The sequence below is a fragment of the Nocardia sp. NPDC004711 genome (genome assembly GCF_053601595.1).
Genome location: NZ_JBSGCB010000007.1, coordinates 1 through 57671, shown reverse-complemented (window position 1 = coordinate 57671; position 57671 = coordinate 1). Strand labels below are relative to the sequence as shown.

Genomic DNA, 57671 nt, shown 5'->3' with positions numbered 1-57671 from the left:
CCAGCGCGCCGCACAAGCTTTCGATCCAGGGACTGCCGAAGACCGTGGTGATCTCCACGACCGAGGACCCGGCCACCCCGTACCAGGCCGGCGTCAACCTGGCGCAGCAGCTCGGCGCGTCGCTGATCACCTACAAGGGCACCCGACACACCGTGTCGCTCTCCGGAGTTCAGTGCGTCGACGACCCGGTGATTTCGTATCTCGTTGATCTGAAAGAGCCTGCGGCGGGCCTCACGTGTTGAGTGGGCACGACTCGCCGCGCCTCCTGACGTTCATGTAACACGGATTTAACTCCAGGACCCTACGCTCGCGGTCATGGACCGTCAGAAGGAATTCGTGCTCCGGACGCTCGAAGAACGGGATATCCGATTCGTGCGACTGTGGTTCACCGATGTCCTGGGGTATCTCAAGTCTGTCGCGATCGCGCCCGCCGAACTGGAGGGCGCTTTCGAGGAAGGCATCGGATTCGACGGTTCGGCCATCGAGGGGTTTGCCCGGGTCTCCGAGGCGGACATGGTGGCCAAGCCGGATCCGTCCACCTTCCAGGTGCTGCCGTGGTCCACGTCGAAGGGGCACCAGCACTCGGCGCGCATGTTCTGCGATATCGCGATGCCGGACGGTTCGCCGTCCTGGGCCGATCCCCGGCACGTGCTGCGCCGCCAGCTGAACAAGGCCGGTGACCTGGGCTTCAGCTGCTACGTGCACCCCGAGATCGAGTTCTTCCTGCTCAAGCCGGGCCCGCACGACGGCACGATGCCCGTTCCGGCCGACAATGGCGGCTTCTTCGACCAGGCCGTGCACGACGAGGCCCCGAACTTCCGCCGCCACGCCATCGACTCGCTGGAATCCATGGGCATCTCCGTGGAATTCAGCCACCACGAGGGCGCGCCGGGCCAGCAGGAGATCGACCTGCGCTACGCGGACGCGCTGTCCATGGCCGACAACGTCATGACCTTCCGCTACCTGATCAAGGAAGTGGCCATCGACGAGGGCGTGCGGGCCAGCTTCATGCCCAAGCCGTTCGCCGACCACCCGGGTTCGGCCATGCACACCCACATGTCGCTGTTCGAGGGTGAGCAGAACGCCTTCGCCGACCCGGACGACCCGGACAACCTGTCGGAGACCGCGCGCGCCTTCATCGCGGGCATTCTCGAGCACGCGCACGAGATCTCCGCGGTCACCAACCAGTGGGTGAACTCCTACAAGCGCCTGATCCACGGCGGCGAGGCGCCGACGGCCGCCTCCTGGGGCCGGTCGAATCGCTCTGCGCTGGTGCGGGTTCCGATGTACACGCCGAACAAGTCGGCCTCGCGCCGCGTCGAGATCCGCAGCCCTGACAGCGCCTGCAACCCGTACCTGGCCTTCGCGGTGCTACTGGCCGCGGGTCTGCGCGGCATCGAGAAGGGCTACACGCTGCCCCCGGAGGCCGAGGACGACGTGTGGTCGCTGACCAGCGCCGAGCGTCGCGCCATGGGCTTCCGCGAACTGCCGGCGTCGCTGGACGAGGCGCTCAAGGCCATGGAGAAGTCCGAGCTGGTCGCCGAGACGCTGGGCGAGCACGTCTTCGACTTCTTCCTGCGCAACAAGCGCCGCGAGTGGGCGGGCTACCGCGCGCAGGTGACGCCCTACGAGCTGAAGGAATACCTGGGGCTGTGACATTTTGCCCTCCGCTTCGCTCCGGGCGGTTCGCGGCCTAGGCGCAGGTCTATGGAGCCGGAACCTCGGCCTTCCCTCCTCCGCTTCGCTCCCCGCTCCAAGCGCGGGAGGCGGAGCGCAGTCCAGGCCGAGGCGGGCCGCGAACTCTGGGTGGAGTGCTCTCGGGATTTTCGGAACCGAGGCGGGTGCATTCAGGAGTCGAACCGGCTGCGAGCGGGCAACGATGTCCCGTTTGAGAGGGATGGGTGGCACGTCCGATCAGCGTGACATGTAATTTGAAGGGCATGGTTCGGCCACCGACTGCTCGCTCCGCTGTACCCGGTGTCGGACGGCTCGGTCTGCTCGAGCCGTCGGCCGCCGACTCTCTGCGAGAGTTGGCGTGGGACAACGTGGACAGCGTGCCACTGCTGTGGGCGCTGTCGCGGTCCCCCGACGCCGATCTGGCGCTGCTGACGCTCATCCGGCTGCGCGAGCAACTCGGGAGCGACTGGGCCGCTTTGGATTACGAGCTGCGCCGGGACCCCGCGCTGCGCGGGCGGCTGCTGGCCCTCATCGGCTCGTCGAGCGCCTTCGCCGATCATCTGGTGGCGGATCCGGGCTCCTGGCAGCTGCTGAGGCGGAAGGCGCTGCCCGATCGCGCGGAGTTGCTCGCGGATCTGCTGGACGCCGTGCACGCCATCCCGGAGACCGGGGAGAACGCCGGGCCCATGATGCACCGGGCGGGCGTGGCCGGGCCGGAGGCGATCGCCTTGCTGCGCAAGCGGTATCGCGATCAGCTCATGCTGCTGGCCGCCATCGACCTGGCCGCCACCGTGGAGAACGAACCGGTGCTGCCGTACCAGCAGGTCGGCCAGCACCTCACCGATCTGGCCGACGCGGCGCTCACCGCGGCGCTGTCGGTGGCGATCGCCCGGGTGTGCCCCGACCGGGAGGCGCCGGTCCGGCTGGCCGTCATCGCCATGGGCAAATGCGGTGCGCGGGAACTGAATTACGTCTCCGATGTGGACGTCATCTTCGTCGCCGAACCGGCCGACACCACCGCCACCCGGCTCGCCGCCGAGATGATGAGCGTGGGCAGCGCGGCCTTCTTCGAGATCGACGCGGCGCTGCGGCCGGAGGGCAAGGCCGGTGCGCTGGTGCGCACCCTGGACTCGCACATCGCCTACTACAAGCGCTGGGCGCGCACCTGGGAATTCCAGGCACTGCTCAAGATGCGGCCCGCCACCGGCGATCTCGCACTCGGCGCCGCCTACCGTGATGCGCTGATGCCCATGGTGTGGGCGGCCTCCGAGCGACCGGACTTCGTGGCGGACGTGCAGGCCATGCGGCGGCGCGTCGAGGACCTGGTACCCGCGGACCTGCGCGAACGCGAACTGAAACTGGGGCACGGCAGTCTGCGCGACGTCGAATTCGCCGTCCAGCTACTGCAATTGGTGCACGGCAAGGCCGACGAATCGCTGCACGTGCAGGGCACGGTGGAAGCGCTGACCGCGCTGGCCGCGGGCGGCTATGTGGGCCGCGACGACGCCGCCAACCTGACCGCCTCCTACGAATTCCTGCGGCTGCTCGAACACCGCCTGCAGCTGCAGCGACTCAAGCGCACCCACACCCTGCCCGCCCCGGAGGACGAGGAGGGCATGCGCTGGCTGGCGCGTGCCGCGCACATGCGGCCCGATGGGCGGCAGGACGCGGTCGGGGTGCTCACCAGCGAGATCAAGCGCAATGCGGTGCGGGTGCGGCGGCTGCACGCCAAACTGTTCTACCGGCCGCTGCTGGAATCGGTTGCGCGCCTGGACGCCGACAGCCTGCGACTCAGCCCCGAGGCGGCGGTGCGGCAGCTGGCCGCGCTGGGCTATGTGGCGCCGGAGAACGCGCTCGGGCATCTGAAGGCGCTGACCGGGGAGGTCGGGCGCAAGGGGCGGATTCAGGCGCTGCTGCTGCCGACCCTGCTCGAATGGCTCGGTGAGACACCGAATCCCGACGCGGGCCTGCTGGCCTACCGGCGGGTGTCGGAGGGGCTCGACAACGAGATCTGGTTCCTGCGCGAACTGCGCGACGAGGGCGCCATCGCTCAGCGGCTGATGATCGTGCTCGGGTCCTCGGCGTACCTGCCGGATCTGCTGATCAATGCGCCCGAGACCATTCGCATGTACGCCGACGGGCCGGACGGGCCGCTGCTGCTGGCCACCAAGCCCTCGGATGTGGCGCGCGGAATCCTCCCCGGCGCACGGCGTTACGACGACCCGAGGCGGGCGGTGGCGACCGCGCGCTCGCTGCGCCGGCACGAGCTGGCCCGTGTGGCCTCGGCGGATGTGCTGGGCATGCTCGACGTCCCGCAGGTGTGCGAGGCGCTGTCCTCGGTGTGGATCGCCACCCTGGAGGCGGCGCTGCAGGCCGTGATCCGGGCCAGTGAGGCCGAGCTCGGCAGGCCCGCGCCCGCCGACTTCGCCGTCATCGGCATGGGCCGGCTGGGCGGGATGGAACTCGGCTACGGCTCCGACGCCGACGTGCTGTTCGTGTGCGATCCGCGGCCCGGCGAGGACGAGACGGTCGCGGTGAAATGGGCGATCAGCATCGCCGAACAGGTACAGCGACTGCTCGGCGCGCCGAGCACCGACCCGCCGCTCCAGGTCGACGCCGGGCTGCGGCCCGAAGGCCGCAACGGTGCGCTGGTCCGCACGCTCGCCGCCTACTCCGCCTATTACACGCAGTGGGCGCAGCCGTGGGAGGTGCAGGCGCTGCTGCGCGCCCACCAGGTCGCCGGCGACCGCGAACTCGGAATCCGCTTCCTGCGCACCGTGGATCCCATCCGCTACCCCGAGGGCGGCATGTCCCCCGAGGGCGTCCGCGAGATCCGCCGCATCAAGGCCCGCGTCGACTCCGAACGCCTGCCGCGCGGCGCCAACCCCGCCACCCACACCAAACTGGGCCGCGGTGGCCTCGCCGACATCGAATGGACCGTCCAGCTCTTGCAGCTCCTGCACGCCCACGAGGTCCCCGAACTCCACAACACCTCCACCCTCGAATCCCTCGACGCCATCGAACGCGCCGAGCTGATCGACACCGCCGACGCCGCCCTCCTCCGCGACGCCTGGCTCACCGCCACCAAGGCCCGCAACGCCCTCGTCCTGGTCCGCGGCAAACCCGCCGACCAACTCCCCGGCCCCGGCACCCTGCTCTCCGCCGTGGCCCGGGTCGCCGGCTGGCCCAACGACGACGGCAGCGAATTCCTCGACCACTACATGCGCGTCACCCGCCGCGCCAAAACGGTCGTGGAACGCGTCTTCGGCGGCGAGTAGGAGCCCCGCCGGCAGCACGAATCCTCCTCACGCCCTACCTGTTTGCGACGTTGCGGCCAGTCGCCGTCAGTAGGCGCACATCGACGGTGCGACGGTGAGATCCCGCTCGTCTGCCGGGGAACGGGCGGTCGCGGTGAGGGACCTGTTCGAGGCCGCAGGCGTGCCGCGCGAGGCGGCGGCGGAAACGCTCCATCGCCGCCTCGCGGCGCTCGTTCGGCCGAGGGATCAGCCCGGGTGGTCGACGTCGGTTTGCACGAGATCGTTTCGGGCTGCGGGGAATTCGGCGCCGATTGTGGGTGGGACGTGGGGGAGGGACGTGCCGAGGAGTTCGTCCTGGCGGTCGCGGATCAGCCAGGGTGGGGTGCGGTGGGATGAATCCGGGTCGGTGGTGGGGCGGCCGCCGGGGGCGAACATGCCGGAAGGTCCTGAGCCGTGTGGGGTGGAGAGGTCGGGGGAGTTGGGTTGTCTCGGCTGGGTGAGGGGTTCGGGGCTGGGCGGGCCGGGGAAGCTACGGCCCGGATCGGGGGTAGTGGGGGTGGGGGAGAACGGGATGGCCGGGTGGCCGCCGGGGGTCGGGGTGAACGGGGAAGTGAGTGGGGTGGTGGCGACGGGCTCGGTTTCGGGATCGGTCTGATGAGGGGCGGTCGAGGGCTGATCGCCGGGCATTCGGCGGTCGGGACTCCGGTATGCCGGATCTTGCGCGTCGGCGTCTGTCCCGGAGCCCGGAAGGTGTTGGGAATCGCCCGGATCGGCTGCGGCGGCCGCGGTGCCGGGAGACCCAGGTCCGAGATCGTGACTGCCACCCGGGCCGCTCCGGGTATTCGAGATCGGGGTGGTGGGCCGGCCTGTATCCGGGACGGAATCGGTTGTGCCGCTGAGGTTTTCGGATGCGATGTCGCCGGGAGATCTGAGCGTGAAGAAGGCGGGGACGGCCGTGCCGGCGGGTGGGTAGATCGGCACGTAGTTGGCATCCAAGGCGGCCAGTGCGAGGTGGTACTGCTCGTCTTTGGTGCCGGCGGCGGCGTCGGGTACGGGCGGTGGCACGGTTTTCCGGACGGCTTCGGCGCCGTAGGCGGCGGCGATCACGCGGTGGCCGGTGCTGTGGGCGATTTCGGCGACATCCGTGGCGTCGCGGACGAATTGGCGAGCGGCGGTCTCGGCGGCGTCGGCGAGGTGGCCGGACATCGCGTCGGCCAGGGTGGTCTGGACGGTGGCGTGCAGGGTGCTGAGGGCGCCGAACATGCTGTCGGCGATGCTCACCCAGATCTGGGCGGCAGTGTGCATGTCGCCGGGGTTCATGGCCTGGACCCGGGAATGGATCTGCTCGTGCGTGAACCGGGGGAAGTGCTCCAGCTGCCGGATGTAATCCGGGTCGAGTCCGCGTATGGCGATGCGTGACTGCTCATGCTCGGCCCCCGATTGACTCAATCGGGCCCTGCGCCGCAAGGCTTCCGGTTCCATCGGCGTCCTCCCATCATCCGGTCTCTTCCAGTTCGACGCCGGGGGCGGGGTGTCGGTTCCGCCGCGCGCGATTCGCCGATTCGGACGAGATCGGCCACACCAACCGAATTTGTTCGTCGCTCGCATCGCCGTTTCGACTGCAAGGCTGGTGCGGGTATCGAAATGCCTGAAAAAGAACATTCGTCGGGCGAGACTACTTCACGATGTTGCCGAGTGGACCGAGGAAGGTCGTTCACCCGGCGTCGTCGGCAACTTCGGAGCCGAATAGGGGCACCAGCGGCTCGAGCGGTGTTCCGTCGCTGAGTGAACGTACGGCAAAATGCCTTTGCATACGCATAATAGTCTCTTGATAGAGAAATCTCCGATCTGATATACGGCCACCTTCTGGTTGGACGAGGTGGTGGCCACAGTTTTCAAGAAACCGGTTTCTGTAATAAGGAATCCTGGGACTCGTTGACCAAATGTGATGAAGGCGATGATTGACATCGGGTGTAACGACCAGGTCAGGGCTTGTATTTGATCGAATGTTCCCCGGACTCGTCCCGTGATCGGAACCCCGGTGGACCGACATGGTGCCGGTCGGCCGGTGTCGAAGTTTTAGTGGAATTAACTTTCCAGGCTGAATATTTAATAGCAGATAAGGATCTGCCGGAACTGTCCTCCGGCGAGTCATCGATGCCAAAACGTTATTTTAGATCTCGATCACGGCCGGATGAGAACAGGTTATATTTTAGATCCCTTACGGTTACGGCGCGACATCTCGCCCGTGCTGTTGCTTCACCTTTTGGAGATAGTTATGAGATCGACCGCATCCGTGCTGCTTCGTGCCGGAGTTGTTACGCCAGTGGCGCTGGCGACTGCCTTCTGTTTAGCCGCACCCGCAAATGCCGCCCCCGTGAGCGTGAACTGGAGCTGCCAGGGCACGATCTTCGGGATAGGCCAAACCTCGAGCATGACCACATCGGTCGACGGTGCCGCGCCGGGTTCGGCGGCATCCGGCTCCGCGGTGGCCATTACCCTCACCCCCGGTGTATCCACGGTTCCCAGTTCGGCCTCGGGCTTCACGGTGACGAGCATCAGCAACCTGAAGATGATCTTCCCGACTCCGGCGAATTCGACGCTGGTCTCGGCCACCGCTTCCGGTGGGAGCGTGGCCGGCACCGTCACCACCTCGGGCGGGAATGTCGTTCTCACCGTGCCGGGTCCGATCGCCGGCGGCTCGAGCTTCACGCCGCCGGCGGTGACCATCAATGTGACCGCCGGTACTCCCGGAACGCCGATCACCAGCAAGTACGCGGGGACCAGTTATGCCAATCCCGGTATGACCATGACGACCAACGTGCAATGGATCGGCGGTGTCGCGACCGCGTGCTACCCGAATCCATCCCCGACCCTCACCACCACGACTGTCAGCTGATCGGACGTAGGCAGAGCAGCGTGACGCGCAGTATCCGCGCCGGTGAAATGTGGTGAATGTGCCCGGACTGGGCTGTTACCAGCAGCCCAGTCCAGGTTCCGTCCGATCGGATCGGACACTCGCCGCCCCGGATGGTGTTCGCGCGCTTCGGCTTTCGTGCGGTGAAAGCCACTCTGGCCGGGGTGTGCAATACCGACTATCGTATCGGCTTCGGTGTCGTCGTGCAGTACATGTCCGCCACGACCTCGGTGAATTTGGTTGAGAGGTTTCGTGTTTCAAGTGTTCAAGGGTGGGAGCCTGTGCGTCCGATGTCAATCGAACCCGCTCGGATCGCAGTAGAGCTCAGAAAGGCCCTGGAGTTCTATCACGGAACCATCGAGGATCTGGCCCGCGAATCGATCAGGCTGCTGGGCGTGAACGAGACCGATCGACGTGCGCTGGAAATCGTCCTCGGGGAAGGGAAGTCCACGACACCTGGAATGCTCGCCGAACGGCTGGGCCTCACCGCCGCAGGTGCCACGGTCATGCTCAACCGGCTGGAGAAGCAGGGCTATATCGCCCGCTCGCTGGACCCCACCGATCGTCGCCGGGTGATCGTGGTGGCCACAGATCTCGCCGAACGTCGCATGCAGGAACTCATCTCGCCATTGGTCGACGAGGGCTACCAGATGATGCTGAGCTGGTTCGATCCCGCGGAACTGGAGATGATCGCGGGCTTCCTCACCCGGGCGGGCGAACTGCAGCGAACCCACCGGCAACAGCTACGCAACATGGATCCCTACCCGCGGCACTGAGGGTTTCCGGAATCGTATCCGGCGCGGAACCGGATGCGCACGACCATTTTTCGATGTCAGAGTTTGCGTGCCTGCAGGGTGAAGCTGAGGGGCAGCCGTTCGGGGTGTTCGGCGAGCCGCCATTCGGAGTCTTCGCCGCACACCATGCGACCGGGGAGCGCCTCCCATGGCACGCTCTGATGCTCGACGAGCTGGGTGAGGGTCAGGTCGGCCTGCAGGACGGCCTCCACGATCTCGCCGAGGCCGTGATTCCACTCGTGGGTGGTGCTGTGCGCGACCGCCAGATCGGTGTCCACATAGGTGGTTCCGTCGTCGAACACCATCGGTTCCGGTGTCTCGAAGTACGGGTAGCCGAGGGTGAGCGCGTCGGTGCGGGCTTCGTCCACGGCCATCCGGACCGGATGGTCGTCGCGGATGAACAGCCGCCCGCCCGGCCGCAGTAGCCCGGCCACCGTCTCGGCCCACCGGCGGATGTCGGGCAGCCAGCACAGCGCCCCGATGCCGGTGTACACGAGATCGAATCGCGCAGCGCCGAGCACGGTTACGGCGTCGTAGACATCGGCCTCGACGAAATCGATTGGCGTGGCGCTGGATTCGGCGAGCTTACGAGCCTCGGCCAGGGAGGCGGGGGAGAAGTCGAGGCCGGTCATGGTGGCGCCCAGCCGCGCGAGGGAGAGCGTGTCGGTGCCGATGTGGCATTGCAGGTGCACCGCGTCCAGACCACGGATGTCGCCGAGGCGCGGCAGGTCGAAGCGGACCACGTGGCTCAGGAACGACGGATCGGTCCGGAATTTGTCGAGGGCGTAGTCGCCGGAACCGGCGTGCAGCGGAGCGCGATCGTCCCAGTTGGCCCGGTTCAGGCGGCGGTAGTCGCTCATGATGCTCGACTGTGCCATGGATGCGGCGGCCGTCTCAGCTGATTTTCTGGATGCGTGTCGCGAGCGGCGCGCCGTGACCGGGCCGATGATTCCCACCGGCCGTTGCGAGACCGGGGACTTCGTGCGATGTGTCGGTGGATACTCGGAGCAGGTCCCGAGTGGTAAGCGGGAGGCGAGATGGGGACGTCGCGGGTGCGGCTGGGGCCGGCCGTCGTGCTCTTGGTGGCGGGGGTGGTCCTCGCCGGCTGTTCGGCCGTCAAAGGACCAGCCGCACAGAATGTTTCGGCTCCGGCGACGACCAATCCGTGGGAGCTGACCGGGCAGACCTCGGCGAGCGGGCCCAGCGGTCCCCGGGCCGGGGTGCCGGACGCGGATCTGCGGGCCGAGAACGGGGACGGCGGGGCCATCGACCGCCTGCTTTTCGGGCGTGTACAGCACCCAGCTCAGCCGGCCCGGCAGCGACTTGCAGCTCTCCGCAACCGATCTCGACGCGGCGATCTCCGGACTGCTGCTCGACGGGCTGGCCGCCGCCGACGTCAATGGCGCTGTGGTTCCCAGCGGCTTCGTGCGGCTCGAGAGCTTCCGGACCGGGGTGCTGGACGGCGAGGACGCCTGCCTGAAGGCTTACCGGTAGCGGACAAACGGCCGGAATCCGGAGTGGCGCAGTGGATTCCGGCCGATTACGGCCGCCGAGTCAGTTCTGCGGCAGGTGCGCTTCGAGCCAGTTCACCAGGTCGGTGAGCACCTTGTCCTGTTCGGGCTCGTTGTAGATCTCGTGGTAGAGCCCGTCGTAGCGGATGACCGTCTTGTCCTTCGACGCCGCGCTCCGCTCCAGCAGGTCGCTGCCGGTGGGCGAGGCGAGGCCGTCGGAGGTGCCGTGCTGGACCAGCAGCGGGGCGGTCAGGCGGTCCAGGTGGGACTTGACGTACTCGCCCGCGCGCAGCATCTCACCGGCGGTGCGGGCCGGGACGCCGCCGTGGTGCACCAGCGGATCCTCGTCATAGGCGCGCACCACATCGGGGTCGCGGCTCACCAGCTTCGAATCCAGCTTCACCACCGGCAGATTCGGCAGATACTTCGACACCAGCGGCGCGGCCAGGCGCTGCACCGCATTGCCCGCCTCGATATCGATGGCCGGGGCCGACAGCACGATGCCGGTCACCTCCGGCTGGTCGCGGGTGGCCAGGTAGGCGGTGGTGAGACCGCCCATGCTGTGGCCGATGAGGAAGCTCGGCAGTCCGGGATGGCGTCCGGTGGCGGTGGTGAGCATGGTGCGCACATTGTCGGCCGCGGTATCCAGCGAGACGACATTCGCTCGCGGGCCCTCCGATCTACCGTGCCCGGTGTGGTCGAGCGCGTAGACCGCGAACCCGGACTCGGACAGCCGCTGCGCGACATGCGCGTAGCGGCCGGAATGCTCGGCGTACCCGTGCACGATCACGGCGACGGCGCGGGGTTCGCCGTCGGGCAGCCACGCCTGCCAGAACACGCGGCCCTCCGCTCCCTGGAATTCACCGGTTTCCGTGCGGGTCATTCGCCGCTCCCTTCAGGTCGTCACGCTGCCGGAGGGTGCGCCCGCCCAACACGGTGCGCCCGAAATGTCGAGTACCGGCGGAGTCATTCTCGCGCATCCGGCGCGTCGTGGGGCCGGACGGGCGAATCCGCGCGATGGGAGCGGCGGTTGCCGGGTCAGCCGACGAGGCGGTCGAGCAGAAGCCGGTTGAATTGGATCAATCGGGCGTAATCGGCGCGGGAGATGCGTTCGTCCGTGCCGTGGATGCGCTCCAGATCGGCGGCGGTCAGGATGATCGGCGCGAAATTGCAGCGGGTGGCGGCGAGATCGTCGTAATAGCGGGAGTCGGTGGCGCCCGGGACGACGCCGACCGTGACGGCGATGCCCGGCGCCACTTCGCGCGCGACGGCGGCGACGAGATCGAAGTCCGGCCCCGCCGACGGGTCGGCCGAGGGCTCGGAGGTGGTGCCGTCGAGTTCGATGGATACGCCCTTGTCCCGCACCACCTTCCGGCAGTGGGCCAGCACGTCGGCCACCGAATCGCCCGGCAGGATGCGGAAGTTCACTAACGCCTCGGCCCGCTGCGGCAGCACATTGGGCTTCACGCCGCCGCTGATCATGGTCGGCGCGGTGGTGGTCCGCACCAGCGCCTCGGTCTGCGGCCGGGCCGCCAGCACCCGCGCCGCGATGGCCCCGGCCACGTGCACCAGCCCGAGCAGGGTCCGGCGCGGTTCGGACATGAATTCCCGCACCCGCGTGAGCATGTCGACCGCGACCGGCGTCAACCGCAAGGGGAACGGATGATCCTGAATCCGCGCCACCGCCCGCGCCAGCCGCCCCACCGCGGTCTGCCGGCCCGGCATGGACGAGTGCCCGCCCACATCGGTCACCGACAGCCGCACCGTCGCGAACCCCTTCTCGCCCACCATGATCGTGGCCACCGGCACGTCGATCCCGTCGGCCACGCCCGTGGTGATCACGCCGCCCTCGTCGACCAGCAACCGGGCCCGGACACCGGCGTCACGCAACCGCTGCGCCATCCGTCCCGCGCCCTCGGCGCCGAAGATCTCCTCGTCGTGCCCGAACGCGAGATACACCGTCTCCCTGGGGCGTACACCCGCGCCCAGCGCCCGCTCGACCGCCTCCAGAATCGCCAGCAACCGGCTCTTGTCATCGATAGCCCCACGGCCCCAGATGAATTCGTCATCCACCACGCCGTCGAACGGCGGATGCGTCCACGCCTCCAGATCGTCGACCGGCACGACATCCATATGCGCCAGCAGAATCGCCGCCACAGTGTCATCCGGCCTGTCGGCGGCCGCCCAGCGGTACAGGCGGCTGTGGCCGAAGGTCTCCCGGGTGAGGTGGGTGTGGACCAGCGGGAAGGACTGTTCGAGGTGGGCGATGAGGCGGTCGAACTCGGCGGGGTCGATGCGGTCGCGGTTCTCGTAGGAGACGGTTCGGCAGCGTAGCGCCGCGGCCAGCCGCTCGGCGGTGGCATCGTCGACGGCGCGGGCGTCGGTCGGCGCGGTGCTGGTCATGGGCCTAGCCGCCGGCCCTGGGCGGGAAGTTCACGGTCACACTGGCATTGTTCACCACATCGGGGGGCAGCGAGACCGACTTCTCGTTCCGCCACTTCGGAATGGCCTCGCTCAGATCGCCGGGCAGGTCGGGGGTGCGGATCGCGGCGAGCAGCGGCAGGTGGATCTGGGCCGTGGTGACGGTGACCGGTGCGAAGGCCGGCGGGTGCGCCCACACGTCGTCGACCACGTCGGTGAGACGGACGCCGATCCGGTGGCCGGCGGCAAGGGGCCAGTCCTGGGCGAGCAGCCGGACCTGGGCGGTCGGGGTGACCGGGGCGATGCCGCGGGTGATGACGGTCGCCCGGTTGTTCGGGTCGATGTCGTAGACCTCGACGGTGACGGCTGCCGCGGCGGGCCCGTCCAGGCCGAGGGTGGCCGTCGCCTGACCGGACAGGTGCTGGTCCTGGTCGAGCGGCTGGGTCACGGTCCAGATCTCGCGGTCCGCGCCCGGGATGAGGCCGCGGTCGTTGTAGCGTCCGGCGCGCAGATCGATGTCGACGGCGTGGCTGTCGGCGGGCGGCCACGCGGCCTCCGAGCGCCACCGGCCGTCGAACTGGCCGACGGTGATCCGGGGTCCGGGCACCGTCACGTTCCTGCCCGCCACGTGCCGGTCGAAGAACGCCAGCAGCTCGGTGGCGAAGTCGGGTGAACCGCATTTCTCGGTGCAGTCGCGGTGACCCCACTGCCCGAACCAGGCCCGGTGCTCGCCCGGGCCGAGCGCGTTCCACAGCGGGAAGACCCGGTCGGGGCGGGTGTTGTAGTCGACGAAGCCCTGGCTGAGGAACAGCGGAATGGTGTTGCCCCGCACCTTCTCCACCAGATCCCGGTCCCGCCAGAATGCGGAATTCGCGTCGTGGTTGGTGGTTTCGGCGAGATAGTGCTGATAGCAGGCCGGATCGATGCTCGAAGCATTCGCCTTGTACTCGGCCGAATCGGTTGGATACGCGGGCGTGGAGGCGATCATCAGATGCTCGAAGCCGGCGAGATCGCCGGGCCGGAAACCGTTCTCACTGATCGGCTTGAGCGAGAACTTCCAGGCGATGCCCTGCATGTAGAGGTAGGTGTTGGGATCCACGACCGGTTCGAAGGCGGCCACCGCCGCCAGACCGGCGGGCTGCTCGGCCAGTCCCATGAGCCCGGTCCAGCCTTCGTAGGAGGTGCCGGCCAGCCCGACCCGGCCGGTGGACCACGGTTGTCCCGCAGCCCATTCCACCGCGGTCTTCACATCCGACCGCTCGCCCGGCCCGCCGAAATCGGGACAGCCGTTGGAGCCGCCGAACCCGCGCAGATCCACGATCACGTAGGTGTATCCGGCCTGCAGGAACATCGACGCCGGCAGATCGTCGGTGGACGGCCCGCCCGCGAGCCGCGGTTCGCTCAACCGCATGAGGTGCGCGCGGTACGGGCTGACGGTCATGATCACCGGTGTGCGCACATCGTCGGCGAGTCCGACGGGTCGCAGCACGTCCGCGTGCAATCGCGTCCCGTCCGGTGCGGTGATGAACTCCTCGTGCCATTGATACTGCGCCTGGGCCCCCGCCCGCCCCGGCACCGCCACAACCCCCACCACCAGTAGCAGCACGCTGATCAACGCGCGCCACAACACCATCCGCATGCTCACCATAGTGACCTTGGTGCTTGCGGCCGCCGCGATCCAGCCCCAGGAACCGGGGTGCGCGGTCCGCTTCCCGGTCGCCACGCCACGCCGGGTTTGACCCTCCCGTCGCGGGAGACCGCATCCTCGAATCGACCCCGAGGAAGGAGCACCCATGAAACTGGACCTGGCCAAGACCGACAGGCACTACTACGACGCCCCCACCGAACCCGTCCTGCGTACCTTCCGGACCTGCAACTACGCCACGGTCAGCGGTGTCGGCGCGCCCCTCGGCGACGCCTACACCGAGGCCGTCTCGACCCTGTACCGAGCCGCCTACGGCGCCAAGAAGATCGCCAAGGCCGAGGGCAACGACTTCGTGGTCCCCAAGCTGGAGGGCCTGTGGTGGGTCGAATCGGACCGCCCCGCCCTGCAGGTGCCGCGTGACGAATGGCACTGGACGATGATGATCCGCATGCCCGGCCCGGTGACCCCGGACATGGTCTCCGGAGCCACTTTCGAACAGCTCACCGAGGGCGACGCCATCCAGGTCATGCACCGCGGCCCGTACGCCACCGAGCCCGAGACCCTCGCCCGCATGGAAGCCTTCATGGCCGAACACCACCTGACCATGAACGGCCGCCACCACGAGATCTACCTCTCGGACCCGCGCCGGACCCAGGAAGCCGCCATGCGCACCCTGCTTCGCCACCCGGTCCGGCCGCTGTCCTGACGGGGAGCTCTGACCGTGGCATCTCGCCCGGTTCCCTACGCTGAGAGTCCCCCGGTGATTACACGGGACGGAGGTTGATCATCTTGCGGAGGCGGGCGCGGTCGCGTTCGAGGCGGCGGGCCTCGTAGGCGATGGGGAAGTAGCGGACGCGCTCGGGAAGGAGGGGGACGGTGCGGCCGATGGTCCAGCCCAGGACGCGCAGGGCGCGTTCGTCTTTCGCGGTCCATTCCAGCCCGAGCTTGTCGCGGATGGCGTCGGGGGTGGTGCCTACGGTGAAGAAGTACTGGAGGCGGCCAACGGGTTTGGTCGCGACGCGCCACACCGGGTGCAGGGGCGGGGGAATCTGCTTGGGCGGGGCGATGTTCCGGATGACCTTCAGGTAGTCGTAGGCCACATTCGTAGGTACCAGGTGGTTTTCGATCTGGTCCTCGAACCAGGGCAGCCAGTCGGCGTAAGTGGGTGGAATCTCCTTGGGGGCCACCGAGAAGTTGCGCATGAGCTGCACCACCTCCTGGTAATAGGACTCCTTCTGCGCCTCGGTCAACTGATCGCTGGAGAAGTACTTGTTGCCCTCGGTGAAGGCGAAGATGGCGGTGTGGAGCACCCAGGCCCAGGGGCCGGAGGACAGGGCGCGGTGTTTGACGCCCTGTGCGTCCGTGGAGTTCAAGGTGGCGTGCATCTTTCGCAGCCGGTCGGCTTCCGCGAGCCCCTCTTCGCCGCCGTAGATCCACATCATCACCGAGGCGATGCTGCGGGCCGCGCGGCCGAGTGCGTCGGTGCGGAACGTCGAGTGCTCGTCCACCACCGCGGCGATCGAGGGCTCCATGGTCTGCAGCAGGAATGCCGAGCCGGCCGTCAGCGAGAAGGTGACGAGTCCGGTGTCCTCCCACATCCGGCTGCCGGGTCCGAACGGGCGGCGTTCGGGGCGTGGACCTCGGGACTCGTGGTCGAGCGCGACGGCGGCGGTCATGGTGGATCTCCTTTGATCAACCGATCCTGTCGACTGCACAGGACGACAGGATGAGAGAGTTACTAACAAATCTTCTCATCATGTCGCGAGCGTGGCAACCGTCACTCGAGCATCGGTCCTCGGATCGAGATTCGGAGCGAGATCGCATTGTTGACGGGCCTTCGCTTTCTGGCCACGATGTAAGTCGTGGCGAACGGCGGGCAAACTGCTGTTCGAGCATCCGGCCATGCATCACCAACCCACCCCGCTCGGCGGGGTAACCGTCGTAACTGCTTGACCCGGAGGAGTTTTCGATGAAGCGTGAATCCGAATGCGCCACCCTCCATCGCGATCGAACCGCGGGGCGGGAACTCCAGGAGTTTCTGCCGCCCCGGTTGCGGATCACGGCCGAAGACGACCTGCCGGCCGAGGAATTCTGGGAGTGGAAGGGCAACGATATCCACCTCGATCAGTACCTGAACCCGCGCGCCCCGGCTGCTCGGGGAACCCGGCCTCACCCAGATGCGGGAGTCCATCGACGCATTCGTCCGAGAGGTCACCGGCACCATCCCCTGAACCGAGAGAGCTGGGTGCGCGCATGGCGAACGTAGAGGAGACGGTTCCGGCGAGTGTCCCGCGCAAGAGCGTGCGGGTGTGGCTGGCTCCGGCCGTGGTGGTGTCGCTGCTGATGGCGCTGCTGGCCACCATGTATCTGGCGTATGTGGTGGATCCGGCGAAGCATCTGCACGGATTTCCGATCGCGCTGGTCGATCAGGACTCCGGTGATGTGATCGGCGGGCAGCCCACCAATGTCGGCAAGCAGATCAGTGATGCGCTCGTGCAGCAGATTCCGGGCGACAAGATCGATCTGCGGGTGCTCGGCATCAACGAGGCAGAGCACCAACTCGGTTCGGGCAAGGTGTACGGGGCGATCGTCATCCCGAGTGACTTCACCAAGCGGCTCGGCATTTTCGCCGCCGCGAGCGTGGTGTCCGGGGACGTGACGCAACCGCAGATCACGGTGTACACCAATCCGCGCGCCGGCACCTTCAGCGCCCAGATAGTGCAGAATATCGCCGGCACGGCGTTGAAACAGGCCAACGACACTGTCGGCCAACGTCTCACCGCAACGGTGAACACCCAGCTGCAGGCGCCCGCCGGCGCTCCCGCGCCGCAGCTGCCGGGGCTCAGCAAGCTCATGCTGGCCGCGCCGATCGACGTGACCGTCACACCATTCCATCCGCTGCCCAGCGGCACGGGTAACGGCCTCACCGCCTTCTTCTACACGGTGATGGTCCTGCTGGCCGGGTTCACCGGTGCGATGGTGATCAATGGAATGGTCGATTCCGCACTGGGTTTCGCGCCCACCGAATTCGGACCCTGGTACGTCCACTATCCGCCGGTGCCGATCTCCCGGTTGCGGACGCTGTTCCTCAAATGGGGCATCATCACCGGTGTCGCACCCGTGGTGGCGGCGATCTTCATGGGGATCGGGCACTGGCTGGGCATGCCGATCGACCGCCCGCTACTGCTGTTCCTCTACAGCACGTTCGGCATCATCGCGGTCGGAGTCACCGCCCTGTCGATCGTGTCCGCGCTGGGGACCCTGGGCATGCTGGTGAACCTGGTGCTGTTCATCGTGCTGGGCCTGCCGTCGTCCGGCGGTACCGTCCCAGTCGAGGCGATCCCGAAACCCGTTGCGTGGCTGTCCGATTTCGAGCCGATGCATCAGGTGTATCTCGGAGTGCGCGCCATCCTCTATTTCAACGGTGACGGCTCGGCGGGGCTGAGTCACGCATTCTGGATGACCCTGCTGGGTTTGCTGATCGGTCTGCTGGTGGGCCTGGTGGTGACGGGCTACTACGACCGCAAGGAACTGCATCGCGCTCCGGCGATGTGATGCGGGTCGCTCCGGGTGAGGTGTCTTCTCTGTCTGGGACGCACTGTTGACGGACGCCGCCTGGCGGGACACACTTGGCACCGTCGGTATCGGTACCGACGGTACCAATAGGGAGTCTTCCCATCGTGAACGTCACTACAACCAACGAGCAGCTCTATCCCGAACCCCTGATCTTCGACCCCGATCGCTATGGTGGCGGCAAGCCCGGCTTCGCCTCCTGGCTGCCCTGCGGCGGCGGCATCGGCTGCCGTCGGTGAGCCCGAGAGCTGATCGGATGTCGGCACCGGCGCCCCGGCGGACGAGAACCGCCGCGACCAGGAAACGACCCCCGACCCGGCGTTCCATGATCTTGAACGCCGCACTGGACGCCTTCGCGCACGGTGGCTATCACGGCACCTCCATGTCCGATATCGCGGCGGCCGTGGGTATTTCGGCGCCGGCGCTGTACCGGCACTTCCGCGGTAAGCAGGAACTGCTCGGGCAGTGCCTGCTGGTCGGCCTCGACGACACCCTGACGCGGGTCGAGGCTGCGCACCGGGCCGACCCGTCGGGGGCGGCGGTACCGGCCGCTCTGGTCCGGGTCGCGCTCGAACTGCGTGAGCTGCCCAGGCTGTGGCAGTTGGAGTTCCGCAATCTGACGCCCGGTGACCGGACCGCGGTGCTGCTGCGCGCCGCCCGGCTCACCGGATACCTCAGGCACTGGATTCGCGGCTGCCGTCCCGAACTGAACGTCGCCGATGTCGAACTGCTGGGCTGGTGTGTGCTGTCGGTCGCGGTCAGCCCGTCCTATCACCGGACCGAGCTGCCGCTGCCGATCGCCGCGCAGCTGCTCGAATCCGTTGTCGCCGAAGTGATCCGGACCGAACTGCCGGATCGGACGGCGGGACGTCCGCTGACGCGATCCGCGCGGCTCGACGGTGCGAATACCGCACTGGATCGAGCGCTCCGGTCCGAGCGGATGCTCGCCGAGGCCGCCCGGCTGTTCAGCACCCGCGGTTTCGCCGCCGTCGGCATCGAGGACATCGGCGCGGCCGTGGGGGTCTCGGGACCCGCGCTGTACTACCACTTCTCGAACAAGGCCGAGCTGCTCGACCGGATCGTGCGCCGCCAGGACGAGTGGCTGCAGTTGACGCTGGTACGGGCGGTCGCGGAGACCCGCAGCGCCGAGGCGTCGATGCGCTCGCTGATGCGCAGCTTCGCGCGATTCGGCGTCGACGAACCGGACCTGCTGGCCATCACCGTCAGCGAAACCCGCCACCTGCCCACCGACGCGGTGCAGCGCTACCGGCGCGTCCGCCTGGACGGCATCGCCCAGTGGGGGCGCATGTTGCAGGCGGTCCGGCCCGAGATCCCGGCGGCGGTGGCGCGGCTGCTGATCCGCGCGTCCACCACGGTCGTCATCGAGGCCGTGCGCAATCCGCGGTTGCGGTGGCGTGACGATCTCGTCGACGTCCTGGTTGCTGTCGGCGAGCGGATCGAGGCGGCCCCGATCAGCGTCCGTGCGGCGGCCCGGTGAATTACACCACTTAGCGGCCGTTCACTTAATCGATTCGAATTGCCTGCTACCAGTGCGTGAATGGCGTGAATTGATACGGGTTCCTTACTTATCGGTCATTAACAAGCCATTGTCAGCCCGTTCCGTTTCTCGAAAAGTGGTGACTCGTGAGCCATTACAAGAGCAACGTCCGCGACCTCGAATTCAACCTGTTCGAGGTGTTCGGGCTCGGGACCGTCCTGGACGCGGGCGCCTTCGGTGACCTCGATGCCGGCACCGTGCGCACCATGCTGGCCGAGGCGGCCCGTCTCGCCGAGGGGCCGGTGGCGGCACCCTACGCCGAAACCGATCGCACGCCACCGGTTTTCGACGCGGCGGCACACGCGGTGCGGCTGCCCGAAGACTTCAAGCAAGCCGTCCGGGCCTGGTACGACGCGGACTGGTGGCGGGTGGGCAAGGCCGAGGAGATCGGTGGGATGCCGGCGCCCGCGATGGTCTCCTGGGCCATCTCGGAATTCGTGCTCGGTGCGCAACCGGCCGCCTACATGTACCTGATCGGCCCGATGATGGCCAATGTTCTCCACGGCGTCGGCACCGCGCAGCAGCGCCACTGGGCGAAGTTGATGACGGAGCGGAACTGGGGCGGCACCATGGTGCTCACCGAGCCCGACGCGGGCTCCGACGTCGGCGCGGGCCGGACGAAAGCCGTTCGGCAGGAGGATGGTTCCTGGCGGCTCGAGGGCGTCAAGCGCTTCATCACCGGCGCGGATTCCGACGATCTGTTCGAGAACATCGCGCACCTGGTGCTGGCGCGGCCGGAGGGCGCGGGTCCCGGCACCAAGGGCCTGTCCCTGTTCTTCGTGCCGAAGTTCCACTTCGATCCGCAGACCGGTGAGCTCCGCGACCGCAACGGCGTGTTCGTCACCAATGTCGAGCACAAGATGGGTCTCAAGGCCTCGGCCACCTGTGAGCTGACCCTCGGCGGGCACGGCGTTCCCGCGGTCGGCTGGCTCGTGGGCGAGGTGCACGACGGTATCGCGCAGATGTTCAAGGTGATCGAGGAAGCCCGGATGATGGTGGGCACCAAGGCGATCGCCACGCTGTCCACCGGCTACCTGAACGCGCTGGACTACGCGAAGCAGCGGGTGCAGGGCGCGGATCTGACCCGGCAGGCCGACAAGACGGCCCCGAAGGTGACGATCATCAACCACCCCGACGTGCGCCGATCCCTGCTGCTGCAGAAGGCCTACGCCGAAGGGCTGCGGTCGATCTACCTCTACACGGCCGGACATCAGAATGAGGTAGTAGCGCAACACATTTCCGGCGCGGGCCCGGAACTGGCCGCAGCCGTCAACGACCTGCTGCTGCCGATCGTGAAGGGGGTGGGCTCCGAACGCGCCTACCAGTATCTGGCGGAATCGCTGCAGACCCTGGGCGGTTCGGGCTTCTTGCAGGACTACCCGATCGAGCAGTACATCCGCGACGCCAAGATCGACTCGCTGTACGAGGGCACCACCGCCATCCAGGCGCAGGACTTCTTCTTCCGCAAGATCGCCCGCGATCGCGGCGTCGCCCTGGGACACGTGCTCGCCCAGGTGCGCCGGACCGCGGAAGCCGCCGGTCCGGAGCAGCTGAAGCTCGCCAAGGATCAGCTGTCGGTCGCGCTGGAACGGGTCCAGGACATGGCGGGGATCCTGACCGGCTATCTGCTGGCCGCCGGCGAACAGCCCGACGAGCTGTACAAGGTCGGTCTCGGCTCGGTCCGCTTCCTGCTGGCGGTCGGCGACCTCCTCATCGGGTGGCGCCTGCTCGCCGGCGCCGAAACCGCCCTCACCGCACTCGATTCGGACCCGGCCGAGACCGATCGCCGCTACTACGAGGGCAAGGTCGCCACCGCGACATTCTTCGCCCAGCAGGTGTTGCCCGGACTGGACGCCGACCTCGAGGTCCTCGCCGCGCTCGACAGCGAGATCATGACCCTCGAAGAATCGGCTTTCTGACCCCGGTGCGGAGTCACGAGTGGGCCATCGTCGAGTTCGCCCTGATCTGGCAGCCGTACGGTGGCCCCAACCCTGGGGACATCCTGGTCGAGTTCGGCATGACCGAACCCGTCTTCCGCGCGCGGATCCGTGCCGCCCTCTCGACTCGGGGAACGACGGCCGAGGAACCATTCCTCCGGCATGCGCGCTCGGCACTCTGGCCGTACCTGCGGGCGGCAGGTGTCGCCCGCTAGGCGGGTTGCAGCTGGCGGAAGGCGCGCGGGCCCATGCCCTTCCAGCGTCGGAAGGCCTGCGAGAAGCTCGACACCTCGAGATAGCCGAGGCGCTGCGCGATTTCGGCGACCGGCAGGCCCTGGGCCACCAGCATTTCTTCGGCGAGGCGTTCCCGTACCTCGTCCAGCAGGGCGCGGTAGGAGGTGCCCTCCTGGGCGAGGTGGTAGCGCAGGGTGCGTTCGCTCAGGTGCAGGGAGTCCGCGATGGCGACCGCGTCGGGGGGTTCGGTCAGGTGCTCGAGCAGGATATTGCGAACCTGTCCCGCGATGCCGGTGCGGGCACGGCGGCGGTCGAGCAGTTCGCGGCAGTGCTGCATGGCGATCGTGGCGGTTTGCTCGTTCGCCTGCGGCAGCGGGGCGTCGGCGAGCGCGCTGTCGAAGGCGATGATGTTCTCGTCCGCGTCGAATTCCGGTCGCATGCCGAAGATTTCCTCGTAGCGTGGCCGCGTGTCGGCCGGGGGAGCGGGGAAGGCGAAACTCACCCGGGTCAGGGCGGTGGGTACGGCGAGCAGATCGCGGTGCAGGGTCTGGATTCCCGCCATGTCGCGCTCGATGGTGAAGCGGCGCAACTCCGGCGGGATGCGCAGCGGTTCGAGGGCCAGCTCCAGATTCGCACCGGATTCGCGGTGGGTGGTCTCGCTCAGGGAGAAGCTCAGTTCGGCGAACTGGAAACCGACCCGGATGGCCGAGCGCAGGGTGGGGCTGCTGATCAGTGCGAAGCCCCACAGTCCGTAGGAGGTGAGCCGGAATCGGGTTCCCGCCGTGATTCCGAGGCCGGGCGGATCGCCGAGCTCCCGGACGAGGTTGGCGATGATGGCCAACTCGTCGGCCGCATCGACCTCCCCGCTGGGGTCGGCCAGTTGCGCCTCGGTGATACCGCTTGCCCGCAAACAGGTTTCGGTGGAGAGCCCGTGCTCCTCGCCGAGCCGGGTCATGAGCAGTGCGCCCATCGGCGAGCGCGGTACATCCCAGTGAACCACGGAGCTCCCATGAACCGGTTGGACACGTCCTTGCCGATTCTAGTAACTCCGTGGTTTCCGGGACGCGGTCCGTGTGACCGCGTGCACTCGCTACTGCGTGTACTTGGTGACGAACTCGGCGATGGCGTCCTGCATCTGCTGCAGGCCCGGCTCCTCGATCGGGTAGTGGCCGGCGTTGTCGAGCATGACCGTTTGCACCGGCACCTTGGTGATCGGATCGAGCACGGGCGTGCTCAGGTGCAACGGCGACCACCGGTCCTCCGCGGGCTGGGTGAGCAGTACCGGGCAGGCGTCGAAGTCCGCGGGTGCCACGGCCGGCTGGTAGCTCATGTAGGAGTCGAGGAACCGGATCGGCACCGAGTTGCCGCCCGAGGTCTTGTCGCGGGTCATAACCTTCAGTGCCGCTTTGTCGTTCACCAGCGCGGACATCTTGGAAGCCAACGTCATGGGGTACTTGAACCCCTTGGCCGGGGTGTGGGCCAGTGCGCCCATGAGCGGCCCGCCCAGCCGGGCGGTGACGATATCGTGCGCGGTCTCGTCCTTGACCTGCTGACTCCGCTGGTCGAGGAAGGTCATGCCGACGATGCCGCGCAGCGTGCCCTTGGGCGCCTTCGCCGCGACGTGGTAGGTGAGCATGCCGCCCGCGCTCAGGCCGTAGAGCACGATCGGCCGATCGTCGCGGGACTGCTCGTAGGCCAGGAAGTCCACCACCAGATCGACCCAGTCGTCATAGCTGGGGATGGTGCCCGGCGCGAGCCGGGTCAGGCCGTAGCCGAGGTTGTCGAGGGCGACGGTCTCGAAGCCGCGCTGCGCCAGCGGCGCGCCGAGAATAAGGCTCATCTGGCGGCCATTGGTGCCGACGCCGTGATGCAGGACGACTTTCGCCGCGGCATTCGGATTGCGGTAACGATCCAGGTGAACGGTATTTCCGCGCCATTCCCAGAAATCTTCTTCGGGCGCGGTGGTGTCGTCCAGCCGTAGCCGGGACGGCAGGAATTCCTGCAGGTCACGCCAAGCTTGCTGGTCTCGGTAGTACAGGGTCTGGGTCTTGGTGGTCATCGATTCGTCCTTTCGTTGAACGTTGTCGGCGTCCGTCCGGAATTCGATTTCGGTATCCGGTTTCGCGATTCATCGCGCTGATACGAATTTATGAATTCCGGACGGTTGGCCACAGGTTGCGGACGGCCGATGAGTTACTCGATTCGGCAAAGGGGGTCAGGAGCGGGCGAGGACATGGGCATTCGTTGCTCCGGGGTCAGCAGGGGGTGGACTGTTGCCACCCGCAGCCCAGGCCGCAGGTGACGACCAGGGTGGATTCCTTCTGCGGATTTCGGGCGATCAGGGTGAGCCGGGCTCGGCGGGCTGCGAGGCCACGCGCGATATCCCCGCGCAGGTCAAGAGGCGGCGGCGAGCGGCCGGTCGAAATCGATGGTGACCCCGGCGGCGGTCGCGGCCCGCTCGATGATCGCGCGCACCACGGATTCCGTCACCGCGACGAATTCCTCGGCCGGGCCGGGCATTTCGGCGGCCGACCACCAGTTCGCCGCGCCCTCCACCGCCCCGACGATCATCGAGGCGTAGAGGGATGCGTCGACCGTCGTTGTGGCGCCGGACGATTCGATGATCAGGACGACCAGATCGGCGACCTCGGCGCGGATAGCCTGCCAATTCTCGAGCGACTTGGCCGCCGGGCTCTCCGTGCCGAGGAACAGGAACCGCGCGATCTGCGGATGATCCACGATCAGCGCGGCGTATCCGGCGAGCGCGGCGTGCAGCATCGCCCCGGTGCTGCCCGCCGGTTGCCGGCGCCCCTCGGCCAGGCCGTGCACGATGTCCTGCTTGGCCCGATCCGCGATGGCGAGCGCCAGATCCGCCTTGTCGGCGAAGAACCGGTAGAGCGTGGGCTTTGGAGATCTTCGCCTCGGCGGCGATGGCGCGCATACTGGCCTGCGGTCCCTCGGCCTCGATCACGCGGATGGCCGCGTCGATCAGGGTGCGTCGCATCTCCACCCGATGTTCGGCCCATCGTTCGGTCCGGGCGTCGCCCACCATCCGCCTCTCCGACCGTCTGGGAGCAACGTGTTCAGCGCAAATTCACGTCTCGACCAGCGATGTTAGCAGGGCTCGAACGTCCGTCCGCGGCTCGGCAGGCCCGGCTACAGCACCACCGACAACGATCGCGCGGCGCTGAAGTCCACCCCCTTCGGTGCGCAGTGGCCGTCGTGGAGAGCGTCGACGCCGCCCAGGCCGGTCGACCGCGCCGCTTCCTGATCCAGCGCGGGGAATGCCCGGCGTCACCAGGCTTTACGCAGGTGAGCCCTGTGTGGAGGCGGCGGTTTCTTGGCGTCGGTGTTGACCGCCGGTGGCAGAAGTGGCCGCAACGGCGGTGCCGAGAATCAAGGCCGCGCCATGAATATTCGCAGTTGCAGCGAGGACCAGGCCGACAAGCACGAGCAGGCCTGCTACCGGGCGGCGAAGGTCCAGGCCACGCGCCGCCATCAGATTCGCGGGCCCGACGAGCAACGCGCATCCCAACACCGCAGGCAACCACGCTTGGTCTCCCAGGGTGGCGAACATGGCTGCGCTCCATAGCAATACGACGGTCTGCGACCAACGCGGCAGGCGTTCGTCCCGCCGCCACAACGCCACTGCGAGCCCTCCGGCAAGACCGCAATCGGCGATGGAGTTCCCACCGCCGACCGGCTGCCAGGCGTACGCGATGAACTCGACCACCAGCCCGATCCCGAAATACTGAACCAGCCAACGGGATTGCGGGAGCACCTGCTCGGCAAGCATGCCGAGGGCCAGCAAGAACGCCAGGTTCACTGCTGCGCCGACGAATCCGCCATCCTGCACGAACAGTGCTGTGCCCGAGCGCCACCAATCCCCCTGTAGCCCTGAGGGAGCACGCTCCAGGTGCGCCAGCGTGCCGGGTACGAGCCATTGCAGGACGTTCACCACGGCCGTCACCGCGAATACTCCGAAGGTCAGTTTAGGGAACCCCCGCAACCCCATGGATTCGAGAATAGGCACGCCCGAGGCTAGCCGTAGCGACGCGAAAAGCCGGATGGCGGGGACCGGCCGGGTAAACCCGGTCCACGCCATCCGGCGTTCACTACCCGCCGCCGGGTGAGTACGGCTGCCGGTCGCGCGGAGTGGCATGGGTAACCGCGCGCGCCGGGTGGCGGGCGACGTCGTCCGATCCTGGATCGAAAACCGGACGGCGATCGGGGCGTGACTAGGTCACGATGCGCAGCGGATGCTCGATGAGCTCCTTCAACTGCTGCAGGAAGCGGGCCGCGACGGCGCCGTCGATGGAACGGTGATCGGCCGACAGCGTGACGCGAAGGATCTTGCGCGCCACCACCTTCTCGCCGTCCAGCTTCAGCTCGTCCTGGGCCGCGCCGACCGCGAGGATCGCGGACTCCGGCGGGTTGATGACGGCGGTGAACTGCTCGATGCCGAACATGCCCAGGTTGGAGATGGTGAAGGTGCCACCGGACATGTCCTCGCCGCGCAGCTTGCGGTCGCGGGCCCGGGCGGCCTTGTCGCGGCCCTCGGCGGCGATGGCGGACACGCTCTTGCGGTCGGCGTCGTGGATGACCGGGACCAGCAGGCCCGCCTCGGTGGCGACCGCGATACCGATATTGATCGCGTTGTGCCGCAACAGCTTGTCGCCCGCGAAGGAGACGTTGACCGCCGGATCCAGGCGCAGCGCGGTGGCGACCGCCTTCACCAGCAGGTCGTTCACGCTGACCTTGCCGGAGCCGGTCTCCTCCAGGGTCTTGTTGATCTGCGCGCGGAACGCGAGCAGCTCGGTCACATCGATCGCACTGGTCAGATAGATGTGCGGGGCCTGCTGCTTGGACTCGGTGAGCCGCTGGGCCGAGACGCGCTGGATGGTGGTCAGCGGGATCTCTTCGTAGTCGCCGATGGCCGGAGCGATCGCGGGAGCCGGGGCGACGGGAGCCGGGGCGGCAGCGGCAGGCGCGGCCGGAGCGGCTGTGCTGCCCGCGTTTTCGACATCCTGCTTGGTGACGCGGCCGCCGGGGCCGGTGCCGGTCACGGCGGCGATGTCGACGCCGAGTTCCTTGGCGACCTTGCGGGCCAGCGGCGACGACTTCTTGCGCTCACCGGACTCGGCCGGAACCGCAGGGGCACTGCCGTTTCCGGCGGGAGGAGCCGAATTTTCCTGCGCGGTATCGGCCGTCGGAGCCGGAGCCGGAGCCGGAGCCGGAGCCGGAGCCGGAGCCGCGGGGGCGGGGGCGGGGGCGGGAGCCGCGGCCGGAGCCGGAGCCGACGCCCCGCTGCCGTCACCGAGAATCGCGATCGGCTCGCCGATGGCGACGGTGGTGCCGGGCGCGGCGATGATCTGCTCGAGCACGCCGTCCTCGTAGGCCTCGAGCTCCATCAGCGCCTTGTCGGTCTCGATCTCGGCGAGGATCTCGCCGGCCTTGACCTGGTCGCCGACCTGCTTGAGCCAGGCCGAGACGATGCCCTCCTCCATGGTGTCGGAGAGCCGGGGCATGGTTACTTCAGGCATGATTCCTTCCGGTTCTCAGCGTCGCTTGCCCACGGCGGCAAGGGTTTCGAGGGCGGCCCTGTAGAGGGAGTCCGGCGAGGGGAGCGCCAGCTTCTCCAGGGGCTTGGCGTAGGGCAGCGGCACCTCGGCCATGGCCACCCGGCGCACCGGGGCGTCGAGGTAGTCGAACGCACCGTCGGAGATGGAGGCCGCGACCTCCGCGCCGATGCCGTAGGTCAACCAGTCGTCCTCGCCGATGACGGCGCAACCGGTCTTCTTGACCGAGGCGACAATGGTGTCGCGATCCAGCGGCCGCAGGCTGCGCAGGTCGACGACCTCCGCCGAGATGCCCTCCGCGGCAAGCTTTTCCGCGACCTGGGTGCACACGGTGGCCATGCGCGAGTAGCCGATGAGCGTGATGTCGGTGCCCTCGCGGGTGACCGCGGCCTTGCCGATCTCGGCGGGCGGCAGGTCGTCCGGCACCTCGCCCTTGGTGTTGTAGAGCGAGAGGTTCTCCAGGAACAGCACCGGATCGTCGTCGTCGATGGCGGCCTTGAGCAGCGCCTTCGCATCCGCGGGCGTGCTCGGCGCGACCACCTTCAGGCCCGGCACGAACGCGTAGTACAGCTCGATGTTCTGCGAGTGCGTCGCGCCGAGCTGCTGGCCGCCGCCACCGGGGGTGCGGATGACCATCGGCACCGACGTCTGCCCGCCGAACATGCCGTAGATCTTGGCGGCGTGATTGACGATCTGGTCCAGCGCCAGCAGCGAGAAGTTGATCGTCATGATCTCGACGACCGGGCGCAGGCCCAGCATGGCGGCGCCGATGGCCGCGCCGACGAAACCCTCTTCGGCGATCGGGGTGTCGCGCACCCGCTTCTCGCCGAACTCGGCCAGCAGGCCGGCGGTGATCTTGTAGGAGCCCTCGAAGACGCCGATCTCCTCCCCGATGAGGAGGACGTCGTCGTCGCGCCGCATCTCCTCGCGGAGGGTCTCGCGCAGCGCTTCACGGTAGGTCATGACAGCCACGGTGATGTCCTTAGGCGGTGAAGAGCGGATCGCCGGGCAGGCGATGGGAATCGCCCGCGACCGGGGTCGCGTAGTTGTAATCGAACAGGGTGGCCGGGTCCGGGTGCGGGGACTGATCGGCGAAATCGACCGCGGCGCGGACGCGTTCCTTGACGTCGGCCTCGATGGCGGCGGCGGAATCCTCGCTCAGCACGCCCGCGTCGAGAAGACGGTTGTGCCACAGCACGATCGGGTCGTGCTCGACGGCGGTGGAGACGGCGTCCTCGGTGCGGTACTTGGCCGGGTCGACGACCGAGTGGCCCTTGAGGCGGTAGGAGACGGCCTCGAGCAGCGCGGGCTTGCCCTCGCGGCGGGCGGTCTCGATGAGATCGCTCGCGACCTCGCGCACGGCCAGCACGTCGGTGCCGTCCACACGCTCACCCCGCATGCGGTAGGACGACGCCCGCTTCCACAGATCCGGTTCGGCGGAGGACTTCTCGACGGTGGTGCCCATGCCGGTCTGGTTGTTGATGACCAGGAACACGACGGGCAGGTTCCACAGCGCCGCGATGTTCAGCGACTCGTGGAAGGCGCCGATATTGGTGGTGCCCTCACCCATCTGGCACACCACGACGTCGTCGCCGCCGCGGTAGTCGATGGCCAGCGCCGCGCCGATGGCGAGCGGAACCTGGCCGCCGACAATAGCGTATCCGCCGAGCAGGCGGGTCTCGGTGTCGTACATGTGCATCGACCCGCCCCAGCCCTTGGAGGTACCGGTGGAGCGGCCGTACAGCTCGGCCATGACGCGGCCGGGCTCGATGCCCTTGGCCAGCGCGTAGCCGTGCTCGCGGTAGTTGGTGAACAGATAGTCGGTGGGGCGCATGGCCTTTCCGACGCCGACGACGGTGGCTTCCTCACCCAGGTTGAGGTGGCAGTAGCCGCCGATCTTGGCCTGCTGGTACGCCTGCGCGGTGCGCTCCTCGAAGCGGCGGATGAACAGCATGTCGGTGTACAGCTCGCGCAGCGTGTCCGCATCCGCGCCGCCGAAATCGGCTCCGCCGAGGAGGTTTTCCGATACGGCCTGGTCGGCCGGGCGGGTCGCCTTGCGCGACGTCTTGCGCGGCGCGGCGGTGGTCTTGGTCAGCTCCGCTGAAGTGGTCGTGGTCATGACGGAACTCCTCAACGCTTCCGGGGCGGCGCGACGTGAACCGGCAGGCCCAGCCCGACCAGGGCGGCCTCCATGCCGATCTCGCCGAGGGTGGGGTGGGCGTGAATGGTGTCGGCGAGCTCGTCGAGGGTCGCCTCCAGCGAGATCGCCAGGGCCCCTTCGGTAATGAGATCGCTGGCCGACGGGCCGATGATGTGCACGCCCAGCACCTCCTGGTGCTGCTTGCCCGCGACGATCTTCATGAAGCCTTCTTGATCGCCGAACGACTTGGCCCGGCCCAGTGCCGCGAACGGGAACTTCGCGGTGATGACGTCGTGGCCCGCGGCTTTCGCGGCGTCCTCGGTGAGGCCGACGCTGGCGATCTCCGGGTGGGTGAAGGTCGCGGCGGGGATGACGTTGTAGTCGAGGTGGGCGTCGTGGCCGGCGATGGTGTCGGACGCGACCAGGCCCTGATGCGAGGCGACGTGCGCGAGCAGCGCCTTACCGGTGACATCGCCGATGGCGTACACGTGCTCGACGGCGGTGCGCAGTTGCGCGTCGACGGGGATGAAACCCCGTGCGTCGGTGTCGATTCCGGCGACGTCCAGGCCCAGCCCGGCGGTATTGGGGCGGCGGCCGACGCCGACCAGCACCACGTCGGCGGCGAGCTCCTGCGCCTGCGGGCCGCCGACGGTGACGGTGAGGCCAGTGCCGCCCTGGGCGATGGCGGTGACCGTCGCGCCGGTCAGCACCTTGATGCCGCGCTTGGTGAACGAGCGCACCAGGGCGGTGCCGATCTCCTTGTCTTCCAACGGAACCAGGCGATCCTGCATCTCGACCACGGTGACATCGCTGCCGAACTCGTGGAACAGGTTGGCCCACTCCGCGCCCACCGCGCTGCCGCCGATGACGACCAGGCGCTTCGGCACCTCGGTGAGGCCGAACGCGCCGTCGGAGGTGATCACGCCCGGCAGATCCGCGCCCGGGATCGGGAGCACGGCCGGGATCGAACCGGTGGCGACGATGACATCCTTCGCGCTCACGGTCCGGACGGCGTTCGCGGTCGGGGCGGCGGCGTAGCGCGGACCGCCCTCGAAGATCGGCGACGGACCGGCCTCGACGATCTCGACCGTGGTCGGCGACGTGCTGTCGACCTTTTCGAAGAAACGCGCGTGGCCCTCGATGACGGTCACGCCATTGGCCTTCAACAGACCCGCGACACCGTCGGTCAGCTCCTTGACGATGCCGTCCTTGCGCTGCCGCACCGCGGCGTAGTCGAAGCGCAGGTTATCGGCGTAGATGCCGAAATCGGCGGCGTGCGCGACGGTGTGGAAGACCTCGGCGGAGCGCAGCATGGCCTTGGTCGGGATGCAGCCCCAGTTCAGGCAGACGCCGCCCGGGCGTTCCTTCTCGGCCAGGGCCACTGTCAGGCCCCGCTGGGCGGCGCGGATGGCGGCGACGTAACCGCCCGGACCGCCGCCGATCACCAGAAGATCGAATTCCGGCACTCGTGGTGCTCCTCGTTCTCGATTGCTCTCGTAACCCGCCATCGGTTGTGATGCGAGTCATTCCGATCGAGTCTGTCGGTCACCAAATGCACAATCAATGCACTGGAAGCCCATATATGACAGGGCGCGGCTGGGCGCAGAGCACAATTAGTACCCGTGAGTAGCGGGCTTCGGCGGCTCAGTCGCGGTCGGCGCCGGCCAGTCCCAGAGCGGCCAGGGCGAGGGAAAGCTCCAGGTAGGCCCGCTGCCCCTCGAGCGGGCGGCCGAGCAGCAGGGTGATGCGCTGCAGCCGGTTGATGACCGTGTTGCGATGGCAGTGCAACTTCGGCGCGGCATTGGCCGCCGAGCAGTCCTCGGCCAGCCAGACGGTCAGTGTGCGCAGCAGAATGTCGCGCTCCTTGGGCGGCAGGTCCAGCACCGGGCCGAGGGTGCGCGCGACGAGCAGATCGGTGAGATCGGGGGAGCGCAGCAGCAGCGCCTCCGGATAGCGCTCGTCCAGCGAAACCAGCAGCCCCTGCTGATCGCCGGGCACGGTGTCCAGCGCGAGCACCGCCAGCCCGTGCGCGGTATCGATGCCCGCCAGGCCCGGCACCGCCGGCGAGACCCCAGCCCGCCCCCGGATCAGCGGCCGAAGCTGGTGCAGCACAGCCGAACTCCCGCGATGCTCGAGCGACACCAGCCCCACCGTGGAATCCACCCGCTCGTGCCACACCGAGCGGATCCCCGACACTCCCAGCGCCGCCTCCGCCCCCATGTGCAGCCGCGGCCCGCCCTCACCGCGCGCCACCACCACCAGGTACGCCCCGTTCGCGGGCAGATTCAGCTCGCGTCCCGCCCGCGCGGCGAAGGTGGCGTCGTGCGCCCGCCCCGCCAGCAGATCCTCGATCAGCGAATGCCTGCGCCGCTCATCGCTGCGCACCCGGTCGAGTTCGGTGTTCCGGTACGAGGTGACCAGTGCCGACGACATGCCGTCGACCACCGCCCACATCGCCGAACCGACCTGCCGGGTCTCCGCCGAGCCGATGTCATCGGCCTTGTCCAGCAACGCTTCCCAGACGATCTGGCCGCCCAGCCGGAAGGTCCGCAGCATGGCCTCCAGCGGCACGCCCTGCTCGGCCCGCCGCCGCCCGATGGCCGCGGCCACATCGTCCCCGTCCGGATCCGGCGGCTGCCCGCCCAGCAGATCCAGGATTCGCGTCAGATACCGCCGGCACCCGTCCCGCAGGTCCGCCCGCGGCACCGCCGTGTAGTCCGTCCACCCCGGATTGTCGGTGAAGATGGCCGCGATCAGCTGCTTGGTCAATGCGGGCACCTCGGCCTGACACGCCGCGGCCAGCCGCTGCGTGCCGACCGCCGGGATCGGATGCCTGGGTGCCGCCATGACCCTCAACCTACGCCGGACCCGCGGCCGGCCGCCCCAGCCGGGCCGGTCAGCGGGTTTCGACGTTGCCCAGGACCGGCTTGATGTCGAGGACGGGGGTGCCGTCGATGGCTTCCAGGCCGGCGACGCCGAGGACCTCGGGGGACACCGTGGTGATGGTGACCTCGTGCAGGCCGATCGGGTTGGGGCGGTCGGGGGAGCGGGTGGCGAAGACGCCGGTGGGCGGCCGGGTGCGGTCGCCGCGGGGATGGACCGCGAGGACATCGCGGCTCCCGGCGTGCAGCCAGGTGAGCAGGACGACGCGCATACCCGGGTGCAGATCGGCTGCGGCCGCGGCGAATTCGGGGGCGAGGACGATATCGGCGGGTGGGGCGTCCTCGTCGGCCTGGCGCGGTGCGCCGGTGCGGTCGGTGAGCGGGGAGCGGACCCGGCCCACCGGTCGCACCTCGAAGTGATCGGGGTTGTCGGAGAGTTCCGAGGACAAGATCGTCTGCTCCTTCCACCGTGGCGATGCGGCGGCCATGCCGCGCGGGTCGAGGCCGGCGTTCCGGCCATTGCCGTTATAGCCGACGTGATGGGCGGCGTCCATGATCGGATCTTCGCCGCGGGCGATGGCGAATCGGCTCTCGACCCCTCCGAACTGGTGCTTCATCGACGCTGTCACATTCGGCCCGGTTGCTCGGTCGTGGAGATGTGGGCCCCGATTTTCCGGACGCGCCCGCACGGTTCGGATGGACCGACCGGTCGTGATCGAGGAGACTTCGGCAATGGGCAACGAGCGTGACGAACTGGACCTGGTGGCACGGGAATTCGAGCTGCAGCGCGGCCGGCTGCAGGCGCTCGCACAGCGCATGCTCGGCTCCTCCGCCGAAGCCGAGGACGCCGTCCAGGAAGCCTGGCTGCGGCTGAGCCGCTCCGAGACCGATGAGATCGACAATCTGGCCGGCTGGCTCACCACCGTCGTCTCCCGCGTCTGCCTGAACATGCTCCAGTCGCGCGGCACCCGGCGCGAGGACGCGCTCGCGGACTACGACGCGCCGGTAGCCGCCTTCGGCCCGGAACAGGAAGCGCTGCTGGGCGATTCGATCGGCGCCGCGCTGCTGGTGGTGCTCGACACCCTGACCCCCACCGAGCGGCTCGCCTTCGTCCTGCACGACATGTTCGCCGTCCCGTTCGAGGATATCGCCCCCATTCTCGGCAAAACCGCCGCCGCCGCCCGGCAGCTCGCCAGCCGCGGCCGGCGCCGCGTGCGCGGCGTCGACGAGATCGCCGTCGACCGCGAACGCCAGCAGGAAGTGGTCAACGCCTTCCTGACCGCCTCCCGCGGCGGCGACTTCGCCGCCCTGCTGGAACTGCTCGACCCCGACGTGGTGGTGCGCGCCGATGCCATCGGCGTCACCATGGGCGCGGACCCCGAAGTCCGTGGCGCACAGGCGGTCGCGACCACCTTCGCGGGGCGTGCCAAGGCCGCCCGCCCGGCCCTCGTCGACGGCCTCGCCGGCCTGGTGTGGTCGACCGGCGGCACCCCGCGCGTCGTCTTCGATTTCACGGTCGTCGACGGCCGCATCACCGCCATCGAAATGCTGGCCGACCCCGATCTGCTGGGCGACCTGAATCTCGAAATCCTCGGCTGAGAGCGGCCGTCAGGGAATCGTCGATCCGCGCACCGGCGAGCAAATCTTCACGAGAGATTAACGGCCACACCGATGTTCGATGGGCAGAATGAATTGTCGAACATCCTGACACGTCGAGGGGAGTGCAATGAACGCAATGGCCGCTCCGGCGCCGGCCGCGTCGATTCCGGTCTTCGACTCGGTATCGCGGCGGGTGCGGGAATTGTTTGCCCGCCAGCTGCTCCCGTCGTGGGAAAGCGACGAGCGAATGCTGGCCCGCACACCCCTCGCCGTACTCGGCCCCGCTCCGATATCCCACCAGCGGTAAGTCGATCACCCGGAAGCCGCGACGGTCCTCCAGTCGACGCCGCCGCGGTTTCCGCTGATCGGACTGGGCGCCACGGTTTTTCGCCGACGCCATGTTTTGACGGCGTATGATCGGCCGCGATGGGCACCCGGAGCCAGCCCCTGCAAGTTGTCACAACCGACTGGGACGTGTTTGTGCACGGCCTGGCCGGCTGCCTTGCGAAATTACCCTCCCGCGCCACCGTCATCCTCGCCGCGACCGGCAATCGCTACGTGCAATTCCAGCAGTTCGACATCAAACTCTCCGCCGAACTCACCGGCAATTACTATCTCGCCGAACCGATTTCCGAGACCGCCGACCGCCTCCTGCGCGAGCTGGGCTGGACCGCGCCCACCCTCCAGCACGAAATCGAGAACTGGCGCCGCACCATGCACTGGCCGATCACCCGCACCGGCTTCGAGGACCTGGCCCGCTCGGCCGCCCGCGGCCTGCACGAGGCCCTCGGCGTCCCCACCCCCGACGACCTGCGCGCCACCGGCTGGACCGAGACCACCGCCCTGGACCTCTCCGCGTTCGCCGCGCCACCCCGCCCCTGATCTGCCCGCGGCCGGGCCATGTCCGGCGCTTCAGGTTCACTCGGGCCAGGTGGCTCGACCCCAATTGATCAGGGACACCATGTCGTCGCCGCTCGCGAGGGCATGGTCGAGGTCGCCGTCGACGCTCTCCGCGCCCGATACGACACCGCACAGCCGGACATCGCCGTCGTCGAACCAGGAGAAGAAGATCTCACCCGCGTCGCCGTCATCGAGGCTCGCCCCGATCTCGATGTACCAGTCGTCGTCGTCCTCGTGATCGTGTTCCACGCTCTGGTTGATCCATACCGCCGGACGCGTCCCGCCACCCATGTCGGCCGGGTAGCCGATGCTGTGCCAGACCTGGAGCCCGCGCCAGTTGTCCGCGAACGAGGTGGCGCCCAGGAACCCGAGCCGATGGCCCATGGGCTCGAACAACCGGCACAGCATGAAGTCGTGCCCGGCGCCGTATTCGGTGTCGCGCCCGTCGTTGTAGTGCGCCAGATCGCTGATATTGCTCGAACCGAACGGCGCGTTCGGATCGGCGCCGCTGTCGAAGTGCGGCGAGAAGGTCATCCACCAGCTGCCCCGGGCGATGCTCTGGCTCGGCCGCAGCTGGTCCGCGGTCAGCACGAGCCGGGCGCCGACCAGCACGCCGGATCCCGCCATGCCGTCACTGTTGGTGACCCGCCCGGTCAGAATCCACGGCCAGGTGTGATCGGTCAGCAGGTGCCGCCGATCGCCGGAAGACGCGAACGGCGGCCGGCAGTCACCGGTGAGTCCGCGCGAATATGCGTGCAGTGCAACGGTTTCCGTGTGTGGTCGGGTATGAACCGGCATATCCTTCGGCAGGAATCCGGCCAGTTGCTCCGGTGCGTGCTCGCCGCGTCCCCGGCGCGGCAGTGCGACCACGCCGCGACCGGTCCGGTGTGGCGTCGTCGCGGCTCTGGACCGGCCGCTCCGCTCGAACTCGCCCGCGCAGGTCTCGAACTCCGCGGCAGTGAGCCGTCGGCGTTCCGAGAGACGCTTCATGGTGCATCCCTCCCGAAATGAGTGACGAACAGGGTTGTGACGACTACGATCCTGCGCCGAACCGGTCGCACCGACACGGGTAGCGCGATACCCGAATCGGGCGGCTGTTGCTACTCGCGCGGATCGGGCCGCATCCTGGCCGCGAGCCGCTTTCCGGATGACCAGGGCCCCGCCGCAGCTGCTGCGACGGGGCCGGTGGTGGTGGGCTCAGCCCACCAGGTTGTGGTGGAGGCGGAGGATGGTGCCGGCGTCCAGGCCCAGGCCCTTGGTGAGGAAGTGGTCGAAATCGCCGTACTGCTGGTTCATCTGGTTGACGGCGGTGTCCAGGTACTCGTCACTCACTACCTGCAGCGGGATCAGCAGGTCGGGGTTCTGCATGATCCCGGCCGCCTTCAGCTGGGCCCGCTGGGCGGCGTCGGCCGCGGCACGGTACTGGTTGGACAGCAGGTAGTCCTGGCGCGCGATGGTCTCCGGTACACCTACCGCGCGCAGCAGCACATACGTCATCCAGCCGGTCCGGTCCTTGCCCGCCGTGCAGTGGTAGAGCGTCGCCCCGCTGGCGGCCGCGATGTCCTTGATGGTCTGACCGAACTTGGCCACCGAATCCGCGCTCAGGAAGCTGACATAGGCGTCCTTCATCATCTGCTCGGCCTTGCCGTCCCCGAGCGCGGCCTGCTGCTGCACCGGATCCTTGGATCCGATGGCCTGCGCCATCTTCAAGTACATGCCGCCGTCGTCGATGGGCCGCGCCACCGCGGTCAGCCCGGCCGGCAGCCGGTCCGCACCCTGCGCCTGCACCTCGGCCTGCGTGCGGAAGTCGATCACCTTCTGAATGCCCAGCGTGTCCAGCTTCTGGACATCGGCATCGGTCAGCTTGTTCAGCGCATCGGCCCGAATCACCTTCCCGGACCGCGTCGGGTCCCCGGTATAGGTGATATACCCGCCCACATCCCGGACATTCACCGCCCCCTGCAGCGTGATCTGAGTGGCATCCGCCCGCATGATCGGCGCGGCCACAGCCGTCGGCAGCCCTCCTACGCCGAACACCGCGGCGGCAATAGCAGTCAAAGCGAACACTGAAACACGAAGTCGTGCAAAACGTTTGGTTTTCACAGCCCGGGACGCTAGGGGTGCTTACGCGTCCCCCGCAGTCCTACCCACGGTTCCTCCCACCCACCGAACCTCCCACCCCACCCACCGGGACCACGCCTGGACCGCCACCAATGCCCTTGCAGCCCAGTGAATTTCGCGCAACCATGTGCGAGTTTCCTGGCATGACAGCCCTCGGTAGTGTCACGGGGTGGCTTCGAGGATTTCCTTGAGCTTCTTCAGATCCTGACGATTGGCATGCCGCATGGCCGGCACCATCAGCGGGCCGATGAAACGGGAGAATCCGGCAGGCTCACCGCGATTGCGCAGAGTCACCGTGGTCGCGCCGCTCGCGGTGTCCTCGAACGCGTACGTGGTCTCCATCGGAAACGGCCCGTCGGCAGTCCGCATGACCAGCAGACGGCCAGGCTCGAACTCGGTCACCGCGTAGGTATAGGCGAGCGAACGACCCAGGAACCGAGCCTCGAACGCCATCTCGGACCCGATCGCCAGCGGTCCCGGCGTTCGCACCGCCACCGACCCGATGTTCTTGTACCAGACCGGGGCATTCGCCGGATCCATGGTGTACTCCGCGACCCGCGCCCGGGGCCGCGCGATCTCGATCGTGGTCACCACGTCCACAGGCATGGGCCGATCATAGGCCCGCACCCGGTCGTTCCGGGGTGCGCACTACCCGCGTAACCGGGCGGAGCCCCCAACCGCGATGCGGCTGGGGCTCCTGAGATCGCTTGCGACCCGACGATTTACCGAACACCGATGTCCGTTCCGGGAACACCGGATCCGCAAGTGAATCCCCGTCATGCGGAACCCGTGCCGATCTCGCATCAGATGCGAGCGATGGGACGGCATGATCGACCGTTGCCCCTTGCCGACGTATTCGGATCGAGTCCGTAAGCTGTTGCAAGACAGCTGATTACAGCTCATGCGCCCGCATTTTCGGCGAAAACTCTCGCCATCGCTGCTGGTCAAGCCATTGTCGTTGTCCGGCGGAGCGCTACCTAATCGGTCCATCGTCCGTGAGGGCCTGCAGTGCCGGAACCCTCACTTCCGGAGCCGCAAGGTATCCGGCAACCCGCTGCTGCCGACTCGGCGTCGGGTGCGGCTTTCTCGCATCCGATGCCGAGGCATATATCGACGTTGGATTTTCGGCGAGTCCGGGACCCTGGTCCTTCGGGGCCCGCAAGGCCGGAAACTGGATATCGGTGAGGACGTTCGTCGCTTCCTCGGCGAAGGTGTCGTGACGCCGAATCACTGCGACACGACGTGGCCGCCGGTGCTGCCGGTCTGGAACCCGTTCAGGATCGCTTCGATCGGATTCGCGATGGCGGAACTTCCGCTGGAGTTCATTGGGAGAAGTCCGGTCGATGAGCTTCCGGTGGTGCCGTTGTACCTGTAGTCGGTTGACTGCTGGCTGGTCGTGCCGTCGGCGTTCTTCTGGTAGACGACGATGTGCTGGTCGCCGTCTACCAGGTTGAGTTGGACGGTGACGCCGTAATTGGCGCCGTTGACACCGTTGCAACACGGTTTCAGCGCAAATGGACTGCCTCCCAGCGTGACTCCGTTGGCCACTATCGTCACTGGCGTCGAAGTCGTCGCCTGCACGGTGATATATGCCCCCCAGCACCCTCCGACGTCACTGACGTGGCAATACGCCTGGGCGGAGACGAGGTTGGCCGAGGCCGGGGCTGCTCCCACCAAGAGCCCGGCCGCAGCGGCGGACGCCATGGCGAGAGTGCTCAATCCCTTGTGGGACAGCGCTTTCACGTTCATCGGTGGTCGATCTCCTTGCCTGATTCCCCGGGGGTTTGGTCACCGCCGTCCGGGGCAGCGTATCCACCGATCACATCAACTGAAATGTTAATACTTCAAATAGCCAGGCCCCCAATTATCGGGGCGACATCGGTGAGGGCGGTGACCGGCATCAGCAGGGGTCCGGACTACGCAAGGAACTGGCTTTTCTCGATCACGCGGTGGCCGCCGCCACTGCTAGATCGCCCCTACCGGGGGATATGCCGAACTTCGTTGGATTCTCGGCGACCGCATCCCGCACAACCCAGGGCATGAAACCGAACTCGAAGGCGTCCAGAGCCGTTTTCAGAACACCTGCGTCAGTAGCGATTCCGCAGATGGCGAAGTCGGTGACACCGAGCTCGCCCAGCAGCGCCAGGCCCTCCTCGGGTCGTTCAGGCGCGAATGCGGCACAAGAACGCGAAGACAGTCATAGGCGATAGCCGATACAAGAAGCGGCGGTGGACATCCGGAAGATGTCCACCGCCGCTTCTTTTTGCCTACTGCGTACCGAACGCGAGAGTCAACCGCGTTCGTGCAGGCCAGGATTACACGTCGAAGTACAGCTCGAACTCGTACGGGTGCGGCCGCAGGTTGACGGGCGCGATTTCCTGGGTGCGCTTGATGTCGATCCAGGTCTCGATCAGGTCCTCGGTGAACACGCCACCCTCGGTGAGGTAGTCGTGGTCTTCCTCGAGGCGGTCGATGACCGACGCCAGCGAGGTGGGGGCCTGCGGGATGTTCTTGGCCTCCTCCGGCGGGAGCTCGTAGAGGTCCTTGTCGACCGGGGCCATCGGCTCCAGCTTGCGCTTGATGCCGTCCAGGCCGGCCATCATCATGGCGGCGAAGGCCAGGTACGGGTTACCCGAGGAGTCCGGCGCGCGGAACTCGATGCGCTTGGCCTTCGGGTTCGAGCCGGTGATCGGGATACGGATCGCGGCCGAGCGGTTGCGCTGCGAGTACACCAGGTTGATGGGGGCCTCGTAGCCCGGCACCAGACGGTGGTAGGAGTTCACGGTCGGGTTGGTGAACGCCAGCAGCGACGGGGCGTGGTGCAGGATGCCGCCGATGTAGTGACGCGCCAGATCCGACAGGCCCGCGTAGCCGGACTCGTCGTGGAACAGCGGCTTGCCGTCCTTCCACAGCGACTGGTGGGCGTGCATGCCCGAGCCGTTGTCGCCGAAGAGCGGCTTCGGCATGAAGGTAACGGTCTTACCCTCCTGCCACGCGGTGTTCTTCACGATGTACTTGAACAGCTGCAGGTCGTCAGCGGCGCCCAGCAGGGTGTTGAAGCGGTAGTTGATCTCGGCCTGACCGGCGGTGCCGACCTCGTGGTGGCCGCGCTCCAGGTCGAAGCCCGCGTTCTGCAGGTTGGTCGAGATCTTGTCGCGCAGGTCGACGTAGTGGTCGTACGGGGCAACCGGGAAGTAACCACCCTTGTTGCGGACCTTGTAGCCACGGTTCGGGGTGCCGTCGGCGTTGTACTCGGCGCCGGTGTTCCAGGAGCCCGAGATCGAGTCGATCTCGTAGAAGGCGCCGTTCATGGCCGAGTCGTAGCGGATCGAGTCGAAGATGTAGAACTCGGCCTCGGCACCGAAGTAGCAGGTGTCGGCGATGCCGGTCGAACGCAGGTACTCCTCGGCCTTACGCGCGATGTTGCGCGGGTCGCGGGAGTAGGCCTCGCGGGTGAACGGGTCGTGCACGAAGAAGTTCATGTTCAGCGTCTTCGCGGCACGGAAGGGATCGATCCGAGCAGTGCTGTAATCGGGCAGCAGCAGCATGTCCGACTCGTCGATCGACTGGAAGCCGCGCACCGACGAACCGTCGAACGCGAGGCCCTCTTCGGCGAGATCAGCGGTGAACGCCTTCGCCGGGATCGAGAAGTGCTGCTGCACACCGGGGAGGTCGGTGAACCGAACGTCGACGTACTCGAGCTCCTCCTCCTTGATGTACTTGATGACCTCGTCGGCCGTGCTGAACGCCACTTAGTACTCCTTACGGATCGGTTCCCAGCCAGTGGTGACTGCATGGGTTCGTCGCGACCACACGGTATGGACGCGGTGTTTCCCTGCAATCAAGGCTGTGTTTCGCCAGTGTTACACGCACTGCTGGCCGGGGGTTCGGCGGTGCCCCCGGGTTCGCGAAGACGCCGCAGCGGTCGCCGAGCAATGCTCGACCAGCAGGGACATCCTGCCACCGACCTGCCCGAAGCGGCTGTTAAGACTCTGAAAAATTAGGGGCCTTGCCAAGTCCGGCCCGGCCATCGTGACAATCCTCACCGTCGGGCATCCACCTGGCAATCTCGGATGCCGAGCGATTGCGCGGCCGTCCGGGACCGGGTGAACAGCTAGGACGCACCCATATATGGTTCCGTCCTCGCACCACGACCGGCAGGGGTGCGAAACCGGCCCGCCGACGCCGCATAAGCTGGGCCCATGGCTCGCATCACCGGCTCCTGGCTGTCCGGACCGAACGCCGAATCCGGAGACAACCCGCCCGGTGACTACCAGGGCAAGGAACTCGGCCTGCCGCCGTCCGGACCCGGCGCGCTCGCCCCCTTCACCCGCCGCGTCCTGGCGCTGCTCGTCGACTGGTTCATCTCGATGGGCCTGGCCGCGATCATCGTCCGGCCCAATGCCGAGCACATCATCTCGAAGATGACCATTCCGAAGGGCCAGCAACCGCCCTCGCACTTCGAGGTCATCACTCAGGCGCTGTCGACGCCGACGCTGCTGGTGTGGTTCGTGCTGGGGATCGCCGCGGTCACGCTGTTCGGCTTCACACCCGGGCAGTACTTCCTGAAGCTGCGGGTCAGCCGGGTCGATGCCGAGGCGCCGGTCGGTTTCATTCGCGCCCTGGTCCGGCAGCTCATCCTGCTGTTCGTCATCCCCGCCCTGTTCACCGACAGCGACGGCCGCGGCATGCACGATCGCGCCACCGGCACCGCCCTCGTCTACAGCCGCTGACCCGCGCCGCGGACTTCCGCGCGGATTGATTCGAACCCCAGCACAACGCGCGCATCAGCCTGCGCCGGGCCTGTGACCTGCGATGCTGTTGGTGCAGTGTGCGGCAGGACGTTGCCAAATGTTCACCGCAGTTTGCTTTGGATCGGTATGGTGACGGCGATTTGCCGTGACGCAGCCGCCAGGTTGACGTCGGGTGGATAGCTGATGTTGTGCTGATGGAGGATCGATGGTCGAGGGCTACCCGGCTGCCGCGTGGAGAATCAGCCGGCGGTCCCTGTTCGCGGCCACCGGCCTGCTCGGCCTGGCCGGCGCCTGCGCGGCCGTCAGCGCGGGCGGCAATGCGGCGGTCGACCCGGCGGAGATCGGGCAGACCGCGGCCGGCATCACCCCTGTCGTCCGGGTGGAACGGGTCTACTCGGCCGCCCGCCGCCGCGACGTGGACCTGGTCACCATCCTGCCGCCCGGCGTCCCCACCGAGAACCTGCCCGTGTCGCTGCTGCTGCACGGCCTGCACGGCACCGCCCGCACCGCGGCCGTCGGCAATATCGGCGACGTGCTGGCCGCCGGGGTCGCCACCCGGTTGTCCCCGGCCTTCGGTTTCGTGGCGCTCGACGGCGGCGACAACTACTGGCACGACCACGGCACCGGCGACGATCCAATGTCCATGCTGCTCAACGAGGTTCCCGGCTGGCTGGCGCAGCGCCGCCTGGGCGCACCGGGCGGCCTGCCGTTCGCCTGCACCGGCACCTCCATGGGTGGCTTCGGCGCGCTGGTGTACTCGCGCCGCCGCTTCGAACAGGGCCGGCCGCTGAACGCGGTTGCCACCATGTCGCCGGGGCTGCTCACCTCGTGGACCGAAATGGCCAAACGGAACGCCTTCATCGACGCCGATCAGTGGGCGGCACTCGACCCGCTGCGCAACCTCGACAAGGCGGGCCCGGCCCCCGTCGGCGTATGGTGCGGCGACCGCGACCGCTTCATCGACGGCTGCCGCCGCTACATCGCCACCGCCCACCCCGAGGTCGGCCTGGTCACCCCGGGCACCCACGCCGACGAGTACTGGCGCACCGTCACCCCGGACGTCGTCCGCTTCCTCTCCCGCTACGTCGGCTGATCGTCCGGTACGACCCCGCCGGGCGTGCGAGCGTCAGGCCTTGTGGCCGAACGCATTTCGGAAACGAACGAGGCCCGCGTCCTGGGGACGCGGGCCTCGAAGGTTCCGGTGGGTCAGCGGCGGCGGATGCTGCGCTGCACGCCGCGCATCTTGGCGCCGCTCGGCAGCGGGCCCTTGGGAAGGGCCGGGCCGCCACGGGTGGCCAGCGCGGACAGCCGGCCCTCGATGAGGTCCATGCGCTTGGCGTCGATATTGCGGGGGAGCTTGGTCAGGTAGCGCTGCAGTTCCTTCAGCGGCACCTGGTCCTGCTCGTTGCCGATCACCACGTCGTAGATCGGGGTGTCGCCGACCAGGCGGGAGACCTTCTTCTTCTCCTGCGCGAGCAGGGATTTCACGCGCTGCGGCGAACCCTCCGCGACCAGGATGACACCGGGCAGGCCGACCACGCGGTGCACGGCGTCGAGCTGGGTGGTGGCGGCGACGCCGGGGGAGACCCGCCACTTGCCCTGCAGGTTGTCCAGCACCCAGGCGGCCGCGCCGGCCTGGCCCTCGGCCTTGGCGTACACGTTCTTCTGGACCCGGCGGCCGAAGATGATGAACGCGGCCAGCGCGCCCAGCAGCAGGCCGATCGGCAGCAGGAACCACTGCATGCCGAAGATCAGGCCGATCACCAGGAACAGCACGGTCACGCCGACGAAGGCGCCGATCATCAGCGGCAGCAGCAGCTTGTCTTCCTTGCGCTGCATCTGGAATGCCTGCCAGAGTTGCTGGCGGCGCTCCTTCGACGCCTGTTTGCGCGCCGCCTTCGCCGCGGCCTTCGCTTCCTTCGACGGATTACCGCCCTTGCCTGCTGCCATGGCGTCCAGCTTAATGGCCGGGTGCGCCCGGTTCGCGACGGGATCATCGGGACGGTGAGCGGCCGGTACCGCGGCGACGGCCGTCATCTCACCCAGTGGGATCGGTGGCGGCCGGATTCAGCCGTTGCTCCCGGCCTTGTCCCGCATCGACTCCGCCAGCTGGGTGGGCATGGCCTCGTGCCGCGCGTAGGCGCGGGTGAAGGTGGCCCCGCCGTGCGCCAGTGAACGCAGGTCCACGGCGTAGCGGCTGAGCTCGAGTTCCGGCACCTCGGCACGAATCGCGGTGCGCCCCAGCCCGACCGGCTCGGTGCCCAGCACCCGGCCGCGACGGCTGGACAGATCGACCAGCACCGGTCCCACGTAGTCGTCCGAAACCACCACGTGCACTTCGGATATCGGCTCCAGCAGGTTGATGCGCGCCGCTGCGGCCGCCTCCCGCAGGGCCAGCGCCCCGGCCATCTGGAAGGCCGCGTCCGAGGAGTCGACCGAGTGCGCCTTCCCGTCGAACAGCGTCACCCGCACATCCACGAGTGGATATCCGGCCGCCACACCGCGCGCGGCCTGGGCGCGCACGCCCTTCTCGACCGACTGGATGAACTGGCGTGGAACGACTCCGCCCACCACCTTGTCCACGAACTCGATCCCGGACCCCTCGGGGAGCGGCGCCACCTCGATCTCGCAGATGGCGTACTGCCCGTGTCCGCCGGACTGCTTCACATGCCGCCCGCGCCCGGTCGCCTGGGTGGCGAAGGTCTCGCGCAGCGCCACCCGGTGGTCGATGACATCCACCTGCACCCCGAACCGGGACCGCAGCCGTTCCAGCGCCACATCGCGATGGGCCTCGCCCAGCACCCACAGCACCAGCTGATGGGTGTCGGGGTTCTGTTCCAGCCGCACCGTCGGATCCTCGGCAACCAGTCGCGACAGGCCCTGCGAGAGCTTGTCCTCGTCGGCCTTGCTGTGCGCCTTCACGGCCACCGGCAGCAGCGGATCGGGCATGGACCAGGGCTCGATGAGGAGCGGGTAATCCTTGGCGGACAACGTATCCCCGGTCTCGGCGTGCGACAGCTTGCTCACGCACACGATGTCCCCCGCGATGGCCTGCGGCAGCGGCCGCTGCTGCTTCCCGAACGGCGCGGACACCCCGCCGACGCGTTCGTCGGCATCGTGATCACCGTTGTCGCCCTGTCCGTGCCCGCACACGTGCACAGTGTCGTCGGCGTGCAGCGTGCCCGAGAACACCCGCACCAGCGACAGCCGGCCCACATAGGGATCGGAGGCGGTGCGGATCACCTCGGCGGCCAGCGGCGCGGCGGGATCGCAGGCCAGCGCGGCGGCCTTGCCGCCGGACCCGGTCGCGGACACGGGATGTTCGGCGGGCGTGGGGAATCCGCGCGTGATCAGATCCAGGATCTCCACCGTGCCGAGCCCCTGCCGCGCGCCCTCCGGCGGCGGTGCGGCGATCAGCACCGGATGGAAACTGCCGCGCGCCACCGCCTTTTCGAGGTCCGCGACCAGCGTGGCCAGGTCGATCTCCTCGCCACCGATGTAGCGGTCCATGAGGGTCTCGTCCTCGCTCTCGGCGATGATGCCCTCGATGAGCCGGTTGCGCGCCTCCTCCAACTGCTCCCGCTGCTCCTCGGAGGCGGGCGTTTCGAGGCGTTCCCCGCTGGCGTAGTCGTAGACGTGCTGGGTGAGCAGTTCGATCAGCCCGGTGACCGGCCGGTGCCCGTCGGCCCCCTTGGGCCCGTACACCGGAAGATGCAGCGGCAGTATGCTTTCCGCCCGCCCGCCGCCCAGAATCTGGCGGCAGGTCTCGGTCATGTCCTCGAAGTCCGCCCGCGCGGTGTCCAGATGGGTGAGCACGATGGCGCGCGGCATGCCGACGCGCGCGCACTCCTCCCACAGTGCCAGCGTCGCCCCGCTCACGCCCTCCACGCCCGCGGCGGCGGAGAGTACGAAAAGGGCCGCGTCCGCCGCTCGCAGACCGGCCCTGAGTTCCCCGACGAAATCCGCGTAGCCGGGGGTGTCGAGGAGGTTGACCTTGACGTGGTCCCAGCCCATTGGCACCACCGACAGTTGCACGGACCGGTGTTGTCGCTGCTCGATGTCGTCGTAGTCCGAGACGGAGGTGCCATCCTCGACCCGCCCGGCCCGGGGTACCGCCCCGGCCGCCACGGCGAGCGCCTCCACCAGCGTGGTCTTCCCGGACCCGCTGTGGCCTACCAGCACCACATTCCGTATATCGGCCGGCCTTTCGGCCACGACCACCCTGCCGTTGACACCTTGCGACGTCGTCGTTCGCTCGACCATGGCTCGCTCCCGGGGTCGATCAATGCGGTCCTTCGAGCTTCCCACCAGCGCCGCGCACGCGTCCACGAATCGACCGAACCGATTTGGATGGCGCGCCGACACCCGCCGTTCACCTGGCGAGGTGTCGCAAAACGACTGTGGCCCGGACGGTGCGTCCGGGCCACAGTGCACGAATTCGATCGGCTAGGAGCCGAAGCGCGCCAGCACGCTGGTCGCCTCCTGCGCCGCGCTGCCCTCCTCGGCGAGATGGGCCATCTCCGGAGAGATCTCGCGCCCGTGGTGGCGCATCGCCTGGGCGTACAGGCGACCCGCACGGTAGGACGAGCGGACCAGCGGACCGGCCATCACCCCGGCGAAGCCCATGGCCTCGGCGGCCTTGGAGTGCTCCACGAACTCCTCCGGCTTCACCCACCGGTCGACCGGGTGGTGGCGCGGGGAGGGCCGCAGGTACTGGGTGATGGTGATGATGTCGCAGCCCGCCTCGTGCAGGTCGCGCAGGCCCTGGGTGACTTCCTCCGGGGTCTCGCCCATGCCCAGGATGAGGTTGGACTTGGTGACCAGACCGGCCGCGCGCGCGGCGGTGATGACCGCCAGCGACCGCTCGTAGCGGAAGGCCGGCCGGATGCGCTTGAAGATGCGCGGCACCGTCTCCAGGTTGTGCGCGAGCACCTCCGGACGGGACTCGAAGACCTCGGCCAGCTGCTCGGGCACGGCATTGAAGTCCGGGATCAGCAGCTCGACGCCGGTGTGCGGGTTGAGCCGCTTGATGGCGCGCACGGTCTCGGCGTACAGCCACGCGCCGCCGTCCTCGAGGTCGTCGCGCGCGACGCCGGTGACGGTCGAGTAGCGCAGCCCCATGGCCTGCACGCTCTCGGCCACACGCCGCGGCTCGTCCCGGTCCAGGGCGGCGGGCTTGCCGGTGTCGATCTGGCAGAAGTCGCAGCGGCGCGTGCACTGCTCACCGCCGATGAGGAAGGTGGCCTCGCGGTCCTCCCAGCACTCGAAGATGTTGGGACACCCGGCTTCCTCGCAAACCGTGTGCAGCCCTTCGCGTTTCACCAGACCCTTGAGTTCGGTGTACTCGGGTCCCATGGTGGCGCGGGTGCGGATCCACGAGGGCTTGCGCTCGATCGGGGTCTCGGCGTTGCGGGCCTCGATGCGAAGCAGCTTGCGGCCATTGGGTGCGGCCGTGTTATCGGATGCCGGGGTATCGACAGAGGTCACTTGGTTCACCCTACGCTCATGATCATTCGGCCTTGGCGGGCACGGTTCGCGGCACCACCGGGAGCTGATCGGTCGTCGATGCGGGAAGCGGTTCCGGGCATTCGGCCGACGTCTTCACGCAGTGGGAGATGGTGTGGTCGGCCACCTTCAGATCGCCATCGAGGGCGCGCGCGATCGCATCGGCTGCCAGGGGACGCACCTCGTCGACGGTGACCTCGCGCCCGAGTTCGCGGCTCAGGGTGGTGACCCCGGCGTCGCGAATCCCGCACGGCACAATGGCATTGAAGCCATCCAGGCTGGAATTGCAATTCAGCGCCAGGCCGTGCAGGGTGACCCCGCGCTGGACGCGCACGCCGATGGCCGCGACCTTGCGCTCGGGCTGGGACTCCGTTGCCGGCACCCACACGCCCGAACGGCCTTCCACCCGGCCGGTTTCCAGTCCGAGCTGTGCGCAGACGGCGATGAGCGCTTCCTCCAGCCGGCGTACGTAGGCCACCACGTCGACGGGCTCGGCCAGCCGGATGATCGGATAGCCGACCAGTTGCCCAGGTCCGTGCCAGGTGATCTTCCCGCCGCGATCCACCTCGATGACCGGGCTGCCGTCCAAGGGCAGATCCTGCGGCTCGGTGCGCCGGCCGGCGGTGTAGACGAAGGGGTGTTCCAGCAATAGCAGCCGGTCCTGCCCGATGCCGTCGGCACGTTCGGCGGCGATGGCGCGCTGAAGCTCCCAGGCTTCCTGATAGTCGATGAGGCCCAGATTTTCGACGGAAAGGGGTGTGCCGTCGAAGCGGGCCGATACCGCGCTGGGTAACGGTGCGGTGGCCGTACTGCTCGTGCTCACGGCTGCGACGTTACCCCTTCATCGAGAACGGTTTGCATCAGTGTGAGATCCATCCAGCGGCCGAACTTGTGCCCGACCTCCGGTAGCTGCCCGACGATCCGGAACCCGAATCTCTCGTGCAGGGCGATCGACGTGCGGTTACTCGACTCGATCGCGGCGATCATGGTGTGTACGCCGCCCCGGTGCGCCCGAGCCAGCAGCTCGGTCATCAGGGCCGTGGCCACTCCGCGCCGCTGGAATATATCTGACACGTACACCGAGTTCTCGACGGCGAACCGGTAGCCGGACTTCGGCCGGAACTGCCCGTAGCTGGCGTACCCCGCGACCTTGCCGTCGATCTCGGCCACCAGCACCGGATGTCCGGCTCCGGTCCGCGCCGCGAACCAGGCCTTGCGCTCGTCCAGGTCGGCGAGTTCGGTATCCCAGATGGCGGTGGTCTCGGCGATGGCGTTGTTGTGGATCACCAGGATCTCGGGGAGATCGCTCTCGCGCGCATCCCGCACCAGCAGCTCGGACGGATGATTGGTCACGTTCCACACGGTATCGACGGGCCCGCTGTGACGTGCGCCGCGCCCACCGCAACGGGCCGGATCAGCCGGACTGACCGAGCGTCGCGGACAGTGCCGCGCCGATGGTGGGGTGCTGGAAGGGGTAGCCGGCGGTCTCGAGCGCGGTGGGAATTGCCCTGGGGCCGTGCAGGATTGCCTCTTCGGCGAACTCGCCGACGGCCAGCCGCAGCGCGAACGCGGGGACCATCAGGGGAGTCGGCCGGTGCATGACGCGGCCCAGCGCGCGGGTGAACTCCGCATTGGTCACCGGCGCGGGACCGACCATGTTGACCGGGCCGGAAAGGCTTTCGTGGGTGAGCGCGTAGATGATCGCGCCGACCTCGTCGTCCAGGGAGATCCACGGCACGTACTGGCGGCCGCTGCCCAGCCGCCCGCCGAGGCCGAGATAGTAGAGGGGATACAGCATTCCGAGCATGCCACCGTGCCGGGCCAGCACCACCGCGGAGCGCAGCAGCACCGTGCGCACGCCGGCGTCGGCGGCCTGCTCGGTGGCGGCCTCCCAGTCGGCGCACAGGCCGGCCAGGAAACCCGTTCCGGCGGGGGAACTCTCGGTGACGACGCGGTCGCCGAGATCGCCGCCGTAGTAGTGCACGCCGCTGGCATTGACCAGCGTCGGCACGCCCGCGGCGGCGACCGCGGCGGCCAGCACGTCGGTGGGGACGATGCGGCTGTCGCGCAGCTCTTGTTTGTAGCTGCCGGTCCAGCGCCGCTGCCCGATGCCCGCGCCGCAGAGGTTCACCACGGCGTCGGCGCCGCGCAGCGCACGTTCGTCCAGATTGGAACGGACGGGGTCCCAGGTGAATTCGTCGCGGGCGTGCACGGGACGGCGCACGAGGCGGGTGACCTCGTGCCCGTCGCGGCGCAGCGCCGCGACGAGTGCCGTCCCGATCAACCCGGACGAACCGGCGATCACGACCTTCATCCGATCATTCCTGCCGCCCGTATCCGGCATTAGAGCCCGAGGTCACCTTCGAACGCGGCCTCTTCCAGCCGGTGCTTGACGGTGGTCAGGAAGCGACCCGCGTCGGCGCCGTCGATGAGGCGGTGATCGTACGTGAGCGGCAGGTAGGCCATCGAGCGGATGCCGATGAACTCGTTGCCGTCGTCGCTGATCACCATGGGGCGCTTGACGATCGCGCCGGTGCCCAGCATGGCGGCCTGCGGCGGCACCAGGATCGGGGTATCGAACAGGGCGCCCTGCGAACCGATGTTGGTGATGGTGAAGGTGCCGTTGGCCAGCTCGTCCGGCTTCAGGCCACCGGTCCGCGCCCGGTTGGCGATATCGGCGATGGCACGCGCCAGCCCGGCCAGCGACAGGTCGTTGGCGTTGTGGATGATCGGCGAGAGCAGGCCCTGCTCGGTGTCGACCGCGATACCCAGGTTGACCACCGAGTGGTAGGTGATCTCCTTGGTGTCGGAGTTGTAGGACGCGTTCACGTTCGGGTGCACGGCCAGCGCCTCGATGACGGCCTTGGCGTAGAACGGCAGGAACGTGATGTTCACGCCCTCGCGCTGCTTGAACGCGGCCTTGGCGCGGTTGCGCATGGCGGCGATCTTGGTCATGTCGACCTCGTGCACCTGGGTGAGCTGCGCGGTGGTCTGCAGCGACTCCACGGTCTTGGTCGCGGTGATCTGCCGGATGCGGCTGGCCTTCTGGACCGTGCCGGTCAGGTGCGACAGCGACGGACGCGGCGCGGGCGCGGGCGCGGCCGGGGCGACCGGAGCAGCGGCGGCGGGCGCGACGGCAGCGGCGGGGGCCGGAGCCTTCTTGGCCTCCGCGGCGGCGAGCACATCCTGCTTGCGGATGCGGCCACCGACACCGGAACCGGTGAGGGTCGCGAGGTCAACGTTGTTCTCCGCGGCCAGCTTTCGCACCAGCGGGGTCACGTAGGGGCCGCCGTTGGTGGAGGGCTCCTCGGCCGGGGTGGCCGCGGCCGGAACCGGAGCGGGCTTGGGAGCCGGAGCCGGAGCAGGGGCGGGGGCCGGTGCGGGGGCCGGAACCGCAGCGGCCGGAGCCGGAGCGGGGGCGGGCGCGGGAGCCGGGGCAGGCGCCGGAGCGGGTGCGGGGGCCGGAGCGGGTGCGGCCGCGGCGACGCCGCTGCCGATGACGCCCAGCTGACCGCCGACGGCGATCACGTCGTCCTCCTGCGCGGAGATCTCCAGCAGGGTGCCGGCGACCGGCGACGGGATCTCGGTGTCGACCTTGTCGGTGGAGACCTCGAGCAGCGGCTCGTCCACGGCGACCTGGTCGCCGACCTGCTTCAGCCAGCGGGTGACGGTGCCCTCGGTGACGGACTCACCGAGCTCGGGCATCTTGATCGGGGTGCCGGAGGCGGCAGCGGCCGGGGCGGGCGCGGCGGGGGCCGGCGCCGGAGCGGCGGCGACCGGCTGCGGGGCCGGGGCGGGTGCGGGGGCCGGCGCGGGCGCCGGGGCAGGGGCGTCGGCGGGTGCCGGGGCGGCGGCCGGGGCCGGAGCGGAACCGGCCTCACCGATCACGCCGAGTTCGCCGCCGACCTCGACCACGTCGTCCTCCTGGGCGACGATCTTCGTGAGAACGCCTGCGACCGGGGACGGGATCTCGGTGTCGACCTTGTCGGTGGAGACCTCGAGCAGCGGCTCGTCGACCTCGACCGTGTCTCCTTCCTGCTTCAGCCACCTGGTTACAGTGCCCTCGGTGACGCTCTCACCAAGAGCCGGCATCTGGACGGAGAAGGTCATGTCCGTTGACTCCTCTGACTGCTCGTCGGGTTAAACAGTTCGTCTCTCCGCGGGCATGGCACCGCGGGTCGCGATGTCGTCCCGACGGCCACCGATCATTCTGCGGCACCGGAGATCCGTGTTGGTTCTTGTTCCAGCCACCCATCCTTGCACTCGTCCGGGTGCGGCGTGTCACAGGGCGGCCGTTGCGCCGACCTCTCAGTGTCGCGATCCCCCGCGTGAGCAAGAGATCTCCCTGGCGTGAGCGTGAATTGGCGGGAATGGCATGAGACGTATCACGTTTGCGCGCGACACCTCTGTCCCGGGTGCCGCTGGCCGGGAGTCACGGCAGCACTGAGCGGGATAGCCGACAGCTAGCTGAACTCACCGGCGGCCCGCCGACGGGATGGCTGGGCGTCCATGGGGGAGTGCGGCGGTTACGTCGCGGGAGTGATGAATTCGCGGGGCGTGGTGAATCGGCTGAGGGCACGCAGGATGCCGGCAGCTTCGCCGCAATGTCGATGGGCGCCGTCGGCGCACGCGAACGCCCTTTCGCATGTCTCTCGTGTCGGCGCATGGATTTGGCCCCGCGGCATCGTCTCACCGGCCCCGAATTGCCGAGTGCGCCACCGGGCTCGCCGAATCGCGTTTCTGCGGTCGTCCCGGGGCGCGGGAGCCAGCGCTGGGCTGAGCCGGGGCTGAACGGATTCTGTGGGGCTGCTTAGGGGTTGGCCGGGGGACTGGCGAACGGTCCGGGAGCTGGCACTATCGAATTATCCGGCGGTCTTTCCGTGGCCGGAGAGGAGGTAGCCGGGATGGGTTTCCTGGATCTGTTCGGGCGCAGCGGTACCGCGCGCCGGGGTGATGCCGACCCCGAGGCGATGGCGCATCTCGCCGCCTGGACCCGAAGCCATTACGGCGTGGAGGCTTTCGTCGAGCCGCGCACGACGGTGTCCGACGTCTCGGTCGTCCTGGTTGCCCACGACGGGTCGTGGACCCGCCGCGCGGTCGGCGAGCGCGGCGCGCGACGCCTGTCCGCCACCTTGAACATCCCCGTCTACGACGCCCGCCGAGTCGGCTACCCCCAGCGCATGCGCGACTACGAAGCGCGCCGCCGCATCCTGGAACGCCGCGCGGCCCAGGACCTCTGACGCCGGGGCCCGGAACGTCCGGTGCGAGTCCGGCCGCGCCGAACGACGACGCCCGCCACCGCATCGAGCGGGGCGGGCGTCCGTGTGCGACTGCGCCGTTCGCTACTCGGCGGCGATGTCCTCGAGGGTGGCGATGAGGGTGCGGACCGGGACGCCGGTGCCGCCCTTGCCGATGTAGCCGAACGGCCCGCCGGTGTTGTAGGCGGGACCGGCCACATCCAGGTGGGCCCACTGCACGCTCTCGGAGACGAACTCCTTGAGGAACAGGCCGGCCGACAGCATGCCGCCCCAGCGGTGCGGCGCGACGTTCTGCAGGTCGGCGATCTTGGAGTTCAGGTCGGCGCGCAGTTCCGCGGGAAGCGGCATGGCCCAGGCGTTCTCGCCGACGGCCTGCGAGATGCGGGCCACCCGGTCGCGGAAGAGGTCGGTGCCCATGACGCCGGGGGTGCGGGTGCCGAGCGCGACCATCTGCGCACCGGTGAGGGTGGCGACGTCGATGACGTAGTCGGGCTCGTCCTGGCCCGCGCGCACGAGCGCGTCGGCCAGGATGAGCCGGCCCTCAGCGTCGGTGTTGATGACCTCGACGGTGGTCCCGCCGAACTGGGTGAGCACGTCACCGGGCCGCTGCGCGGTGGCCGACGGCATGTTCTCGGCCATGGGCACGGTGGCGACAACCGTGAGCGGCAGGCTCAGTCGCGCTGCCAGCAGCGTGGTGGCGATGACCGCCGCCGCGCCGCCCATGTCGGAGGTCATGTTCTCCATGTTCGCTGCGGGCTTGATGGAGATGCCGCCGGTGTCGAAGGTGATGCCCTTGCCGATGAGCGCCACCTTGGGGTCGCCGCCCGCGTAGGTGATGCGGATCAGCCGCGGCGGCCGCGAGGAGCCCTTGCCGACGCCGAGAATGCCGCCGTAGCCCTGGGATTCGAGTTCCTTCTCGTCCAGGATCTCCACCTGCAGGCCTGCGGCCTTGGCCAATTCCGCTGCGCGGTTGGCGAATTCGGCCGGGAACAGGTCGTTGGGCGGGGTGTTCACGAAATCCCGGGCGGTGGCCACGGCTTCGGCGACGGCCTGCGCCCGGAACAGCGCCTCTTCCCCGAATCCCGGTTCGGGAACCAGGAATTCGACGCGCTTGACCGGCTGATCGTCGTCCTTGGGCGCGGTCTTGGCGGACTTGAACGTGGTGAACTGGTACGCGCCCAGGTAGAAGCCCTCGGCCGCCGCGCCGAGGTCCAGCCCCGACAGCGTGGTGACCGCGGTCGCCACCCCGGTCAGCGCCCGACCGGCCGCACCGGCCGACTTGCGCACCTGCTCGGCGTCGAGCTTGTCCTCGGCCCCGAGCCCGACCGCCAGCACGTAGTCGACGCCCAGCCCGGCCGGAGCCGGCGCCCGCGTGACCTCCTCGCCCTTCCCCTTGGCCCCGACCGCCTGCAGCGCAGTCAGCAGCGCGGCCCGGGTCTCGCCGTCCAGCACATCCTCGAAGGCGTCGGCGGGCGCGATCTCCGGCCCGTCATCCGTCGAGGTGAGGCCGATGACGAGGACGTCGGCCTGCCCGATGCTCACGGTGCGTACGAGGTCCGGTCCGAGCGAACGATCTGCAACAGCTGTCATAACCGCCCACGTTACTTCCCCTGCTCACCCGAGGCGGGTTCGGCGCGTCTCCCGGGGACTCGCCGAGCGGAACACCACCCGTCAACAGTCCTGTACGTCCGGTTCGGACTGTTCTCGACCTGTGCGGGCCGGCGGCTGAATACCCTGGAACAGACACCGCCGTCGGGCATGACTTCGCGGTGTTCCCACCCTCCGGTGCCCTCTCGAATCGCGCGGGCGCACAGGAGGTTCCCAGTGGCGAAGGCGAAGTTCCAGCGGACGAAGCCGCACGTCAATGTCGGCACCATCGGCCACATCGACCACGGCAAGACCACTCTCACCGCGGCGATCACCCGGGTCCTGCACAACAAATATCCGGACCTGAATCCCTTCACACCCTTCGAGGCCATCGACAAGGCCCCCGAGGAGCGGCAGCGCGGCATCACCATCTCCATCGCCCACGTGGAATACCAGACGGAGAACCGCCACTACGCGCACGTCGACTGCCCCGGCCACGCCGACTACATCAAGAACATGATCACCGGCGCCGCCCAGATGGACGGCGCCATCCTGGTGGTCGCCGCCACCGACGGCCCGATGCCGCAGACCAAGGAGCACGTCATCCTGGCGCGCCAGGTCGGGGTCCCGAAAATGGTGGTGGCACTGAACAAGTGCGACGTGGTCGAGGACGAAGAGATCCTGGAACTGGTCGAACTCGAGGTGAGCGACCTACTCAGCGAATACGAATTCGACGGCGACAACACCCCCATCGTCCGCGTCTCCGCCTACCAGGCGCTGGAGAACCCGACCGGCGAGTGGGGCGACACCATCACCGAACTCCTGGCCGCCGTGGACGATTGGATCGACACCCCCACCCGCGAGGTCGAGAAGCCCTTCCTCATGCCCATCGAGGACGTCTTCACCATCACCGGCCGCGGCACCGTCGTCACCGGCCGCATCGAACGCGGGGTCCTGAAGGTCAACGCGGAGGTGGAGATCGTCGGCATCCGCCCGAAGACCACCAAGACCACCGTGACCGGCATCGAAATGTTCCGCAAACTGCTGGACGAGGGCCAAGCCGGCGAGAACGTCGGCCTCCTCCTGCGTGGTGTCCGCCGCGAAGATGTGGAGCGCGGCCAGTGCGTCATCAAGCCGGGTTCGGTCACACCCCACACCCAGTTCGAAGGCCAGGCCTACATCCTCTCGAAGGAGGAGGGCGGCCGCCACACCCCCTTCTTCAACAACTACCGCCCCCAGTTCTACTTCCGCACAACGGATGTCACCGGCGTGGTGACGCTTCCGCAGGAAGTGGAGATGGTCCTCCCGGGTGACAACGTCTCCATGGAAGTGGTCCTCATCCAACCCATAGCCATGGAGATCGGCCTCAAATTCGCCATCCGGGAGGGCGGCCGCACGGTCGGCGCCGGCCAGATCACCAAGATCCTCAAATAGCCGTTCAGCCCATTTCTTCCAGTGCCTTGCCCTTCGTCTCCGGAACCCACCTGAGCACGAAGGGAATCGAGAGGATGGCGAAGGCGGTGTAGATGACGTAGGTCCCCGACAGGTTCCAGTCGGCCAGGCTGGGGAAGCTGGCGGTGATGACCCAGTTGGCGATCCACTGCGCCGACGCGGCCACGCCGAGCGCCGCGGCGCGCAGCCTGTTGGGGAACATCTCGCCGAGCAGCACCCACACCACGACACCCCACGACATGGCGAAGAACAGCACGAAGCAGTGCGCGGAGATGAGCGCCACGATGCCCTGGGTGTGCGGCAGACTCACGCTGTTCCCGGACCCGGACTTGTAGGAGAACGCCCAGCCCTCCAATGCGAGCGAGATCGCCATACCCGTGGATCCGATGAGCGCCAGCGGTTTCCGCCCGATCCGATCGACCAGCACCATGGCGATCACAGTGCCGACGATATTGATGATCGAGGTGGTGAACGAGTAGAAGAACGAACTGGACGGGTCGATGCCCACCGACTGCCACAGCGTCGCCGAGTAGTAGAAGACGACATTGATGCCGACCAGCTGCTGGAACACCGACAGCCCGATACCGATCCACACCACCGGCAGGAACCCGAACCCACCGCCCAGCAGATCCTTGAACGTCGACCGGTGCTCGCTGTGCATGGCCTGCTCGATCTCGGCCACCCGCTCGTCCAGATTCCCCTTGTCGCCCTCGACCTGGGCCAGCACCTCCTTGGCCTTGTCGGTCTTGCCGATGGAGATCAGGTACCGCGGCGACTCCGGAATGGTGAACGAGAACAGTCCGTACAGCGCCGCCGGCACCACCATCACCCCGAGCATCCACTGCCAAGCCTCGAGTCCTGCGATATGGCCGCGCTGCTCACTGCCCGCCATCTTCAGAATCGCGAAGTTCACCAATTGTGAAGTGGCGATACCGATCACGATGGCCGCCTGCTGGAACGACGCCAGCCGCCCGCGATACGCCGGCGGCGACACCTCGGCGATGTACGCGGGCCCGATCACCGATGCCATCCCGATCCCGATGCCACCGATCACACGCCACATCGCGAGATCCCAGAGCGCGAACGGCAACGCCGACCCGATCGCGCTACAGGTGAACAACGTCGCCGCGATCCGCATACACCAGATGCGCCCGATCCGGTCCGCGGTCCGTCCCGCGATCGCCGCCCCCACCGCGCACCCGATCAATGCAATGGCCACCACCTGCGCCAAGGTCGCCGACCCGATGTCGTACCGAGACCGGATCGCCTCGACCGCACCGTTGATGACCGAGCTGTCATACCCGAACAGAAACCCACCCATGGCCGCCGCAGCGGTAATGAACACGACATAGACGAGGCCGTCCGCCCCACCCACCTGATCGCCGGGCGTTCGCTCACCCACCGTTGAATTCACGCAGACTCCTTCGTCCCGACCCGGAGCCTCGTGAGCCCGGGCCAACCACCCTGGGTAAGACCGAGATGACGCACAGAACCCCGTCAGACGGCGCACTCCGACGATCGTTGCTGCTCTGATGCTTGTCAACGCGGCCCGCAGGGCTGGTTTTCCGGTGATGTGGACAGCCGGTGTACCTGCGATGCGGTCTTCTCTCCCCGCCAGCTGCTCGGCCTCTCGGAGTAGTAGTGCCGCGGTCTCGACATCGCCGGCTCGCGCGGCGTCCGTCGCTCGCGACACCGCATACAGAACTCCGGACCTACCCTCGCGACTCTCCGTCCGCGCCCGAACAGCTGCGGCCACGAGACCTCCTTACCCATAGGCAGTGTTGTGGGGAGGTATTCGGAGCCGCGCGCTCTTCGACTTGTTCGTGCCAGTCATCCGATGTGCCGGAAAAGCGCAGGTAGACAGCCGATTTGACTTTGGTTCGTCGCAACACGTAACTTATTCCAGGTCAGAGCGACACGGACACCGACCCGGAGCCCCAAGGGCCTGGGAAACGAGGTTGGACGAGGAGCGCCTGATGATCACACTAGTTCCACCTGACCAGCAGATTTGGTCTGCTGCATGATGCGAGCTAAGCTTGATAAGTTGCCTAGCTGATCGAACGGGCTTACCGCCCGGGAGATGGCTTGTGCGTGTGTTCTTTGAGAACTCAATAGTGTGTCGATGAATGTCAGTGCCAAATTTTGAAATTTGGTTCCGATTCTCACCCCCCGTGTGAGGGTCGGACATTGAAGTCGGCTAATTTCCAGCCGGCTGTTTTTGCTAGGTTTTCGGACTCTGGTTCGAGATACTTCTGATTCGCCTTCGGGTGTTTCTAGAGTCTTCAACGGAGAGTTTGATCCTGGCTCAGGACGAACGCTAGCGGCGTGCTTAACACATGCAAGTCGAGCGGTAAGGCCCTTCGGGGTACA

50 protein-coding genes, 1 rRNA gene and 1 pseudogene (1 of these 52 running past the window's edge) are annotated in these 57671 nt (G+C 67.9%); 21 read left to right on the top strand and 31 right to left on the bottom strand.

Translation table 11 applies throughout. The features are described 5' to 3' along the window. The 3 genes from ACWEKS_RS08475 to ACWEKS_RS08465 all read left to right on the top strand — a co-directional run. On the top strand, window positions 1-242 hold the 3' portion of the coding sequence (locus ACWEKS_RS08475) for an alpha/beta hydrolase (protein ID WP_452339477.1). It extends 1285 nt beyond the left edge of the window; 242 of the gene's 1527 nt are visible here — the last part of the coding sequence; its start codon lies off the left edge, out of view; it ends in the stop codon at window positions 240-242. A 73-nt stretch (window positions 243-315) separates the two neighbouring features. Beyond that, on the top strand, window positions 316-1656 hold the full coding sequence (locus ACWEKS_RS08470) for a glutamine synthetase family protein (RefSeq protein ID WP_354838380.1): 1341 nt from the start codon (window positions 316-318) through the stop codon (window positions 1654-1656). A 284-nt stretch (window positions 1657-1940) separates the two neighbouring features. Continuing rightward, window positions 1941-4955 (top strand): bifunctional [glutamine synthetase] adenylyltransferase/[glutamine synthetase]-adenylyl-L-tyrosine phosphorylase, encoded by a 3015-nt coding sequence (locus ACWEKS_RS08465; protein ID WP_452339476.1) that lies wholly within the window; start codon window positions 1941-1943, stop codon window positions 4953-4955. Between the two features lie 225 nt (window positions 4956-5180). Here the strand turns inward: ACWEKS_RS08465 and ACWEKS_RS08460 are convergent, their stop codons facing one another. Further along, a complete protein-coding gene (locus ACWEKS_RS08460) occupies window positions 5181-6416 on the bottom strand; it encodes a hypothetical protein (protein WP_452339475.1) in 1236 nt (411 codons plus the stop codon). Between the two features lie 952 nt (window positions 6417-7368). Here ACWEKS_RS08460 and ACWEKS_RS08455 point away from each other — a divergent pair. Beyond that, entirely contained in the window at window positions 7369-7833 is a 465-nt protein-coding gene (locus ACWEKS_RS08455; RefSeq protein WP_452339474.1) for a hypothetical protein, read from the top strand. Between the two features lie 131 nt (window positions 7834-7964). After that, window positions 7965-8627, top strand: a complete 663-nt coding sequence (locus ACWEKS_RS08450; protein WP_452339473.1) for a MarR family winged helix-turn-helix transcriptional regulator — start codon at window positions 7965-7967, stop codon at window positions 8625-8627. Window positions 8628-8683: 56 nt separating this feature from the next. Here ACWEKS_RS08450 and ACWEKS_RS08445 read toward each other — a convergent pair whose 3' ends face one another. Next, window positions 8684-9508, bottom strand: coding sequence for a class I SAM-dependent methyltransferase (locus tag ACWEKS_RS08445; RefSeq protein ID WP_452339623.1), 825 nt, complete (start codon window positions 9506-9508; stop codon window positions 8684-8686). Between the two features lie 379 nt (window positions 9509-9887). Here ACWEKS_RS08445 and ACWEKS_RS08440 point away from each other — a divergent pair. After that, window positions 9888-10139, top strand: a pseudogene (locus ACWEKS_RS08440) (metallopeptidase); the annotation flags it as partial. A 60-nt stretch (window positions 10140-10199) separates the two neighbouring features. Here ACWEKS_RS08440 and ACWEKS_RS08435 read toward each other — a convergent pair. From ACWEKS_RS08435 to ACWEKS_RS08425, 3 genes are all read right to left on the bottom strand, one after another. Continuing rightward, complete coding sequence (locus tag ACWEKS_RS08435) at window positions 10200-11039, bottom strand: alpha/beta hydrolase (protein WP_452339472.1); 840 nt, start codon at window positions 11037-11039, stop codon at window positions 10200-10202. A 155-nt stretch (window positions 11040-11194) separates the two neighbouring features. Beyond that, window positions 11195-12559 carry a M20/M25/M40 family metallo-hydrolase gene (locus ACWEKS_RS08430; RefSeq protein ID WP_452339471.1) on the bottom strand — a complete coding sequence of 455 codons (1365 nt, stop codon included), beginning with the start codon at window positions 12557-12559 and terminating at the stop codon, window positions 11195-11197. A 4-nt stretch (window positions 12560-12563) separates the two neighbouring features. Next, the gene (locus ACWEKS_RS08425; RefSeq protein WP_452339470.1) at window positions 12564-14300 is read right to left on the bottom strand and encodes a CocE/NonD family hydrolase; all 1737 of its coding nucleotides are present in this window, start codon (window positions 14298-14300) and stop codon (window positions 12564-12566) included. Window positions 14301-14370: 70 nt separating this feature from the next. On the opposite strand from ACWEKS_RS08425, the gene ACWEKS_RS08420 reads away from it, so the two are divergent. Then, the gene (locus ACWEKS_RS08420) at window positions 14371-14928 is read left to right on the top strand and encodes a GyrI-like domain-containing protein (RefSeq protein WP_452339469.1); all 558 of its coding nucleotides are present in this window, start codon (window positions 14371-14373) and stop codon (window positions 14926-14928) included. A gap of 58 nt (window positions 14929-14986) precedes the next feature. On the opposite strand, the gene ACWEKS_RS08415 is transcribed toward ACWEKS_RS08420, so the two are convergent. Beyond that, window positions 14987-15898 carry an oxygenase MpaB family protein gene (locus ACWEKS_RS08415; RefSeq protein ID WP_452339468.1) on the bottom strand — a complete coding sequence of 304 codons (912 nt, stop codon included), beginning with the start codon at window positions 15896-15898 and terminating at the stop codon, window positions 14987-14989. A 293-nt stretch (window positions 15899-16191) separates the two neighbouring features. On the opposite strand from ACWEKS_RS08415, the gene ACWEKS_RS08410 reads away from it, so the two are divergent. The 6 genes from ACWEKS_RS08410 (at window position 16192) to ACWEKS_RS08385 (ending at window position 21505) form a co-directional block, all read left to right on the top strand. Continuing rightward, window positions 16192-16488, top strand: a complete 297-nt coding sequence (locus ACWEKS_RS08410) for a hypothetical protein (protein ID WP_452339467.1) — start codon at window positions 16192-16194, stop codon at window positions 16486-16488. Beyond that, the gene (locus ACWEKS_RS08405; protein ID WP_452339466.1) at window positions 16476-17777 is read left to right on the top strand and encodes a YhgE/Pip domain-containing protein; all 1302 of its coding nucleotides are present in this window, start codon (window positions 16476-16478) and stop codon (window positions 17775-17777) included. Before ACWEKS_RS08410 ends, ACWEKS_RS08405 begins: the two co-directional genes overlap by 13 nt. A 125-nt stretch (window positions 17778-17902) precedes the next feature. Further along, window positions 17903-18034 (top strand): hypothetical protein, encoded by a 132-nt coding sequence (locus tag ACWEKS_RS08400; RefSeq protein WP_452339465.1) that lies wholly within the window; start codon window positions 17903-17905, stop codon window positions 18032-18034. Between the two features lie 86 nt (window positions 18035-18120). Then, window positions 18121-19293: a TetR/AcrR family transcriptional regulator gene (locus ACWEKS_RS08395; protein ID WP_452339464.1), complete on the top strand. Its 1173-nt coding sequence runs from the start codon at window positions 18121-18123 to the stop codon at window positions 19291-19293. 146 nt (window positions 19294-19439) lie between these two features. Beyond that, window positions 19440-21272, top strand: a complete 1833-nt coding sequence (locus tag ACWEKS_RS08390; protein WP_452339463.1) for an acyl-CoA dehydrogenase — start codon at window positions 19440-19442, stop codon at window positions 21270-21272. A 5-nt stretch (window positions 21273-21277) separates the two neighbouring features. Beyond that, window positions 21278-21505 carry a hypothetical protein gene (locus tag ACWEKS_RS08385; protein ID WP_452339462.1) on the top strand — a complete coding sequence of 76 codons (228 nt, stop codon included), beginning with the start codon at window positions 21278-21280 and terminating at the stop codon, window positions 21503-21505. Here ACWEKS_RS08385 and ACWEKS_RS08380 read toward each other — a convergent pair. From ACWEKS_RS08380 to tsaA, 10 genes are all read right to left on the bottom strand, one after another. After that, window positions 21502-22494 (bottom strand): AraC family transcriptional regulator, encoded by a 993-nt coding sequence (locus tag ACWEKS_RS08380; RefSeq protein ID WP_452339461.1) that lies wholly within the window; start codon window positions 22492-22494, stop codon window positions 21502-21504. The two genes, ACWEKS_RS08385 and ACWEKS_RS08380, sit on opposite strands and share 4 nt — an antisense overlap. A gap of 120 nt (window positions 22495-22614) precedes the next feature. Next, entirely contained in the window at window positions 22615-23583 is a 969-nt protein-coding gene (locus ACWEKS_RS08375) for an alpha/beta hydrolase (RefSeq protein WP_452339460.1), read from the bottom strand. A 335-nt stretch (window positions 23584-23918) separates the two neighbouring features. Continuing rightward, window positions 23919-24353, bottom strand: coding sequence for a hypothetical protein (locus ACWEKS_RS08370; protein ID WP_452339459.1), 435 nt, complete (start codon window positions 24351-24353; stop codon window positions 23919-23921). Between the two features lie 475 nt (window positions 24354-24828). After that, on the bottom strand, window positions 24829-25557 hold the full coding sequence (locus ACWEKS_RS08365) for a rhomboid family intramembrane serine protease (RefSeq protein WP_452339458.1): 729 nt from the start codon (window positions 25555-25557) through the stop codon (window positions 24829-24831). Window positions 25558-25762: 205 nt separating this feature from the next. Continuing rightward, on the bottom strand, window positions 25763-27067 hold the full coding sequence (locus tag ACWEKS_RS08360; RefSeq protein WP_452339457.1) for a dihydrolipoamide acetyltransferase family protein: 1305 nt from the start codon (window positions 27065-27067) through the stop codon (window positions 25763-25765). A 15-nt stretch (window positions 27068-27082) separates the two neighbouring features. Then, window positions 27083-28066 (bottom strand): alpha-ketoacid dehydrogenase subunit beta, encoded by a 984-nt coding sequence (locus tag ACWEKS_RS08355; protein WP_379378293.1) that lies wholly within the window; start codon window positions 28064-28066, stop codon window positions 27083-27085. A 19-nt stretch (window positions 28067-28085) separates the two neighbouring features. Then, window positions 28086-29222 carry a pyruvate dehydrogenase (acetyl-transferring) E1 component subunit alpha gene (pdhA, locus tag ACWEKS_RS08350; protein ID WP_452339456.1) on the bottom strand — a complete coding sequence of 379 codons (1137 nt, stop codon included), beginning with the start codon at window positions 29220-29222 and terminating at the stop codon, window positions 28086-28088. 11 nt (window positions 29223-29233) lie between these two features. Next, window positions 29234-30709 carry a dihydrolipoyl dehydrogenase gene (gene lpdA, locus ACWEKS_RS08345; RefSeq protein WP_452339455.1) on the bottom strand — a complete coding sequence of 492 codons (1476 nt, stop codon included), beginning with the start codon at window positions 30707-30709 and terminating at the stop codon, window positions 29234-29236. Between the two features lie 178 nt (window positions 30710-30887). Next, entirely contained in the window at window positions 30888-32090 is a 1203-nt protein-coding gene (locus tag ACWEKS_RS08340; protein ID WP_452339454.1) for a PucR family transcriptional regulator, read from the bottom strand. A 49-nt stretch (window positions 32091-32139) separates the two neighbouring features. Continuing rightward, a complete protein-coding gene (gene tsaA, locus ACWEKS_RS08335) occupies window positions 32140-32742 on the bottom strand; it encodes a tRNA (N6-threonylcarbamoyladenosine(37)-N6)-methyltransferase TrmO (protein WP_452339453.1) in 603 nt (200 codons plus the stop codon). 115 nt (window positions 32743-32857) lie between these two features. On the opposite strand from tsaA, the gene ACWEKS_RS08330 reads away from it, so the two are divergent. The 3 genes from ACWEKS_RS08330 to ACWEKS_RS08320 all read left to right on the top strand — a co-directional run bounded on the left by ACWEKS_RS08330 (window position 32858) and on the right by ACWEKS_RS08320 (window position 34606). Then, window positions 32858-33724 (top strand): sigma-70 family RNA polymerase sigma factor, encoded by an 867-nt coding sequence (locus ACWEKS_RS08330; RefSeq protein ID WP_452339452.1) that lies wholly within the window; start codon window positions 32858-32860, stop codon window positions 33722-33724. A 136-nt stretch (window positions 33725-33860) separates the two neighbouring features. Continuing rightward, entirely contained in the window at window positions 33861-34031 is a 171-nt protein-coding gene (locus ACWEKS_RS08325; protein ID WP_452339451.1) for a hypothetical protein, read from the top strand. Between the two features lie 119 nt (window positions 34032-34150). Beyond that, complete coding sequence (locus tag ACWEKS_RS08320) at window positions 34151-34606, top strand: TY-Chap domain-containing protein (protein ID WP_452339450.1); 456 nt, start codon at window positions 34151-34153, stop codon at window positions 34604-34606. Window positions 34607-34642: 36 nt separating this feature from the next. Here the strand turns inward: ACWEKS_RS08320 and ACWEKS_RS08315 are convergent, their stop codons facing one another. The 6 genes from ACWEKS_RS08315 to glnA form a co-directional block, all read right to left on the bottom strand. Beyond that, window positions 34643-35614, bottom strand: coding sequence for a hypothetical protein (locus tag ACWEKS_RS08315; protein WP_452339449.1), 972 nt, complete (start codon window positions 35612-35614; stop codon window positions 34643-34645). 207 nt (window positions 35615-35821) lie between these two features. Continuing rightward, window positions 35822-36691: a tyrosine-protein phosphatase gene (locus tag ACWEKS_RS08310; RefSeq protein WP_452339448.1), complete on the bottom strand. Its 870-nt coding sequence runs from the start codon at window positions 36689-36691 to the stop codon at window positions 35822-35824. 216 nt (window positions 36692-36907) lie between these two features. Next, complete coding sequence (locus ACWEKS_RS08305; RefSeq protein ID WP_452339447.1) at window positions 36908-37351, bottom strand: SRPBCC family protein; 444 nt, start codon at window positions 37349-37351, stop codon at window positions 36908-36910. A 621-nt stretch (window positions 37352-37972) separates the two neighbouring features. Then, the gene (locus tag ACWEKS_RS08300) at window positions 37973-38494 is read right to left on the bottom strand and encodes a hypothetical protein (protein WP_452339446.1); all 522 of its coding nucleotides are present in this window, start codon (window positions 38492-38494) and stop codon (window positions 37973-37975) included. A 193-nt stretch (window positions 38495-38687) separates the two neighbouring features. Further along, window positions 38688-38882 carry an isochorismatase family protein gene (locus ACWEKS_RS08295; protein WP_452339622.1) on the bottom strand — a complete coding sequence of 65 codons (195 nt, stop codon included), beginning with the start codon at window positions 38880-38882 and terminating at the stop codon, window positions 38688-38690. Between the two features lie 178 nt (window positions 38883-39060). Continuing rightward, window positions 39061-40497 carry a type I glutamate--ammonia ligase gene (gene glnA / locus ACWEKS_RS08290; RefSeq protein ID WP_452339445.1) on the bottom strand — a complete coding sequence of 479 codons (1437 nt, stop codon included), beginning with the start codon at window positions 40495-40497 and terminating at the stop codon, window positions 39061-39063. A 450-nt stretch (window positions 40498-40947) separates the two neighbouring features. Between glnA and ACWEKS_RS08285 the strand changes: the two genes are divergently transcribed. Together ACWEKS_RS08285 and ACWEKS_RS08280 are read left to right on the top strand one after the other, a co-directional pair. Then, entirely contained in the window at window positions 40948-41478 is a 531-nt protein-coding gene (locus ACWEKS_RS08285; RefSeq protein WP_452339444.1) for an RDD family protein, read from the top strand. Between the two features lie 226 nt (window positions 41479-41704). Then, the gene (locus ACWEKS_RS08280; RefSeq protein ID WP_452339443.1) at window positions 41705-42592 is read left to right on the top strand and encodes an alpha/beta hydrolase; all 888 of its coding nucleotides are present in this window, start codon (window positions 41705-41707) and stop codon (window positions 42590-42592) included. 113 nt (window positions 42593-42705) lie between these two features. Here ACWEKS_RS08280 and ACWEKS_RS08275 read toward each other — a convergent pair whose 3' ends face one another. The 7 genes from ACWEKS_RS08275 to sucB form a co-directional block, all read right to left on the bottom strand. Further along, the gene (locus tag ACWEKS_RS08275; RefSeq protein ID WP_452339442.1) at window positions 42706-43449 is read right to left on the bottom strand and encodes a DUF4191 domain-containing protein; all 744 of its coding nucleotides are present in this window, start codon (window positions 43447-43449) and stop codon (window positions 42706-42708) included. Window positions 43450-43566: 117 nt separating this feature from the next. After that, window positions 43567-45762 carry an elongation factor G-like protein EF-G2 gene (locus tag ACWEKS_RS08270; RefSeq protein ID WP_452339441.1) on the bottom strand — a complete coding sequence of 732 codons (2196 nt, stop codon included), beginning with the start codon at window positions 45760-45762 and terminating at the stop codon, window positions 43567-43569. 183 nt (window positions 45763-45945) lie between these two features. Continuing rightward, window positions 45946-46986 carry a lipoyl synthase gene (gene lipA / locus ACWEKS_RS08265; RefSeq protein WP_452339440.1) on the bottom strand — a complete coding sequence of 347 codons (1041 nt, stop codon included), beginning with the start codon at window positions 46984-46986 and terminating at the stop codon, window positions 45946-45948. Window positions 46987-47008: 22 nt separating this feature from the next. Next, on the bottom strand, window positions 47009-47827 hold the full coding sequence (lipB, locus tag ACWEKS_RS08260; RefSeq protein WP_452339439.1) for a lipoyl(octanoyl) transferase LipB: 819 nt from the start codon (window positions 47825-47827) through the stop codon (window positions 47009-47011). Next, a complete protein-coding gene (locus ACWEKS_RS08255; protein ID WP_452339621.1) occupies window positions 47824-48336 on the bottom strand; it encodes an N-acetyltransferase family protein in 513 nt (170 codons plus the stop codon). Before ACWEKS_RS08255 ends, lipB begins: the two co-directional genes overlap by 4 nt. Window positions 48337-48418: 82 nt before the next feature. Further along, window positions 48419-49318, bottom strand: a complete 900-nt coding sequence (locus tag ACWEKS_RS08250; RefSeq protein WP_452339438.1) for a TIGR01777 family oxidoreductase — start codon at window positions 49316-49318, stop codon at window positions 48419-48421. Window positions 49319-49347: 29 nt separating this feature from the next. Further along, window positions 49348-51114 (bottom strand): 2-oxoglutarate dehydrogenase, E2 component, dihydrolipoamide succinyltransferase, encoded by a 1767-nt coding sequence (gene sucB / locus ACWEKS_RS08245; RefSeq protein WP_452339437.1) that lies wholly within the window; start codon window positions 51112-51114, stop codon window positions 49348-49350. A gap of 794 nt (window positions 51115-51908) precedes the next feature. On the opposite strand from sucB, the gene ACWEKS_RS08240 reads away from it, so the two are divergent. Next, complete coding sequence (locus ACWEKS_RS08240) at window positions 51909-52244, top strand: oxidoreductase (protein WP_354838482.1); 336 nt, start codon at window positions 51909-51911, stop codon at window positions 52242-52244. 102 nt (window positions 52245-52346) lie between these two features. Here ACWEKS_RS08240 and ACWEKS_RS08235 read toward each other — a convergent pair whose 3' ends face one another. Further along, entirely contained in the window at window positions 52347-53852 is a 1506-nt protein-coding gene (locus ACWEKS_RS08235; protein ID WP_452339436.1) for a leucyl aminopeptidase, read from the bottom strand. A gap of 234 nt (window positions 53853-54086) precedes the next feature. On the opposite strand from ACWEKS_RS08235, the gene tuf reads away from it, so the two are divergent. Beyond that, window positions 54087-55283: an elongation factor Tu gene (gene tuf, locus ACWEKS_RS08230; RefSeq protein WP_452339435.1), complete on the top strand. Its 1197-nt coding sequence runs from the start codon at window positions 54087-54089 to the stop codon at window positions 55281-55283. Window positions 55284-55287: 4 nt separating this feature from the next. On the opposite strand, the gene ACWEKS_RS08225 is transcribed toward tuf, so the two are convergent. Then, complete coding sequence (locus tag ACWEKS_RS08225) at window positions 55288-56715, bottom strand: sugar porter family MFS transporter (RefSeq protein WP_452339434.1); 1428 nt, start codon at window positions 56713-56715, stop codon at window positions 55288-55290. Between the two features lie 868 nt (window positions 56716-57583). Between ACWEKS_RS08225 and ACWEKS_RS08220 the strand changes: the two genes are divergently transcribed. Then, window positions 57584-57671 (top strand): 16S ribosomal RNA (locus ACWEKS_RS08220); the annotation flags it as partial.

What these genes read in the sequence shown, in the direction of transcription:
- ACWEKS_RS08340 (WP_452339454.1), bottom strand. Translation starts at nt 32,090, where the DNA reads ATGGCGGCACCCAGGCATCCGATCCCGGCGGTCGGCACGCAGCGGCTG.
- ACWEKS_RS08460 (WP_452339475.1), bottom strand. Translation starts at nt 6,416, where the DNA reads ATGGAACCGGAAGCCTTGCGGCGCAGGGCCCGATTGAGTCAATCGGGG.
- ACWEKS_RS08395 (WP_452339464.1), top strand. Translation starts at nt 18,121, where the DNA reads ATGATCTTGAACGCCGCACTGGACGCCTTCGCGCACGGTGGCTATCAC.
- ACWEKS_RS08330 (WP_452339452.1), top strand. Translation starts at nt 32,858, where the DNA reads ATGGGCAACGAGCGTGACGAACTGGACCTGGTGGCACGGGAATTCGAG.
- ACWEKS_RS08360 (WP_452339457.1), bottom strand. Translation starts at nt 27,067, where the DNA reads ATGCCTGAAGTAACCATGCCCCGGCTCTCCGACACCATGGAGGAGGGC.
- ACWEKS_RS08450 (WP_452339473.1), top strand. Translation starts at nt 7,965, where the DNA reads ATGGTGTTCGCGCGCTTCGGCTTTCGTGCGGTGAAAGCCACTCTGGCC.
- ACWEKS_RS08305 (WP_452339447.1), bottom strand. Translation starts at nt 37,351, where the DNA reads ATGCCTGTGGACGTGGTGACCACGATCGAGATCGCGCGGCCCCGGGCG.
- ACWEKS_RS08455 (WP_452339474.1), top strand. Translation starts at nt 7,369, where the DNA reads ATGACCACATCGGTCGACGGTGCCGCGCCGGGTTCGGCGGCATCCGGC.
- ACWEKS_RS08315 (WP_452339449.1), bottom strand. Translation starts at nt 35,614, where the DNA reads ATGAAGCGTCTCTCGGAACGCCGACGGCTCACTGCCGCGGAGTTCGAG.
- ACWEKS_RS08250 (WP_452339438.1), bottom strand. Translation starts at nt 49,318, where the DNA reads ATGAAGGTCGTGATCGCCGGTTCGTCCGGGTTGATCGGGACGGCACTC.
- ACWEKS_RS08430 (WP_452339471.1), bottom strand. Translation starts at nt 12,559, where the DNA reads ATGACCAGCACCGCGCCGACCGACGCCCGCGCCGTCGACGATGCCACC.
- ACWEKS_RS08280 (WP_452339443.1), top strand. Translation starts at nt 41,705, where the DNA reads ATGGTCGAGGGCTACCCGGCTGCCGCGTGGAGAATCAGCCGGCGGTCC.
- tsaA (WP_452339453.1), bottom strand. Translation starts at nt 32,742, where the DNA reads ATGAAGCACCAGTTCGGAGGGGTCGAGAGCCGATTCGCCATCGCCCGC.
- ACWEKS_RS08285 (WP_452339444.1), top strand. Translation starts at nt 40,948, where the DNA reads ATGGCTCGCATCACCGGCTCCTGGCTGTCCGGACCGAACGCCGAATCC.
- ACWEKS_RS08320 (WP_452339450.1), top strand. Translation starts at nt 34,151, where the DNA reads ATGGGCACCCGGAGCCAGCCCCTGCAAGTTGTCACAACCGACTGGGAC.
- ACWEKS_RS08240 (WP_354838482.1), top strand. Translation starts at nt 51,909, where the DNA reads ATGGGTTTCCTGGATCTGTTCGGGCGCAGCGGTACCGCGCGCCGGGGT.
- ACWEKS_RS08435 (WP_452339472.1), bottom strand. Translation starts at nt 11,039, where the DNA reads ATGACCCGCACGGAAACCGGTGAATTCCAGGGAGCGGAGGGCCGCGTG.
- ACWEKS_RS08270 (WP_452339441.1), bottom strand. Translation starts at nt 45,762, where the DNA reads ATGGTCGAGCGAACGACGACGTCGCAAGGTGTCAACGGCAGGGTGGTC.
- ACWEKS_RS08405 (WP_452339466.1), top strand. Translation starts at nt 16,476, where the DNA reads ATGGCGAACGTAGAGGAGACGGTTCCGGCGAGTGTCCCGCGCAAGAGC.
- ACWEKS_RS08375 (WP_452339460.1), bottom strand. Translation starts at nt 23,583, where the DNA reads ATGACCACCAAGACCCAGACCCTGTACTACCGAGACCAGCAAGCTTGG.
- pdhA (WP_452339456.1), bottom strand. Translation starts at nt 29,222, where the DNA reads ATGACCACGACCACTTCAGCGGAGCTGACCAAGACCACCGCCGCGCCG.
- ACWEKS_RS08470 (WP_354838380.1), top strand. Translation starts at nt 316, where the DNA reads ATGGACCGTCAGAAGGAATTCGTGCTCCGGACGCTCGAAGAACGGGAT.
- ACWEKS_RS08420 (WP_452339469.1), top strand. Translation starts at nt 14,371, where the DNA reads ATGAAACTGGACCTGGCCAAGACCGACAGGCACTACTACGACGCCCCC.
- ACWEKS_RS08380 (WP_452339461.1), bottom strand. Translation starts at nt 22,494, where the DNA reads ATGGGCGCACTGCTCATGACCCGGCTCGGCGAGGAGCACGGGCTCTCC.
- ACWEKS_RS08410 (WP_452339467.1), top strand. Translation starts at nt 16,192, where the DNA reads ATGAAGCGTGAATCCGAATGCGCCACCCTCCATCGCGATCGAACCGCG.
- sucB (WP_452339437.1), bottom strand. Translation starts at nt 51,114, where the DNA reads ATGACCTTCTCCGTCCAGATGCCGGCTCTTGGTGAGAGCGTCACCGAG.
- ACWEKS_RS08355 (WP_379378293.1), bottom strand. Translation starts at nt 28,066, where the DNA reads ATGACCTACCGTGAAGCGCTGCGCGAGACCCTCCGCGAGGAGATGCGG.
- ACWEKS_RS08325 (WP_452339451.1), top strand. Translation starts at nt 33,861, where the DNA reads ATGGCCGCTCCGGCGCCGGCCGCGTCGATTCCGGTCTTCGACTCGGTA.
- ACWEKS_RS08415 (WP_452339468.1), bottom strand. Translation starts at nt 15,898, where the DNA reads ATGACCGCCGCCGTCGCGCTCGACCACGAGTCCCGAGGTCCACGCCCC.
- ACWEKS_RS08300 (WP_452339446.1), bottom strand. Translation starts at nt 38,494, where the DNA reads ATGAACGTGAAAGCGCTGTCCCACAAGGGATTGAGCACTCTCGCCATG.
- ACWEKS_RS08465 (WP_452339476.1), top strand. Translation starts at nt 1,941, where the DNA reads ATGGTTCGGCCACCGACTGCTCGCTCCGCTGTACCCGGTGTCGGACGG.
- ACWEKS_RS08275 (WP_452339442.1), bottom strand. Translation starts at nt 43,449, where the DNA reads ATGGCAGCAGGCAAGGGCGGTAATCCGTCGAAGGAAGCGAAGGCCGCG.
- ACWEKS_RS08235 (WP_452339436.1), bottom strand. Translation starts at nt 53,852, where the DNA reads ATGACAGCTGTTGCAGATCGTTCGCTCGGACCGGACCTCGTACGCACC.